Consider the following 56,123-nt stretch of genomic DNA (forward strand, 5'->3'; position numbering starts at 1 on the left):
CTCCGGGCGCGCGGCCGGGCGGGCGGCGGCGGAGGCGGTGGGCTGACTCCCGGCCCGCCCGGCGATCGGGGACACGACACACGGCCCGCCCGGCGATCGGGGACGAGCGGGCCCGGGAGCGCGCGACCGGGCCGACGCTCCCGGGCCACCGCGCTACCGGCGCTCCACGACCCGGAAACGTTCCGCCACCACCGGCGTCCCGTCGTGCACCGTGTACGACGGGTCGCCCAGCGCCTCGCGCATCTCGTCGCTGTGCCAGAACGCCTCGTGGCCCGCGCGCCAGGCCGCCACCGACTCGTACCCCTCGCCCTCGTCGAGCGCGTGCTGGAGATCGACCTCGCCCAGCGGCAGCACCCGTACCTCCGTCAGTTCGACGACGGCGACCTCCCGGCCGTCCGAGTCGATCAGCGCCGAGCGCTCGCCGACCGGTGGCAGCTCCTCCTTCTCCGCCTCGTACTCGGCGAGCAGGCCCGTGGTCGAGACCTTCTCCCCGGACAGGACGGCCGCGACCAGCTGATCACGCAGCGGCCCGGGGAAGGCGAGCAGTAAGGGCGGGAGGGCTTCACGGGGTTCACGGGGTTCGCTGGGTCCATCGGGATGTTCATCGCGGTGTTCCTGGGGCGTCTCCATGGGCGTCAGTCTGCCGGACCTGACGAAACCATGACGGAAAGCCGTCGGCCCTGGCTTCCGGGCCCCGGTGGTGTTCGAATCAAGAGGTGACCACTCCAGACACCGACCCGGAGGGCACGCCCGTCGGGCGCCGCCTGGTGCTCTCCATGCTCGGCCTCGGCGCGGCGGGCGTCGTCACGGCGCCCTATCTCCAGCGGGGGCTCGAATCCTTCCTGGGCGCCGTGTCCGACAGCGATCCGACGGGGCTGACCGGGCTGCTGCCCAACGGGGGCGGGTTCCGCTACTACTCGGTGGCCACCTCCGTACCCCGCAAGGGCCCCGAGAACTACCGGCTGAAGGTGGACGGGCTGGTCGACCGGCCCACCACGTACACGCTCGACGCTCTGCGGAATCTGCCGCAGACCCGCATGGTCCGTGACGTCCAGTGCGTCACCGGCTGGCGCGTGCCGGAAACACCGTTCGAGGGAGTACGGCTGTCGCGGATCCTGGACGCGGCGGGGGTACGGCCCGACGCCAAGGCCGTGCGCTTCACCTGCTTCGACGGCACCTACAGCGAGAGCCTGACCATGGAGCAGGCCAGGCGGCCCGATGTCCTGGTGGCGCTCAGGATGCGGGACAAGCCGGTCGAGCACGCGCACGGCGGGCCGGTGCGGCTCTACGTGGCGCCCATGTACTTCTACAAATCGGCGAAATGGCTCTCCGGGATCTCCGTCACCTCCGACGTCCGCCCCGGTTACTGGGAGGAGCGCGGCTATGACGTCGACGCCTGGGTCGGGCGGTCCAACGGCCGCACCGACACCCCGACCGTCTGACCGGCCGGACCCGCGTCCCCGCCTGCGGCGGCGGTTCAGCCGCGCGGAGCGGCTGGTCCACCGCGCGACCGGCGTCCTGACGCTGGTGTGCGTGGTGACGGCGGCCTGCCTGTACGTACCCCAGCTCGCCGAACTCGTCGGCCGCCGCCATCTGGTGGTCACCCTGCACGAGTGGTCGGGGCTGCTGCTGCCCGCGCCGTTCCTCGTGGGGCTCGCGTCCGCGTCGTTCCGCGCCGATCTGCGGCGGCTGAACCGCTTCGCGCCGCACGACAAGGAGTGGCTGCGGGCGGTACGGCGCCGCGACTTCCGGCCGGAATCGCGGCCCGCGGGCAAGTTCAACGCCGGGCAGAAGGTGTACGGCGGCTGGATCGCCGGAGCCGTACTGGTCATGCTCGCGACGGGCCTGATGATGTGGTTCACCTGGCTGACGCCGCTGGTGTGGCGGACGAGCGCCACGTTCGTGCACGACTGGCTGTCGCTGGCCGTGGGGCTCGTACTGGTCGGGCACATCGGGATGGCGTTCGCCGACCCGGAGGCACGGCGCGGTATGCGGACCGGGTCGGTGGAACGGCCCTGGGCGGAACGGGAACACCCTCTGTGGAAAGAGGAGGAGTGACCCGCCCCGCCCGGGCGGGGGACGTACCGCGCTAGACGATCAGCGAGAGCAGCATCACGAAGCCGAGACCGACGACGGAGATGATCGTCTCCATCACCGACCAGGTCTTGATCGTCTGGCCGACGTCCATCCCGAAGTACTCCTTCACCAGCCAGAATCCCGCGTCGTTGACATGGCTGAAGAAGAGCGAACCGGCGCCGATCGCCAGCACCAGCAGCGCGGCGTGCGACGTCGACATGTCGGCGGCGAGGGGCGCCGCGAGACCGGCGGCGGAGATCGTCGCGACGGTCGCCGAGCCGGTCGCCAGCCGGATCGCCACCGCGATCAGCCAGCCCAGCAGCAGCGCGGGGATCGACCAGTTCTCGGAGAACTCAAGGATCATCTGGCCGACGCCCGCGTCGATCAGGGTCTGCTTGAAACCGCCGCCCGCGGCGACGATCAGCAGCACGCCCGCGATGGGCCCGAAGGACTTCTCGACGGTCGAGGCGAGCCGGTCCTTGGTGAATCCGGCGGCGCGCCCGAGGGTGAACATGCCGACGAGTACGGCGGCGAGCAGCGCGATCAGCGGGGAGCCGACGACGTCGGCGACCTTCTGGACCTGGTTCTCCGGATTGTCCACGACGATGTCGACCAGTGCCTTGACCAGCATCAGGACGACGGGCAGCAGGACCGTCGCGACGGTGGCGGCGAAGCTCGGGCGCTTGTCCGTGTCGTCGGAGGAGCGCTTCTCCAGCGTCTGGAGCATCCGCTCGGGCGGCTGGATGTCCACCCAGCGCGCGGCGTAGCGGGAGAACAGCGGACCGGCGATGATCACCGTCGGTATGGAGATGACCAGGCCCAGCGCCAGTGTGACGCCGAGGTCGGCGCCGATGGCGTCGATCGCGACGAGCGGGCCGGGATGCGGCGGTATCAGCCCGTGCATGACCGAGAGACCGGCCAGCGCCGGGATACCGATCCGCATCAGGGAGAAGTTGCCGCGCTTGGCGACCAGCAGCACGACCGGGATCAGCAGCACGATGCCGACCTCGAAGAACAGCGGGAGCCCGATCACCGAGGCGATGAGGACCATCGCCCAGGGCATGGCGCGCCCGCTCGCCCGGCTGAGGATCGTGTCGACTATCTGGTCGGCGCCGCCCGAGTCCGCGAGCAGCTTGCCGAGTATCGCGCCGAGCGCGATCAGCACGCCGACACCCGCGACGGTGGAGCCGAGACCGGTGGAGAAGCTGGTGATCGTGTCGCCCAGGGAGGCGCCGGCGAAGGCGCCGAGTGCCAGCGTGCCGATGGTCAGCGCGAGGAAGGCGTGCAGTTTGAACTTGGTGATGAGCAGGACGATGACGGCAATGCCGGCGAGAACGGCGATGCCCAGCTGCGTGTTGCCGGCCGAGGTGATCGGTTCTACGGCGTCCGCTGCCAGCGTCTCGACACTGAGACTGGTCACGGGGGTTCCTTAGTTCGGGGAGATTCGGGGCGTTCGGAAATTCGGCGGACCGGTTTGTCCGGCAGGTGAGTTCAGGTGATCTTCAGATCATTTCGGGTCGGTTCAAACGGGTTCCGACTCGTGGGGACGGTCGAGACGGCGCAGCGCGGCGACGCCCCGTTCGGCGATCTCCTCGGGCGTGCCCGCCACGTCGACGGTGACGCCCGCCTCGTCGTCGCCCAGCGGCTGCAACGTGGCGAACTGCGAATCCAGCAGGGCGGTGGGCATGAAGTGCCCCTTGCGGTCCGCCATCCGCCGCTCGATCAGGGCCCGTTCGCCGGTGAGATGCAGGAAGACGGCGTCGGGCGCCACCGCCCGCAGCCGGTCCCGGTAGGCGCGCTTGAGCGCCGAGCTGCTGACCACGCCGCCGAGCCCGGCCCGGCCGTGCGCCCAGCGCCCGATCGCGTCGAGCCAGGGCCGGCGGTCGTCGTCGTCCAGAGGGGTGCCGGCGGACATCTTGGCGATGTTCGCAGGGGGGTGGAAGTCGTCGCCCTCGGCGTACGGAACGCCCAGTGCGGCGGCCAGCAGGGGACCGACGGTCGTTTTGCCGGTACCTGCCACGCCCATCACCACGACGACGTGGGGGGTGTTCATCTGATGCCTCGCTGTCTTCACGTGCTCCACTGCCTTCGCGCTACTGAAACGCATATGTACGACGTATTCAAGGTGTCGTAACCCACACGTCATATTTTTTCTTCTCCGAGCCCGCCCCGTAGGCTTCCGTCATGACCACAGAAGGCCGGGGCCTGCATACCCATGTGCTCGACACCCTCGGCCTCGCCATCACCGGGGGCGAGTACCCCGAGGGCGGCGTCGTGCGCACCGACGAGGTCGCGCGGCGCTTCGACGTCTCGCGCACCGTGGTACGCGAAGTGGTCCGCGTCCTCGAATCGATGCACCTCGTGCAGTCCCGCCGCCGCGTCGGGGTGACGGTGCGGCCCGCCCGCGAGTGGAACGTCTACGACCCGCGGGTCATCCGCTGGCGGCTCGCCGGCAACGACCGGCCGCGCCAACTGCGCTCGCTGACCGTGCTGCGCTCCGCGATCGAACCGGTCGCCGCCGGTCTCGCCGCCACGCACGCCACGCCCGAGCAGTGCGCCGCCCTCACCGAGCAGGCGCTCGGGATGGTCGCCACCTCACGCGGCCACCAGCTGGAGGGCTATCTGCGCCACGACATCGCCTTCCACCGGGTGGTTCTCGACGCGTCGGGCAACGAGATGTTCGCGCGGCTCGGAGATGTGGTCGCGGAGGTCCTGACGGGCCGTACGCGACACGAGGTGATGTTCCACGACCCGGACCCGGCGGCCGTGACCCTGCACGTACGGGTCGCCGAGGCCGTACGGGAACGGGACGCGGCCCGCGCGGAGGCGCTGACCCGGGAGATCGCCGTCGGCGCCCTCCAGGAACTCGACGTACTGGCGCCCTGAGCGCGGGGCCCGGCGGGGCGCGGTGTCAGACTTGGCCCTTCAGCTCGATGGAGAGGCAGGTCCAGGCATGTCGCAGCAGGTGCAAGGCGTCGTGGCGCCCGGCAAGAACGAGTCGGTGCGGATCGAGACGATTCTGATCCCCGATCCCGGCCCCGGCGAGGCCGTGGTGAAGATCCAGGCATGCGGGGTCTGCCACACCGACCTGCACTACAAGCAGGGCGGGATCAGTGACGACTACCCCTTCCTCCTCGGCCACGAGGCTTCGGGCGTCGTGGAGTCGGTCGGCGCCGGTGTCACCGATGTCGCCCCCGGTGACTTCGTCATTCTCAACTGGCGTGCCGTCTGCGGCAGTTGCCGGGCGTGTCTGCGAGGCAGGCCCTGGTACTGCTTCAACACCCACAACGCCACGCAGAAGATGACCCTGACGGACGGCACGGAGCTGTCCCCGGCACTGGGCATCGGCGCCTTCGCGGAGAAGACCCTGGTCGCCGCCGGGCAGTGCACCAAGGTCGACCCGTCGGTCGCACCGGCCGTCGCCGGCCTGCTCGGCTGCGGCGTCATGGCGGGCATCGGCGCGGCGATCAACACCGGCAACGTCGGCCGGGGCGACTCCGTCGCCGTCATCGGCTGCGGCGGAGTCGGCGACGCGGCGATCGTCGGCTCCCGCCTCGCGGGCGCGGCGCGGATCATCGCCGTCGACATCGACGACCGCAAGCTGGCCACGGCGAAGACGATGGGCGCCACCCACACCGTCAACTCCCGCACCACCGACGCCATCGAGGCGATCCGCGAACTGACCGGGGGCTTCGGAGCCGATGTCGTCATCGAGGCGGTCGGCCGCCCGGAGACGTACAACCAGGCCTTCTACGCGCGCGACTTGGCCGGCACGGTGGTCCTGGTCGGGGTCCCCACCCCGGAGATGAAGATCGAACTGCCGCTGCTCGACGTCTTCGGGCGCGGCGGCTCGCTCAAGTCGTCCTGGTACGGCGACTGTCTGCCGTCCCGCGACTTCCCCCTGCTGATCGACCTGCACCAGCAGGGCCGTATCGACCTCGCCGCGTTCGTCACCGAGACCATCGGACTCGCAGACGTGGAGAAGGCGTTCGCCCGTATGCACGAGGGTGACGTCCTGCGCTCGGTCGTGATGCTCTGATGGCCGCCACCGCCCCCGCCGCGCGCGTCGACCACCTCGTCACCTCCGGCACGTTCTCGCTCGACGGCGGCACCTGGGACGTCGACAACAACGTCTGGATCGTCGGCGACGACACCGAGGCGATCGTCATCGACGCGGCCCACGACGCCACGGCCATCGAGACGGCGCTCGGCGGCCGGACGCTGCGCGCCATCGTCTGCACCCACGCGCACAACGACCACATCGACGCGGCGCCGGCGCTCGCCGCCGCCACCGGCGCGCCGATCCTGCTGCACCCGGACGACCTGCCGCTGTGGAAGCAGACCCACCCGGACCGGCTCCCGGACGGCGAACTGGCCGACGGTCAGAGCCTGTCCGTCGCCGGTACCACCCTCACCGTGCTGCACACGCCCGGTCACGCGCCCGGCGCGGTCTGTCTGTACGCCCCGGGGCTGTCCACCGTCTTCACGGGCGACACGCTCTTCCAGGGCGGGCCCGGCGCCACCGGGCGGTCCTTCTCGCACTTCCCGACGATCATCGAGTCGATTCGCGAGCGGCTGCTGACGCTACCGCCCGAGACGGTCGTCCGTACGGGGCACGGCGACTCGACCACCGTCGGCGACGAGGCGCCGCGGCTGGACGACTGGATCCGCGAGGGCGGTTGAGACAGGGACGGTCGAACGCGTGGCGCGGGCCGTGTCGTCGCCTCAGGCGACGCGGTCCCGCGCGGCGTCGGCGGTGGCCCACCGCCTGATGTGCTGCCTGACCGTGTTCGCCACGGCGGCGGGCTGGTCGTTGAGGTAGAAGTGGCCGCCGGGGAAGACGTGCATGTCGAACTCCGCCTCCGTGTGATCGGCCCACCCCCGCGCGTCGACGAGCGGTACCTGCGGATCGGAGTCGCCCATCAGTGCCACGAGGGGATACGGGACCGACGCCCCCGGCTCGCTGCGGTACGACAGGACGGCCGCGTAGTCGTTGCGCAGGGCCGGCAGGATCATCCGTACGACGTCGTCGTCACCGAGGACCTGCGAGTCCGTGCCGCTCAGCCTGCGGACGTTGTCGAGTATGTGCTCGTCGGTGAAGAGCTGCCGCTTCGCTATGCACCGGCAGGGCGGCGCGCACCGGCCCGAGACGATCAGCCCGAGCACCTCCACGTCCGCGTCGCGCAGCCGCCGCGCGACCTCGAACGCCACGGACGCGCCCATGCTGTGACCGAAGAGGGTCATGGGCCGGTCCGCCCACTCCAGCAGCTCACGCGCCACTGCGTCGGCCAGCTCCGGAATGCTGCTGATGCCCTTCTCGTCGCGCCGGTCCTGCCGGCCCGGATACTGGACGGCCAGCACATCGGTCTCGGGGGCGAGCGCCTTGGTCATCGGCAGGAAGAACGGCGCGGACCCTCCCGCGTGCGGCAGGCACACCAATTGTGTACGTGCCTCGGACGCCGGTCGAAAGCGTCGAATCCACGGCTGCGTATCGCTGGGCGCGAGAGTCATGTTGTTTCCGTCGCCTCATTCCGGGGGCACACGTCGGCTGAGAATTGCATGGCAAACGTGTCAGCGCGTCCCTCGGCGGGCAACCCCTATTCTGCTGGATCCCTGCCCTGGCCTGGGAGTTCGTCCCGGATCTTAGGGGTGGTCCGGCCGGACCGTCATGAGCGGTACGGGGAGTGGGGAAATCCAGAATTCGGCAATGTTTTACGCGCCGGCAACAATCCGCGCGGTTCTCCCGTGCGCGGTGGCCGGACGGGTCGTGAAACGCGGAGTGCCGACCGGGAAAGGATCCCGGCCGGCACTCCGTCAACGCTGGTGTCCGAGGGGGGACTTGAACCCCCACGCCCGATAAAGGGCACTAGCACCTCAAGCTAGCGCGTCTGCCATTCCGCCACCCGGACAAGGTGTCTTCGGGACGACCGCAGGCCGTTCCGACGTGGAAAACCATAGCAAACATCGGGCACTGCCCGATCCCGCCCCGGTGGCAGGATGGAGCGACCACCGGCAACGGCAGCGGCACCGACAGCGGGAGTGAGCAGCGTGAGCGAGTCGAACACGGGCGGGACGGTCTCGGGCGAGGACGAGGTCGTGGACCTCTGCCGCGATCTGATCCGGATCGACACCAGCAACTACGGCGACCACTCGGGCCCCGGCGAACGGCTGGCCGCCGAGTACGTGGCGGAGAAGCTGGCCGAGGTGGGTCTCGAACCGCGGATCTTCGAGTCCCACAAGGGCCGCGCCTCCACCGTCGCCAGGATCGCCGGCGAGGACCCCTCCAGGCCCGCGCTGCTCATCCACGGCCACACCGACGTCGTCCCCGCCAACGCGGACGACTGGACGCACGACCCGTTCGCCGGCGAGATCGCCGACGGCTGCCTCTGGGGGCGCGGCGCGGTCGACATGAAGGACATGGACGCCATGACCCTCGCCGTGGTGCGGGACAGGCTCCGCAGCGGACGCAAGCCCCCGCGGGACATCGTCCTCGCCTTCCTGGCCGACGAGGAGGCCGGCGGTACGTACGGGGCCCGGTACCTCGTGGACAAGCACCCCGAACTCTTCGAGGGCGTCACCGAGGCGATCAGCGAGGTCGGCGGCTTCTCCTTCACCGTCAACGAGAACCTGCGCCTGTATCTCGTCGAGACGGCGCAGAAGGGCATGCACTGGATGCGGCTGACCGTGGACGGCACGGCCGGGCACGGCTCGATGACCAACAAGGACAACGCGATCACCGAACTGTGCGAGGCGGTGGCCCGGTTGGGCCGGCACGAATGGCCCGTACGGATGACCAAGACCGTGCGGTCCTTCCTGGACGAGCTGTCCGACGCGCTCGGTGTCCCGCTCGACCCGGAGGACATGGAGGGCACGCTCGCCACGCTCGGCGGCATCGCGAAGATGATCGGCGCCACCCTGCGCAACTCCGCCGCACCCACCATGCTCGGCGCCGGCTACAAGGTGAACGTGATCCCCGGCCAGGCCACCGCCCATGTCGACGGCCGCTTCCTGCCCGGTTACGAGGAGGAGTTCCTCGCCGACATCGACCGGATCATCGGCCCGCGGGTGAAGCGCGAGGACGTGCACGGCGACAAGGCCCTGGAGACCAGCTTCGACGGCCGGCTCGTGGACGCCATGCAGACCGCGCTCGTCGCGGAGGACCCGATCGCGCGGGCCGTCCCCTACATGCTCTCGGGCGGCACGGACGCCAAGTCCTTCGACGACCTCGGCATCCGCGGCTTCGGCTTCGCCCCGCTCAAGCTCCCGCCGGAGCTGGACTTCGCGGGGATGTTCCACGGTGTGGACGAGCGGGTGCCGCTGGACGGTCTCAAGTTCGGGGTACGGGTGCTGGACCGTTTCATCGACGCCAGCTGACATCGGCCGGGGCGGTATTCGCCAGTGCGTACGCCCTTGACTGAGAAGAGTGAATGCGACCATACGCTCGTAGCCTCATTAGCTCCTTCTCGTTACATGTGTGCGGTCCGAGGTTGGGACCGCGTTTGCCAACAAGGAGGAATAATGATCAAGAAGGTCGTCGCCGCTGCGGCTGCCACCGGCAGTCTCGTGCTCGCGGGCGCGGGCATGGCCGTCGCTGACTCCGGTGCCCAGGGTGCCGCTGTCGGTTCCCCCGGTGTGCTCTCGGGCAATGTCGTCCAGGTGCCCATCCACATTCCGGTGAACCTGTGCGGCAACACGGTCTCCGTGATCGGGCTGCTGAACCCCGCCTTCGGCAACACCTGCGTCAACGCGTGACGTTGTACCTCAACCCGTAAGGGTCTGAGCCCAGTGGCCCCGGAGCGCGCGCCATGCGCTCCGGGGCCGCCGGGCATCCAGCCCCAGGCGTCGTGCCCGGGGTATCCGGTAAGCAGAAGGCAGGAACAAGCTATGAGACAGGTCACGCGCAAAGGCCTGATCACCGTGGCGGCGGCCGGGGGCGTGCTCGCCCTCGGCGGCGGCTACGCGCACGCGGACTCGGGTGCCGCTGGAACAGCGGCGAACTCCCCGGGCGTGCTGTCCGGGAACAACGTCCAGGTCCCGGTGCACGTCCCGGTCAACGTCTGCGGCAACACCGTCGACGTCGTCGGAGTGCTGAACCCCGCCATGGGCAACCGCTGCGCGAACACGTCGGACGCCGGTCGCGGCTCGCAGCACGGCGGCTCCCAGGGTGGCGGCTCGCACGGCGGCAAGGACCACGGCGACGGCAAGGGCGGCTCGCACGGCGGCGGTCCCGGCGGCGGCTCGCACGCGGAGGGCGGCACCGGGAACTCACCCGGTGTGGGCTCCGGCAACCTGATCCAGGTGCCGCTCGACGTCCCCGTGAACGTCTGCGGGAACAGCGTCGACGTCGTCGGTGCGCTGAACCCCAGCTTCGGCAACGACTGCGAGAACGCGGACACCCCCGCACCGCCGACCGAGGGCAAGCCCGAGAACCCGGGTACCCCGAAGCCCCCGACGGATCGCGCCGTCCCGCCGTCCCCGAACAGCCCGGACACCAAGGCCGTCGACGCGCCCGCCTCCGAGGGCACCGAGGCGCTGGCCCGGACCGGCAGCGACGGGCTCGGACTGGTGATCCCGGCCGGCGCGGCCCTGCTCCTCGCGGGCACCGTCATCTACCGCCGCACCCGCGCCACCTCTTAGGGGCGCACCGGTACCAGCACCCGTTCAGCCCGGTACGGCCACGGGGTGGGCCTCCGCACAAGCGGGGACCCACCCCGTCGTCGTTCACCAGGTGGCGCGTACCTGACGGATGATGCGTCTGCGCAGCCGCACTCTGCGACTGCCGTCCCGGTGCAGGCTCAGTCGGTCCATTTCCCAGTGTCCGTACTCGGCGTGGTCTGTCAGCAGGCGGGTCGCGTCGCTGCGGGACACCCCGCGCGGCACATACACGTCGACAAATTCGTATTCCGGCATCGCATCTATTGTGCGGGCAGAGGCCCGGTACGGATAGCGTCTGCTCTATGTCTGATGCTGCGCAGCCCACGGCTGCCGAGGTACGTGCCGCCGCCGAGGCGGTCAAGGTCGCGCTGGACCGTCACCTCGCGGCGGTCGAACGCCGCACGGGTGAGGACGACCCGGCGGTTTCCGAAGCGTTCAACGCCCTTGCCACCGCGGCGGAGGCGTACGACGAGCGGCTCTACGACCTCTACGACGAGGTCACCCCCTTCGAGATCCCCGGCACGGACGACTCCCTGCCGCCCTACACGGGCCCGGAGGAGCCGAACGCGCTCAGCGTGCTCATCCGCCGCGACTACGCGGTGGCGGAGCCGCGGAGGCTGCTCGCTCAGGCACAGCGCATCGCCGACGTCGACGGGGACGCCGAGACCGTGGCGGTCGTCGGCGCCAGCGTGCACGCCGCTGTCGGCGTGCTCTTCGGCGAGTACGAACCGGACGAGATCGCGTCCCGGCACAAGGAGTTCGGCCTGGAGGAGGGCGACTCGACACTCTGGGTGTCGGCCGCCGACGACCTTCCGGAGCCCGGCGAATGGCTCAGCGCCCCCTTCGAACAGGCCGACCCGCAGCAGGTCGTCTGCCGCTTCGACGTCAGCTCGGTCTTCGACGAGGACGATTTCGACGGCGACAGGGACCTCGGCGACCTGGAGGAACAGGACGCCTGACCGCGTCGTACGACACGGACTACGGCCCGCCCGCGAATCCCGCGGGCGGGCCGTAGACCGTCCGGGTCACACCGCGGCCGTCAGCAGGCCCTCCAGGAGCGCACGGAGCCGCGTCGTCCGCTCGGCGGCCCCGACCCCAGCCACAGCCTGCGCGAGCGCCTGGTCGACGCCGTGGACCACGGAGAGATGGCGCTCGCCCCGGCTGAAGGCCGTGTACACCCAGGGCCGGTTCAGGCCCTGCGCCGAGTCGCCGGGCAGCACCACGACAACGGCCGGCCACCGCATCCCCGCCGCCTGGTGCGCGGTGAGCGCCCAGCCGTGCCGTACGAGCGATTCGACCAGCTCCCCGGGCACCACCACGGGCACCCCGTCGCAGTCCAGCCGGAGCCCCTCCGCGTCCGCCGACACCACCGAGCCCGTCAGCGTCCGGCCCGGCGCGGGCACATAGGCGACCCGGTCGGCCGGGTCGAAACCGCCGAACCGGCCCGGACCGGGATTCAGCCGCTCCTTCAGCGCCACGTTCAGAGCACGCGTCCCCACCGCGCCGCCGTGTCCCACCGTGATCACCTGCGTCTGCCCGGACGGCACACCGATGGCGCGCGGCACCGAGTCGGCGACGAGCTGCACCGTACGGTGCACGGCCTCGCCCGCGTCGCGCACGGGCACGATCACGACCTCCTTGCCGGGCGCCTCCACCTGGTTCAGCTCACCGATGCCGATGCCGGAGACCAGCTCGCCCAGCGGCCCGGGGTCGGGCGTCCGCGAGGCGATCTGCGGGCACACCCGGGCGGCCAGCAGATCGGCGAAGACCCGGCCCGCGCCCGCCGACCACAGCACCCCGGGGTCACCGCTGAGGACCAGCCGCGCTCCGTCGGGCAGCGACTCCACCAGCACCGTCGCCGTCTCCACGTCCAGCTGGGGCGCGTCCAGGACGACGAGGAGGTCGAGGTCCAGCGCGCCGTCCGCGTCCCGCCCCGGCCCCTCCGTGCCGGACAGCAGCCCCGCGACGGTCACGGCGCCCGCACCCAGCCGGCGCCGTCCGTTCTCGCCGTGCGCGGCCACGACCGGCCGCAGGCCGAGCGTGCGCACGGCCTCGGCGAGCGCCACCGGCTCGGCGCGCGCGGCCTCGCCACCGGTGTGGACCACCAGGCCGTGTCCGGCGACCGCGCGGATCAGCTCGCCCGCCGAGGGCGACGGAGCCTGCGCCGCGGCCTCGGCCCAGGACGCCTCCTGGGCGGTCTTCACCAGCCGGGCCAGGCCGTCGGCGAGGCTCTCCTCGGCGAGGGCGTACCGGTCGAGACCGAGCAGGACGGGCACGGCCGGACCGTCGGCGGTGCCCGCCGCGTCCCCGCCGGCCGCCACCCCGTCCGCCGCCTCGTCCTCCGGGTCCCCGGCGGCGTCCTCGACGCCGTCCTGGAACACCAGCACGGCACCCCCGGCGATGGCGTGCCGGAGCGCCTCGTCGGGATCGGGCACCGACCGCTCCGACAGCGCGGCCCGCACCGCCGGGAACGCCAGCGCGGTGTGGCCCCGCACGGCGGCGCGCTCCAGCAGCCAGCCGACGAGAGCGGCGGCCCGCCGCTCGTCACCGGGACCGCAGCCGTCGCCGAGCAGCGCGCGGGCGAAACCGTCGGCCTGTTCGGGCCGGACACCGGGGACGGACAGCAGCAGCCACGGATCCTTGCGCAGGGCCTCACCGGCCTGCTCCCCGAGCGTGGCCGTCACCTGCGGGGCCAGCGTCCGGGGCGCGCCCCCCTCCACGAGCACGGCTCCCACGGCCGCCACGGCCTCCGGAGCGGTCGCGGGGGCCGCGGTGGCCGCTCGTGCGGGCTCGGGAGCCCGCGGCCGGTTCTGAGCCGGTACGGCGGGGGCCGCGGCGGCGGCAGGGGCGTCGGGAGCCACCGGCACGGCCGGGGCCGCCTGACCGCTCTCCATGGCCCGTACGGCGGCGAGCAGATCCGCCGCCTGCCCGCTCAGCTTGGTGCCCGCCGGGATGGGGCCCTCTTTCTCGGCCTTCCGCCGCGCGATCCGGGCGCGCAGCTCACGCTGCGCGGCGATCTCGGCCTCGGTCTCGGACAGCTGCGCCGCCGCGTCCTCGGCGGACTTCGCCCCGTCCCCGGCCGCGCCCTCGGTCTCGACGGCCTCGTCCGCCTCGTCCGTCTCGGCGACCGCCTCGGGCGCCGCGCCGGTTCCGGCTTCGGTCTCCGTCCCGGGCTCCGGCTCAGCGGCTGTGTCCGCCCCGGCCACCGGCGCGTCCCGCGCCGCGTCTGCGGTGTCGCGGTCCTCGGCGGGGGATCCGGGGGTGGTCCCCCGGGAAGGCACAGTCACAGCGTGCTCCAGTCCTGATCGGGATAGCGGTGCACGGGCGCCGACACATCGTCGAGCGCCTGGCAGATCTCGTCGGGAAGCCTAAGGCTCTCCACTGACAACGCGGCCGTGAGCTGCTGCGCGTTGCGCGCCCCGACGATCGGCGCGACCACGCCCGGCCGGTCCCTGACCCACGCCAGCGCCACCTCCAGCGCCGTCGTCGCCAGCCCCTCCGCCGCCGTCAGCACCGCGTCGACGATGCGGCTCGCCGGCTCGTCCAGATACGGCTCGACGAACGGCGCCAACTGCTCCGAGGCGCCACGGGAGCCGGCGGGCGTCGAGTACCGGTACTTGCCCGTCAGCACCCCCCGGCCGAGCGGCGACGAGGGCAGCAGCCCGACCCCCAGATCGACGGCGGCGGGCAACACCTCGCGCTCCACGCCCCGTTGCAGCAGGGAGTACTCCATCTGGGTGCTGGCCAGCCGGGTCCGTACCCCGGGCGAGGCCAGCTGCCAGGTGGCTGCCTTGGCGAGCTGCCAGCCCGAGAAGTTCGACACCCCCGCGTATCGGGCCCGGCCGCTGCTCACGGCTATGTCGAGGGCCTGGAGGGTCTCCTCCAACGGCGTCCCGGTGTCGTACGCGTGGATCTGCCAGAGATCGACATGGTCCGTGCCCAGCCGCTCCAGCGAGGCGTCCAGGGCGGAGAGCAGATGCCCGCGCGAGTTGTCGAAGCGTCTGTACGGATCAGGCACACTGCCCGCCTTGGTGGCGATCACCAGGTCCCGGCGCGGCACGAGTCTCTCCACGAGCTGCCCGAGCAGATATTCCGCCTCCCCGCCGCCGTACACGTCGGCGGTGTCGACAAGAGTGCCGCCCGCCTCCCAGAAAGCCTTCAACTGGTCGGCGGCGTCGTGCTCGTCGGTGTCCCGCCCCCAGGTCAGCGTGCCGAGCCCGATCCGGGACACTCGCAGGCCGGTACGGCCGAGATGCCTCTGCTCCATGACCGCTGAGATTACTGGCCGGGGCGCCACTCGCAGTGAGCCTGTGGACAACCGGCCCCCGGCGGCGGCCCGATGCCGCCCCTGACGGATGCCCGCGGCACGCGCTAGAGTCCCGCCACAGGGACGTTACTGATCGGTAAGGGAGTGGTTATGCGGCTCGGCATCAATCTCGGCTACTGGGGCGCGGGCATGGACAGCGACAACCTCGCCGTCGCCCAGGAGGCCGACCGGCTCGGCTACGACGTCTGCTGGGCCGCCGAGGCGTACGGCTCCGACGTCCCCACCGTGCTGAGCTGGGTCGCCGCCCAGACGGAGAACATCGACATCGGCTCGGCGATCCTGCAGATCCCGGCCCGCCAGCCCGCCATGACCGCGATGACGGCCGCCACGCTGGACTCGCTCTCCGGCGGCCGGTTCCGCCTCGGCCTCGGCGTCTCCGGACCTCAGGTCTCGGAGGGCTGGTACGGCGTCAAGTTCGACAAGCCGCTGTCCCGCACCCGCGAGTACGTCGAGATCGTCCGCCGCGCGATGTCCCGCGAGCGCCTCTCCTACGAAGGCGAGCACTGGACCCTGCCGCTGCCCGGCGGCCCCGGGAAGCCGCTCAAGCTCACCGTCCACCCCCAGCGCGAGCACATCCCGCTCTACATCGCCGCGATCGGCCCCAAGAACCTGGAACAGACCGGCGAGATCGCCGACGGCGCCCTGCTGATCTTCCCCTCGGCCGAACATCTTGAGGAGACCGCGCTGAGGCACCTGCGCGCGGGCCGGGAGAAGGCCGGTCTGACCATGGACGGATTCGACGTCTGCCCGACACTGCCGATCGCGCTGGGCGACGACGTCGACGCGCTGGCGGACATGTTCCGCCCGTACACCGCCCTGTACGTGGGCGGTATGGGCAGCCGTCAGCAGAACTTCTACAACCAGCTGGCCCAGCGCATGGGATACGAGCGCGAGGCGGCGGAGATCCAGGACAAGTACCTGGCCGGCGACAAGGACGGGGCCGGGGCGGCCGTACCGCACCAGCTGATCGACTCGACCACGCTGCTCGGCACGGTGGAGCGGATCGCCGACCGGATGAAGGAGTACGACGCGGCCGGCGTCACGACGCTCACGCTGGCCCCGGCGGGCTTCACCCTCGACGACCGCCTCGCGGCTCTGCGCGCGGGCACCGAGGCCCTGGAACTGGCCGGTCTCGTCACCTGAACGGCCTGAGCGGCACCTGACCGGCTCAGAAGTCCGCGGCCGTGGTGGGGGCTCGGGGGGTCTTCCCCGCCACGGCCGTCAGGAAGCACAACGCCCCGGCCCCCACCCGGTTACGCGCGCCCGCATACGTACGGACGTGCGCCCGCGCCTCCTCCCATCGGCCGAGTCGGGACCCTGAGCTGTTGCCTGATCCCCCATGTCGCATTTGACTTCCTTGTGCGGGTGTCTGCGGCGGACACCGGCATGGAGGTGGACGATGCTCTCGGCCAGAGGCCTGTTCGAGGAAATCCTCGACAACGACGATTCCTTCCGGCTGTTCTGCTCCATCGCGGCCAGCGGCGAGGCCCAGGGCGGCTGGGAGAACGGCCGTATCGCCGCCTTGGTGCCCGAGGGGATGCGGGACCTCGCGCCCAAGATCACCCGGCACGGTGCCGACGAGGACAAACACGGCCGGATCTTCAACGCCCTCCTGAAGAGGCGCGGCCTGGAACCGGTCGACGTCCCGCCGGCCACCGACTACACGATGCTGCTCGAAGAGCGCGGCATCGGTCTCACGCACGACAAGCTGCGCCGCGACGACCCGCTGACCGAGGAGGACGTCGTCGTCTACCTCTCGCACAGCCGGGTGACCGAACAGCGCGCCGCCGACCAGATGGACATGCTGCTGCGGTACTTCGGCGAACACCCGCTCGTCGGCAACGCCATCAGGATCATCAGCGCCGACGAGGACAACCATCTGGCCTACTGCCACGAGGAGTTGCTGCGCCTCGCACGGCTCGGCCACGGCCGCACCATCCACCGGGTGCTCCGGGAGAGCGCACAGGCCGAGATCCGGGTCTACCGCGATGTGAGCCTCGCCGTGATGGACCGGATGGGCCGCGTCCTCGGCTGGCCCCGACCCAAGGCGGCGCTGCTGAGCGCCGGGATCCGCGGTCTGTACGCGATGGAGCGGGCGGGCGGCTGGCGGCGGATGGTCAGCCTCACGATGCCCGAGCACCGGGACGCGCTGGGCGGTCCGGCGACCCCCGCCCCCGCCTTCTGAGCCCGAGGGAGGGCCCGCGGCGGCCGACCCCCGGCCCGTCAGAGCCAGCCGTTGCGCTTGAAGAGCCGGTGCAGGAAGGTCACGGCGCCCGCCATCAGGAGCAGCGCGGCCGGATACCCCCACACCTGGCCCAGCTCGGGCATGTGCTGGAAGTTCATGCCCCAGACCCCCGCGAGCAGCGTCGGCACCGCGGCCATCGCCGCCCAGGCCGAGATCTTGCGCATGTCGTCGTTCTGCCGCACGCCCATCTGCGCGAGATGGGCGGACAGGATGTCCGACAGCAGCCGGTCGAGCCCTTCCACCTGCTCGTTGACGCGCGTCAGATGGTCGTCCACGTCCCGGAAGAACGGCTGCGACCGCTCCTGGACGAACGGCACCCCGGCGCGCGTGAGCCGCGAGACGGGCTCCGCCAGCGGCCCGGCCGCCCGGCGGAACTCCAGCACCTGCCGCTTGAAGGTGTAGATCCGCTCCGCCGCCGGCTGGTCGCCCGCCTCACGGTTCCTGGCCGAGCCGCCCTCGGCGGGCGAGAAGACCTGCGTCTCCAGCTCCTCCAGGTCGACCTGGAGCTCGGCGCACACATCGATGTAGTGGTCGACCACCGCGTCACTCACGGCGTACAGCACCGCGGTGGGCCCGTGCTTGAGCACCAGCGGCTCCGACTCCAGACGCATCCGCACGGCGTGCAGCGGCGCACCCTCGCCGTGCCGGACCGTCACCACGAACGAGTCGCCGATGAAGACCATCAGCTCCCCGCTGGAGACGGTGTCCTTCTCGGAGTCGTACACCACCGGCTTGAGCACCATGAACAGGGAGTCGTCGTAGACCTCCAGCTTGGGCCGCTGATGTGCCTTGAGCGAGTCCTCCACGGCCAGCGGATGCATGCCGAACTCACTGCTGACGAGGCCGAACTCCTGCTCCGTCGGCTCGTGGAGTCCGACCCACAGGAAGGCGTTCCCGTCCGCCCGCGCCTCGGCGAGGGCGTCGGACAGATCGGCGGGGCCGTCGGTACGGCGCCCGTCGCGGTAGATGGCACGGTCGACGATCACCCCGTGCATTCTTCCCGGGCAGGGCGTCCTGACGCACGTCTGCCGCACCCGCTCCGCGCGCTCCGGCCGTCCGCCCGCCGCCGTCCGGGTGGCCACCACGGGACCACCACGCCCTTTGACGCACCGTTTAGGCTGGCCGGCATGGCCACCCTGATCCTCGTACGGCACGGGCGCTCCACCGCCAACACCTCGGGCGTCCTCGCCGGCCGCACCCCCGGCGTCGCGCTCGACGAGCGGGGCGCCGCGCAGGCCGCCGCCCTGCCGGGACGGCTGGCGGACCTGCCGCTCGCCGCCGTCGTCAGCAGCCCGCTCCAGCGCTGTCTGGAGACGATCCAGCCGCTCCTCGACGCCCGCCCCGGCATCGAGGCGCACCACGAGGACCGGATCAACGAGTGCGACTACGGCGACTGGTCCGGGCGCAAGCTCGCCGAACTCACCGACGAACCCCTGATGTCGGTCGTGCAGCAGCACCCCTCGTCCGCCGCGTTCCCCGGCGGTGAGTCGATGCGCGCCATGCAGGCACGCGCCGTGGACGCCGTACGGGACTGGAACACCCGCGTCGAGGCGGAGCACGGCGAGGACGCCGTCTTCCTGATGTGCTCGCACGGCGACATCATCAAGTCCCTGGTGGCCGATGCGCTCGGTATGCATCTCGACCTCTTCCAGCGGATCCACGCCGACCCCTGTTCGGTCACCGCCATCAGGTACACCCGGCTGCGCCCCTTCCTGCTGCGGCTGGGGGACACCGGCGACCTCGGTCCCCTGACACCGCGTGAGAACGGCGCGGGCGGAAAGAAGGACGGCGGCGGCGAAGCCGTCGTGGGCGGTGGCACCGGCGCGGTGTGATCGCCGCGCGCAGTAGGGTGGACGCGCCGTCCGTGCCACCTCGGAGGTTCGCTCTCCGGGCGCCGCGGCCCGCCCCATTCCGTCAATTCCCAAGGGAGACAGAACGTGTCCCGTCAGGTGTTCCTCTACGACCCGCCGGACCGCTTCGTGGCCGGTACGGTCGGGCTGCCTGGCCGCCGTACGTTCTTCCTCCAGGCATCCGCCTCGGGCCGCGTCACCAGCGTGGCCCTGGAGAAGACCCAGGTCGCCGCTCTCGCCGAGCGGATCGATGAGCTGCTGGACGAGGTCGTGCGCCGTACCGGCGGCAACGCGCCGGTCCCGGCCGTGGCACCCACCGATGTCGCCGACGCCGCCCCGCTCGACGCACCCGTCGAGGAGGAGTTCCGGGTCGGCACCATGGCCCTGGCCTGGGACGGCGACGAGCAGCGCATGATCGTCGAGGCCCAGGCCCTCGTCGAACTCGACGCGGACACCGACGAAGACCTCGCCGACGCCGAGGAACGGCTGCTCCAGGACGAGGAGAACGGTCCGCCGATGCTCCGCGTCCGGCTGTCCGGCGCCCAGGCGAGGGCCTTCGCCAAACGTGCCCTGGACGTGGTCAACGCAGGCCGGCCGCCGTGCCCGCTGTGCAGTCTGCCGCTCGACCCGGAGGGACACGTATGCCCGCGCCAGAACGGATACCGCCGCGACGCATGAGCGTGACAGCGGTGGATCTGATCACCAAGGGCGAACTGACCGTGCGGGGCCAGATCCGTGAGGCCTCCAACGCCGTTCTCCACTGCGCCGTGTCGTACGAGGGCGAGGAGGCCCTCTGCGTCTACAAGCCCGTCGCGGGGGAGCAGCCGCTCTGGGACTTCCCCGACGGCACGCTCGCCCAGCGCGAGGTGGCGGCGTACGAGATCTCCGAGGCGACCGGCTGGGGTCTGGTGCCGCCCACGGTGCTGCGTGACGGTCCGTACGGCGAAGGCATGTGCCAGCTGTGGATCGAGGCCGACGGCAGCGAGACGGCGCCCCAACTCCTCGCCCTGGTCGAGGAGGAGGAGCCGGCCGAGGGCTGGAAGGCGATCGGCTTCGCCGAGGTCGGCGAGGGCCGCACCGCGCTGCTGGTGCACGCCGACGACCCACGGCTGCGGCGGCTCGCGGTCCTCGACGCCGTCATCAACAACGGCGACCGCAAGGGCGGCCATCTGCTGCCCGAGGCCGGGGGCCGGCTGTACGCGATCGACCACGGGGTCACCTTCAACGTGGACGACAAGCTGCGCACCCTGCTGTGGGGCTGGGCGGGGGAGCCGCTGCCCGCCGAGGCCGTGACCGTCCTGGACCGGCTGGCCGGCGAACTGGCCGAAGGCACCCCGCTCGCCACCCGGTTGGCCGAACTGATCACACCCGCCGAGACCGAGGCCGTACGGTCCCGGGTCCAGGAGCTGCGCCGTACCGGACGCCATCCGAAGCCGTCCGGGCAGTGGCCCGCGATCCCCTGGCCGCCGGTCTGAGGCGTCGGGCGTACGGGCCGGGCCACCGGTCGGCGGCGCCGTCAGGCATCAACGGGTGGATCGCGCAAGAGCGCCGAACCGGACAACAGTCCCGGTCCGGTTCGTATCCGGAAGCAACGTCCGGTTACGCTCATGACATGCATGCCTGGCCCGCTTCCGACGTCCCCGCCCTGCCCGGCAAGGGCCGCGACCTCCGGATTCACGACACCGCGACCGGTGGCCCCGTCACCGTCGACCCCGGTCCCGTCGCCCGTATCTACGTCTGCGGCATCACGCCGTACGACGCGACGCACATCGGGCACGCGGCGACCTACAACGCGTTCGACCTCGTGCAGCGCGTATGGCTCGACACCAAGCGGCAGATCGAGTATGTCCAGAACGTCACCGATATCGACGACCCGCTCCTGGAGCGGGCGGCGCGCGACGGCGAGGACTGGACCGGGCTCGCCGAGCGCGAGACCGCCCTCTTCCGCGAGGACATGACGGCGCTGCGGATGCTGCCGCCGCGGCACTACATCGGCGCGGTCGAGGCGATACCGGGCATCGTGCCGCTCGTGGAGCGGCTGTGCGACAGCGGCGCCGCCTACGTCCTGGACGGCGACGTCTACTTCTCCGTCGAGGCCGACCCGCACTTCGGCGAGGTTTCCGGTCTCGACGCCGAGGCGATGCGGCTGCTCTCCGCCGAGCGCGGCGGCGACCCCGAGCGCCCCGGCAAGAAGAACCCGCTCGACCCGATGCTCTGGATGGCCGCCCGCGAGGGCGAACCGGACTGGGACGGCGGCAGCCTCGGCCGCGGCCGGCCCGGCTGGCACATCGAGTGTGTGGCCATCGCCCTCGACCACCTCGGCATGGGCTTCGACGTCCAGGGCGGCGGCAGCGATCTGGCTTTCCCGCACCACGAGATGGGCGCCTCGCACGCGCAGGCGCTGACCGGCGAGCACCCGTTCGCCAAGGCGTACGTGCACGCCGGGATGGTCGGACTCGACGGCGCGAAGATGTCCAAGTCCAAGGGCAATCTGGTCTTCGTCTCCACCCTGCGCCACGCGGGCGTGGACCCGGCCGCGATCCGGCTCTCGCTGCTCGCGCACCATTACCGCGCCGACTGGGAGTGGACGGACCAGGTGCTCGAAGAGGCGGTGGCGCGGCTGGCGCGCTGGCGGGCCGCCGTGTCCCGGCCCGACGGTCCCGCCGCCGAGTCACTGGTGGACGAGGTCCGCGAGGCGCTGGCGAACGATCTGGACGCCCCGGCGGCGCTGGCCGCCGTGGACCGCTGGGCCGCCCTTCAGGAGACCACGGGCGGTACGGACGAAGGGGCGCCCGGAGTGGTGTCCCGCACGGTCGACGCGCTGCTGGGCGTCGCGCTGTAGGTCCCGGCTCGACCGAAACGACGGACGGGCCGCGTGTGCGGCCCGTCCGTCGTTTCGCGGCGACTGCCCAGTGGTGCCCGGGCGCGCTCAGTCGTCCGAGGAATCTTCGTCGTCCCCGGTGCCCGGCCCCGGCTCCCGGTCCGGTCCCGCGCTCGGCCCCGACCCGGGCTCCGCGCTCGGCCCCGACCCGGGCCCCGCGCCCGGGTCCGGTCCCGCGCCCGGATCCGGCCCCGGTCGCGGTGCCCGAGGCGGTCTGCCGCGCCCTGGGCCCGAACCCGGACCCGTGCCCGGACCCGACGTGTCGCGCAGATACGTCCCCGAGCCCTCGCCGCTCTCCGTGGCGTGCCCGCCGGGCGCCTGACCGGGACCGCCGTCACGCCGGCGCAGATACCGCTCGAACTCCCGCGCGATGGCCTCGCCCGACGCCTCGGGCAGCTCCGCGGTGTCCCGCGCCTCCTCCAGCGACTGGACGTACTCCGCCACCTCGCTGTCCTCGGCGGCCAGTTGGTCCACCCCGAGCTGCCACGCCCGCGCGTCCTCCGCCAGTTCGCCCAGCGGGATCCGCAGCCCGATCAGATCCTCCAGCCGGTTCAGCAGGGCCAGCGTCGCCTTCGGGTTGGGCGGCTGCGAGACGTAGTGCGGCACGGCGGCCCACAGGCTCACCGCCGGCACCCCCGCGTGCGTGCACGCCTCCTGAAGGATGCCGACGATGCCGGTCGGGCCCTCGTACCGCGTCTCCTCCAGGTCCATCGTCCTGGCCAGGTCCGCGTCCGAGGTCACGCCGCTCACCGGCACCGGGCGGGTGTGCGGGGTGTCGCCGAGCAGCGCGCCCAGGATCACCACCATCTCCACGCCCAGTTCATGGGCGAAGCCCAGGATCTCGTTGCAGAAGGAGCGCCAGCGCATGGACGGTTCGATGCCGCGGACCAGCACCAGGTCGCGGGGTTTCTCCCCGCCGACCCGGACCACGGAGAGCCGGGTCGTGGGCCAGACGATCTTCCGTGCTCCGCCGTCCAGCCAGACCGTGGGCCGGTTGACCTGGAAGTCGTAGTAGTCCTCGGCGTCCAGCGCCGCGAACACCTCGCCCTTCCACTCCCGGTCCAGATGCCCGACCGCCGTGGAAGCGGCGTCGCCGGCGTCGTTCCAGCCCTCGAACGCGGCCACCATGACCGGGTCGATCAGCTCGGGTACCCCCTCGAGCTCGATCACCCAGGCCTCCTTCCGAAGTGTTCTGTGAACGTACGGACCAACCTTACGGCTTCTCAGCTACCCGCCCGCAGCCCCCGTGCATGCGTGGCCGAACTTGCGCGTCGCCGGGCATGGCTGGGGGTGCCGATCCGGGATTCGGAGAATTCATCCGAGCTGTGACCGTAAATTTCGTTCCGCCACTGGACGTTTACCCGTCAACGACGCTATACATCGGATGACCGAAGAGGTCCGATGTTCTTCACAGGGGGCGTGCAGTGAGCCAGACCGTCACAGAGTTCGGGGTATCCGACATCCGCTTCCCCACCTCGGAACAGCTAGACGGCTCGGACGCCATGAACCCGGACCCCGACTACTCCGCCGCTTATGTCGTGCTGGGCACCGACGACGGCGCCGAGGGCCACGGGTTCTGCTTCACCATAGGCCGGGGCAACGACGTACTCGCCGCCGCCATCGAGGCGCTGCGTCCGTACGTGGTCGGCCGCCGGGCACCGCGTACCGCGGCCGATCTCGCCGCGCTCCACATCGAGTTGACCCACGACTCGCAACTGCGCTGGCTGGGCCCGGAGAAGGGCGTCATGCACATGGCCGCGGGCGCGGTCATCAACGCCGCCTGGGACCTCGCGGCCAAGGCCGCGGGCCTGCCCGTCTGGGAGTTCCTGGCCGGTATGACGCCCGAGGAACTGGTCTCCCTCGTCGACTTCCGCTATCTCACCGACGCCCTCACCCCGGCCGAGGCGCTGGACATCCTGCGCGCCGCCGAGCCCGGCCGCGCGGAGCGCGCCGCCCGGCTGCGCGCCGAGGGCTACCCCGCGTACACCACCTCGCCCGGCTGGCTCGGCTACTCCGACACCAAGCTGGTCACCCTCGCCGAACAGGCCGTCGCCGACGGCTTCGAGCAGATCAAGCTCAAGGTGGGCGGCGACCTGGAGAACGACGTACGGCGGATGAAGCTGGCCCGCGCGGCGGTCGGACCCGACATCCGGATCGCCGTCGACGCCAACCAGCGCTGGGACGTGCCCGACGCGATCCGCTGGATGACCGCGCTGGCCCCGCACGAGCCGCACTGGATCGAGGAGCCCACCAGCCCCGACGACATCCTCGGCCACGCCGCCGTCCGGGCCGGCCAGCCGGTCAAGGTCGCCACCGGCGAACACGTCGCCAACCGGGTCGTGTTCAAGCAACTGCTCCAGGCGGAAGCCGTCGACTTCGTCCAGATCGACGCGGCACGCGTCGCCGGCGTGAACGAGAACCTGGCGATCCTGCTCCTCGCCGCCAAGTACGGCAAACCGGTCTGCCCGCACGCCGGCGGAGTCGGCCTGTGCGAACTGGTCCAACATCTGGCGATGTTCGACTACGTTGCCGTCTCGGGCACCTGGGAGGACCGTGTCATCGAGTACGTCGACCACCTCCACGAGCACTTCACCGACCCCGCGGTGATCGACTCGGGCCGGTACGTCGCGCCCGGCGCCCCGGGCTTCTCCGCGCGGATGCGCCCGGAGTCGATCGCCGCGCACCGCTACCCCGACGGGCCCGTCTGGCAGGCCCGCCGCACCACCGAGGAGGCCAACTCATGACCGCGGCACCGGACACAGGAGACTTCGCGGGCCTGAGCGCCCTCGTCACCGGCGGCGCCTCCGGCATCGGCGCGGCCATCGCGACCCTGCTGCTCGCGCGCGGCGCGCGCGTCGCCGTACTCGACCGCGAGATCGCCTCGGCCCCCGCGGGCACCCTGGCGCTCAAGGCCGATGTGACCGACGACGCCGCCGTCCGCGCGGCGGTCGACGCGGCGGCGGCCGAGTTCGGCGCCCTGCACACCGTCGTCTCCAACGCCGGGATAGGCGCCATCGGCACGGTCGCCGACAACGACGACGCCGAATGGCTGCGGGTCCTCGACATCAACGTCCTCGGCATGGTCCGCACCGCGCGCCACGCCCTGCCCCATCTGCGGCGCGCCGCCGCCGACCGGCCCGGCGCCGTCTCGATCACCCACACCTGCTCCATCGCCGCCACGGCGGGACTGCCGCAGCGCGCCCTGTACAGCGCCAGCAAGGGCGCGGTGCAGTCGCTGACCCTCGCGATGGCCGCCGACCACGTCCGCGAAGGCATCCGAGTCAACTGCGTCAACCCCGGTACCGCGGACACCCCCTGGGTCGGCCGCCTGCTCGACCAGGCACCCGACCCGGCGGCCGAACGCGCCGCCCTCGAAGCACGCCAGCCCACGGGACGGCTGGTCGGCGCGGACGAGGTCGCCGCGGCGGTCGCCTATCTCGCCAGCCCCGCCGCTGCCGCCGTCACGGGCACGGCACTCGCGGTCGACGGCGGAATGCAGGGCCTTCGCCTGCGCCCCGCCACCTCCTGAGCCTGAGTCTGAGCCGACACCCACCCAAGGACGGACAATCCATGCTGCGACACCCTGTGGGGCGATCCCCACGCACCGCACTGCGTACGAGCGCCGCGGCCTGCGCCGCACTGCTCGCCGTCACGGCCCTCGCGGGCTGCAACCGTGACTCCGAGGGCGGGGACGCCGAAGGCGGCGGCAAGGTCGGCATCGACCTGCCGCGCAGTGACAGCGACTTCTGGAACTCCTACCAGCAGTACATCGAGTCCGGCGTCAAGGACGAGGGGGTCGACGCGCTGCCGCTGACCAACTCGCAGAACGACATCGGCAAGCTCGTCTCCAACGTCCAGGCCTTCACCGACCAGGGCGCCAAGGCCGTGGTCATGGCCCCGCAGGACACCGGCGCGATAGCCGAGACGCTGGCCACCCTGAACGAGAAGAAGATCCCCGTCGTCAGCGTGGACACCCGCCCCGACAAGGGCGACGTCTACATGGTCGTGCGGGCCGACAACCGCGCGTACGGCGAGAAGGCCTGCGACTACCTCGGCGAGCAGCTGGGCGGCAAGGGCAAGGTCGCCGAGTTCCAGGGCGACCTCTCCTCCATCAACGGCCGTGACCGCTCGGAGGCGTTCAAGAGCTGCATGGACGAGAAGTTCCCGAAGATCAAGGTCTTCGAGCTGGCCACCGAGTGGAAGGGCGAGGTGGCGTCCGCCAAGCTCCAGTCCACGCTCGCCGCACACCCGGACCTGAACGGCATCTACATGCAGGCCGGCGGCGTCTTCCTGCAGCCCACGCTCGCCCTCCTGGAACAGAAGAAGCTCCTCAAGGCGCCGGGGGAGAAGGGCCACATCACGATCATCTCCAACGACGGCATTCCGGAGGAGCTGGACGCGATCCGGGAGGGCAAGATCGACGCCACGATCTCGCAGCCGGCCGACCTGTACGCCAAGTACGCCCTGTACTACGCGAAGGAGGCGCTGGCCGGGAAGACCCCGAAGGAGGGCCCGACCGACCACGACTCCAACATCATCAAGATCCCCAACGGTTACGAGGACCAGCTCCCCGCGCCCCTGGTGACCAAGGAGAACGTGGACGACAAGGCGCTGTGGGCCAACCAGCTGGAGAAGAAGAGCTAGCCATGGACCACCAGGCACCTGCGGCCGGAGCGCCGGCAGCGGCGGTCCCCGCCGTCCACGCGGAGGGCATCGTCAAGCGCTTCGGTCCCACCGTGGCGCTCGACGGTGTCCGGCTGACCGTCGCGCCCGGCGAGTCCCACGCACTCGTCGGGCGCAACGGCGCCGGCAAGTCCACCCTCGTCAGTGTTCTCACCGGACTGCACGAGGCCGACGCGGGAAAGGTGAGCTTCGGCGGGGAGCCGGCGCCCGCCTTCGGCGACATCTCGGCCTGGCAGTCCAAGATCGCCTGCGTCTACCAGAAGTCGATGGTCGTGCCCGACCTGACCGTCGCCGAGAATCTCTTCCTCAACAACTACGGCCTGGGCAAGGGTCGTTCCGGGGTCGGCGGTCGCCTCATCAGCTGGCGCCGGCTCCGGACCCGGGCCGAGGAACTGCTCGCCGAGTACGGCGTGAGCGTCGACCCGAACGCCAGGGCCAAGGATCTCGCGGTCGAGCAGCGGCAGTTCGTGGAGATCGCGCGCGCCCTGTCGTTCGGCGCCCGGCTGATCGTCCTCGACGAGCCCACGGCCCAGCTCGACGCCCGCGGCATCGACAGCCTCTTCGAGAAGCTCCGTGACCTCCAGAGCCAGGGGGTGGCGTTCCTCTTCATCTCGCACCACCTCCAGGAGGTGTACGAGCTGTGCAGCACCGTCACCGTCTACCGCGACGCCCGCCATGTGCTGACCGCGCCGGTCGCCGATCTGGCCAAGGCGGACCTGGTGACGGCCATGACGGGTGACTCGGCGAGCTCCGCCGCGGCCTGGCACGCCGCGCACGCGGTGGCGCCGGACCGGACGGTGGAGCCCGTACTGACCACCGAAGGGCTCACCCTGGAGGGCGAGTTCGAACCGCTCGACCTCGAAGTGCGCCCCGGTGAGGTCCTCGGCATCGCCGGGGCGGCGGCCAGCGGCAACACCGCGCTGGGCGAGACCCTGGCCGGCATGCGCAAGGCGACGGCGGGCCGGATCGCGGTACGCGACCGGACGGTGCGACCGGGCAGTGTCCCGCACTCGCTGGACGCCGGGATCGGCTACATCCCCGAGGACCGGCACCTCCAGGGACTCGTACTGAACCGCAGCGTCGCCGAGAACGCCACGCTCACGGTCGCCGACCAGCTCGGCCCGTGGGGGACCGTACTGCCCTCCCGCACAAGGGAGTTCGCCCGGTCCATGATCGCCTCGCTGGACATCAAGACGACGGGTCCCGAGCAGCCGGTCTCGGGTCTGTCCGGCGGTAACCAGCAGAAGGTGGTCGTCGCCCGGGCACTGGCCCGCGCGCCCAGCGTGCTGGTGGCCCTGCGCCCCACGGCGGGCGTCGACGTCAAGTCGAAGGACTCGCTGCTCGGCGTCGTGCGCCGGGTGGCCGACGAAGGAAACGCGGCCGTGATCATCTCGGACGAGCTGGATGATCTACGGGTCTGTGACCGCGTACTGGCCCTGTTCCACGGGCGAGTGGTGGCAACGTTCGGGAGCGGGTGGACCGACCGGGAACTGGTCGCCGCCATGGAAGGTGTGGGGGAGAGCCGATGACCGAGACGATACGACCTCCGGTGCTCGACAAGGAGCGTGGCGACGACCATCCGCTGAGCCGGCTGAAGCTCATCAGGTGGAGCGACTTCTCGCTCGTGCCGGTGATCCTGGTGCTGATGGTGATCGGCTTCATCGTCTCGCCGGTCTTCCTCACCTCCAACAACCTGATCAGCGTCGTCCAGCAGTCGTCCGAGCTGAGCCTGCTGGTGCTCGGCCAGGCGCTGATCCTGATCTGCGGCCGGATGGACCTGTCGCTGGAGTCGACGATCGGCATCGCGCCGGTCATCGCCATGTGGATGGTGCTGCCGGAGGAGGGCGGCCGGTTCGCCGGTCTCGGGGTACTGCCCGAATGGATGGCCATCCCGGCGTGTCTGCTGGTCGGTCTGATCGTCGGCGTGATCAACGGCTTCCTGATACTGAAGCTGCGGGTCAACGGGTTCATCGCGACCCTCGGCATGCTCACGATGCTGCGCGGCCTCCAGATCGGCATCACCGAGGGCAAGTCGATCACCGATGTCCCGGAGTCCTTCCGCTACCTCGGCAAGACCGACTGGCTGGGGGCGCCCGCCGCCGTCTGGATCTGTCTGGCGCTGTTCGCCGTCGGCGGCGCCTCGCTCGCCTGGCTGCGGCACGGGCGTTCGCTGTACGCCATCGGCGGCAACCCGGAGGCGGCGCGCGCCGCCGGGATCCGGGTCGACCGGATCACCTGGATCGTGCTGGCCATCGGCGGCGTCCTCGCGGCCTTCGCCGGCATCCTCTACACCGGCCACTACGGCTCCGTCGCCGCCACCCAGGGCAACGGCTGGATCTTCCAGGTCTTCGCCGCGGCCGTGATCGGCGGCATCAGCCTCAAGGGCGGGCGCGGCACGCTCTTCGGCGCGCTGACCGGTGTGCTGACGCTTCAGCTGGTGGTGAATGTGATGACGCTGGGCGGGGTGCCCGCGCTCTGGAACCAGTTCCTGAACGGCGCGATCATCATCGTCGCCCTGGTCATCTCGCGGTTCGCGAGCGGTGAGAAGCAGGACTGACCGAACCGCCCGCTGTCCGCGGGCCACGCACACGGGCCTCCCGGGATGGATCCATCTCCCGGGAGGCCCGTCCGTGTCAGCTGGTACGCGCCCCGGTCAGAGGGTCGAACGCAGCCACTGCTCCACACTCGCGACATGCACCGTCGCCCACGACCTGGCGGCCTCGGTGTCCCGGTCCCGCAGCGCGGCCAGGATCGCCCGGTGCTCGTGCAGGGTGCGGCTGACCGCGTCCTCCTGGGTCAGCCCACGCCAGACCCGGGCCCGGGTGGTCGGCCCCGACAGGCCGTCGAGCAGCGAGCAGAGCACCGAGTTGCCGGACGCCTGCACGATGCCCCGGTGGAACTCCAGGTCCGAGGCCACCAGCTCCTCCACCGAGGGATCGGCCCCGAGCGCGTCCAACTGCTCGCCCAGCACGTCCAGTTCGGCGTCCTTGATCCGGGAGGCGGCCATCGCCGTCGCGGCCGGTTCCAGGATCCGCCGTACCGCGAGGAACTCAAGCACCGTGTCGTCCCGGTGGAAGTCGACGACGAAACTCAGCGCTTCGAGGAGCAGTTGGGGATCGAGGCTGGTGACGTACGTGCCGTCGCCCTGCCGTACGTCCAGAATGCGGATCAGTGACAGGGCGCGTACCGCCTCGCGCAGCGAGTTGCGCGACAGGCCCAGTTCGGCGGCGAGCTCGCTCTCCTTGGGAAGGCGGTCCCCCGGGCGCAGCGCGCCCGAGACGATCATTCCCTTGATCTTCTCGATGGCCTCGTCGGTGACAGCCATGGGCGACCTCCATACATCCGATGTATCGGCCTCCATTATGCGTCTCCGTGCGCGCCCGGCGCCCCGTTCCACCGGAGTTCTCCGAGAACGGTGGCGCCGGGGGCGGTGGGTGTGCCCCCGGCGCTGTTTCGGAACTTGGTTCGAGGCGTGAACGTGGCCGGTGGGCGTCAGCCGTGCCGCTTGCTCAGCAACTCCTCGACCCGGGCCCGGATCGCGTCCGTGGCGAGCCCCCGGATCGTCAGCGTCGTACGGCGCCGCAGCACGTCGTCCGCGGTCTCCGCCCATTCGTGGTCGCGCGCGTACGCCACCTGCGCCCAGATCTCCGGGGCGTCCGGGTGGATGCGCTCGCCCAGCTCGGGCCGCTCGTACGCCAGGCGCGCGATGTCGAACGCCAGCGACCCGTAGTGCCGGGCGAGATGACGGGCGGTGTCGCGCGCCATGCCGTCGCCGTGCGCGCCGCCGTCGATCAGCAGCCGGTGCTCCACCGCGTGCGGATTGGAGATGCCGGGCAGCGGCAGCATCTTCGGCAGCCGCGACGTGGGCTCGATGTCGGAGCCGAGCGGACGGCCCGGCAGGGTCTCCAGCTTGTCCAGCACCGTACGGCCGATATGGCGGAACGTCGTCCACTTGCCGCCCGCCACCGACAGCATGCCGCCGCTGCCCTCGGTGACGACCGTCTCCCGCTTGGCGGTGGAGGTGTCACCGGGACCGCCGGGCAGCACCCGCAGACCGGCGAACGAGTAGGTGATCAGATCACGCGAGAGCTGCTGGTCCCGCACGGACAGCGACGCCTCGTCCAGGATCTGGTGGATGTCCGCGTCGTTGACCGCCACGTCCGCCGGGTCGCCCTCGTACACCTCGTCCGTCGTGCCCAGCAGCAGCATGTCCTCCCAGGGGAGGGCGAAGGTGATGCGGTACTTGTCGATCGGCGTCGCGAGCGCCGCGTTCCACGGGGCGGTGCGCCTCAGTACGAGGTGCGCGCCCTTGGAGAGCCGGATGGACGGCTCGGACCGCCGGTCCTCCAGCTTGCGCAGATGGTCGACCCAGGGACCGGTGGCGTTCAGTACGAGCCGGGCGTCGACCCCGAACTCCGTACCGTCCAGACCGTCCTTCAGGTCGGCGCCCGTCACCCGCCCGCCGGTGAACCGCAGTCCGGTCACCTCGGCGTGGTTGAGGACGGCGGCGCCCGACTCGACGGCGGCGCGGACCGTCATGACGGCCATCCGCGCGTCGTTCATCTGGTCGTCGCCGTACACGGCCACGGCCCGCAGATTGTCCGTCCGCAGCTCGGGCACCGCGCGCCGCGCCTTGGCCGGGCTCAGCAGATGCCCGACGCCGTCTCCGAAGGCGGACAGCGCCGAGTAAGCGAAGACACCGGCGCCCAGCTTGGCCGCGCTGTGCGGCCCGTTCTTGTAGACGGGCAGATAGAAGGTGAGCGGGTTCGCCAGGTGCGGCGCCACGCGGCGGGAGACCGCGCGGCGCTCGAAGTGGTTCTCGGCGACCAGCTTCACCGCACCGGTCTGCAGATAGCGCAGACCGCCGTGGAGCAGCTTGGAGGAGGCGGAGGAGGTGGCGCCCGCGAAGTCGCCACCGTCCACCAGGGCCACCCGCAGTCCCGACTGGGAGGCGTGCCAGGCGGTGGAGATGCCCAGGATGCCGCCACCGATGACCAGCAGGTCGTAGGTGGCGCGGGACAGTTGCTCCCGGGTCTCGGCACGGCTCGGGAGGGAGCCGCCGGCCGGATGCGTGCCCAGGGCGGGACCGCTGTGAAGGGTGGTCATGGTGTCTCCTCGTTCGGACGAAACGCTCGGGTCAGCTCTCGTCGTCGTCGTCCACCCAGGCCTTGGTGCGCTCCACGGCCTTGAGCCAGTTCTTGTACTCGCGCTCGCGCTTGGCCGGGTCCATGTCCGGCGTCCACTCCGCGGCCCGGCGCCAGTTGGCCCGCAGGGCGTCGGTGTCCGGCCAGAAGCCGACCGCGAGCCCGGCGGCGTAGGCGGCGCCCAGACAGGTGGTCTCGGCGACCATCGGCCGTACGACGGGGGCGTCGAGGACGTTGGAGAGCGTCTGCATCAGCAGGTTGTTGGCGGTCATACCGCCGTCGACCTTGAGAGACGTCAGCTCCACCTTGGAGTCCTTGGTCATCGCGTCGCTGATCTCGCGGGTCTGCCAGGCCGTGGCCTCCAGCACCGCGCGGGCGATGTGCGCCTTGGTGACATAGCCGGTGAGGCCGGCGATCACACCGCGGGCGGCCGAGTCCCAGTGGGGTGCGAACAGCCCGGAGAAGGCGGGGACGAAGTACGCGCCGCCGTTGTCCTCCACCGAGGAGGCCAGCGTCTCGATCTCCGGCGCGGAGTTGATCAGGCCGAGCTGGTCGCGCATCCACTGCACCAGCGCGCCGGTGACGGCGATGGAGCCCTCCAGCGCGTACACCGCGGGCTGGTCCCCGATGCGGTAACCGACCGTGGTCAGCAGTCCGTTGTAGGAGTTGATGGGCTTGTTGGCGGTGTTCATCAGCATGAACGTGCCGGTGCCGTACGTCGACTTGGCCTCGCCCTCGGCGAAGCAGGTCTGGCCGAAGAGGGCCGCCTGCTGGTCACCGAGCGCCGAGGCGACCGGGATCCCGTTCAGCGGGCCGCCCTTGGCCGTGCCGTACACCTCGGACGAGGAGCGGATCTTCGGGAGCATGACCATCGGGACACCGATCGAGTTGCAGATCTTCGGGTCCCACTCCAGCGTGTCGAGGCGCATCAGCATCGTGCGGGAGGCGTTGGTGACGTCGGTGACGTGCACGCCGCCGTCGACGCCGCCGGTCAGATTCCAGATCACCCAGGAATCCATGGTGCCGAAGAGGATGTCGCCGCTCTCGGCGCGCTCACGCAGGCCCTCGACGTTGTCCAGCAGCCAGCGGGCCTTCGGTCCGGCGAAGTAGGTCGCCAGCGGCAGTCCGGTGTCCCGGCGGAACCGGTCCTGGCCCACGTTGCGGCCCAGTTCCTTCACGAGCCCGCTGGTGCGGGTGTCCTGCCAGACGATGGCGTTGTGGACGGGCTCACCGGTGTTCTTGTCCCAGAGCATGGTCGTCTCGCGCTGGTTGGTGATCCCGATCGCCAGCACGTCGGCCTTGGTGATGCCGGCCTTCTCGATGGCGTTCGCCACGACTTCCTGGACGTTCGTCCAGATTTCCTTGGCGTCGTGTTCGACCCAGCCCGGCTTGGGGAAGATCTGCTGGTGTTCCTTCTGGTCGACGGCGACGATGCGCCCGTCGACGTCGAAGACGATGCAGCGGCTGGACGTCGTGCCCTGGTCGATGGCCGCGATGAACGGTCCCGTTCCGTGGGAGGAAGTCCCGGTGCTCTGTGCGTCACTCACGGTGTCTGCTCCTGCTCGGTGCGGAGGGCGGAGGAAGGCGAAGGGCGGCGGAGGTCTACTTGAAGGCCCAGTTGTAGAGCCCGGCCGCGGCCGCGCCGCCGATCAGTGGGGCGACGACGGGGATCCAGGCGTACGTCCAGTCGGAGCCACCCTTGTTGGGCAGTGGCAGCAGCGAGTGGACGAGACGGGGGCCGAGGTCACGTGCCGGGTTGATGGCGTAACCGGTGGGGCCACCGAGCGAGAAACCGATGCCCGCGACGACCAGCGCGGTGATCAGCACGCCGAGGATTCCCAGGCCGTTGCCCGCGTCGTTGAGTCCCTGGGTGAGGATCGCGATCACCAGGACGAAGGTGGCGATGACCTCGGTGAGCACGTTCTGCAGGGTGTTCCGGATCTCCGGGCCCGTCGAGAAGATACCGAGCACCGGACCGGCCTTCGGCGCGGTCTTCTGGTCGACCAGTCCCTCGACCGACGGCTGCGCGGCGAGGATCTCCGGGTCGGTCAGATGGGCCTTGAACTGGCCCATGTACGCCACCCAGACCAGGAAGGCGCCGATGATGGCGCCGAGCATCTGGCTGGCCCAGTAGAGGGGGACGTCGCCCCACTTGGTCGTGCCCGAGATCGCCAGACCGAGGGTGACCGCGGGGTTCAGGTGGGCGCCCGAGACGCCCGCGGCGAGGTAGGCACCGGTGAGGACGGCGAAGCCCCACCCGAAGCTGATGGCCACCCAGCCCGCGCCGTTCGATTTCGAGCGCTTGAGGACGACGCCCGCGACCACGCCACCACCGAGCAGCAGCAGAAGGGCGGTACCGACGGTCTCGCCGATGAAGATGTCGAAGTGAGACACCCGAGACTCCTTCGTCCAGGGGAAGGCGGACCAGCGGCTCGCACCGACGGTCCGCGCCCTCAGGTGAGGGCATTGCCGGCCCTTGGCGTTGTCGTGCACACAAGATGACTCGTCGATCAGTGTTCGACAATGCCGACCGTTGAACGGCAGTGTCATCCCGTGCGAGAGGCGTCGTCAAGGGCTCCGTAGCCGGAACCTTGTTCTTCTCAGATCATCGGCCATGCGGCTCAGAACCGCCCGGCGCCGACATCCCTGGACACCGAACGGGCGCATTCGCGCACCGCCGTGATCAGCTCCGGACGGACCTCGCCGCCCTCGCACAGCCGTTCCACCGCACCGGTGAGAGCGATGGCCCCCACCGGCATCCGGCGCCGGTCGTGGATCGGCGCGGCCACCGCGGCCACCCCGTCCCAGGTCTCCTCGACGTCCGTCGCCCACCCCCGCGACCTGGTCAGTTCGAGAATCGCCTCGAATTGCTCCAGATCGGTGACGGTGCGCGCGGTGAGCTGTTCGCGGGCGCCCCTGACGGCCTCGCCGCGGGCCACCGGGTCGTACGCCGCGAGCACCTTCCCCAGCGCCGTGGAGTGCAGTGGCTGCATCGCGCCCACTTCGAGTACCTGCCGGCTGTCGTCCGGCCGGAAGACGTGGTGCACGATCAGTACGCCCTCCAGGTGCAGCACCCCCAGATGCACGCTCTCGCCGCTGGACCGGGCCAGATCGTCCGTCCACACCAGGGCGCGGGAGCGCAGCTCATGGACGTCCAGATAGCTGTTGCCGAGCCGCAGCAGCTCCGCCCCCAGCTGATAGCGGCCGGAGGCGGGGTCCTGCTCCACGAAGCCCTCCTCCTGGAGGGTGCGCAGAATGCCGTGCGCCGTGCCCTTGGCCAGCCCGAGCGAGGAGGAGACGTCTGACAGGCCGAGCCTGCGCTCGCCGCCCGCGAGGAGCCGCAGCACCGCCGCCGCGCGCTGGAGCGACTGGATACTCTTCGCCATCGGCCGGACCTCCGCAGTCGTTCGACAATGCTGAACATTATCGGCCCATGCCGACTCGCCGTTACGGACAACGGATTCCCCCCGGCCGCAGAGGGCACGACAAGTCCGCCCCGTGAAACGCAACGCCATGCGGAGCCGGGCACCGCTACCCTGGCCGGGTGCCCCTTCCACCGGAAGGCGCAAAGCCGACAGCCGTCGCATCCCCGGGAGTATTTTCATGGCCCCGTCCTCCAGCATTTCCGCCGACAGCCGGACCCGAATCGAAGCGCTGCGCGAGGCGCTCGCCACCCGTGTGGTGGTGGCCGACGGGGCGATGGGCACGATGCTCCAGGCGCAGGACCCGACCATGGAGGACTTCCAGAACCTGGAAGGCTGCAACGAGATCCTCAACGTGACCCGCCCGGACATCGTGCGCTCGGTCCATGAGGAGTACTTCGCGGTCGGCGTCGACTGCGTGGAGACGAACACCTTCGGTACGAACTTCGCGTCGCTCGCCGAGTACGACATTCCCGAGCGCGTCTTCGAGCTGTCGGAGGCGGGAGCGCGGATCGCCCGCGAGGTCGCGGACGAGTTCACCGCGTCGACGGGGCAGCAGCGCTGGGTGCTGGGCTCGATGGGGCCGGGCACGAAGCTGCCGACGCTCGGACACGTCGACTATGTGACGCTGCGCGACGCCTACCAGCGCAACGCCGAGGGCATGATCGCCGGCGGCGCGGACGCGCTGCTGGTGGAGACCACCCAGGACCTGCTCCAGACGAAGGCCGCGATCCTCGGCGCCCGGCGGGCTCTCGACGCCACCGGCACGAAGCTGCCGATCATCTGCTCGGTGACCGTCGAGACGACCGGGACGATGCTGCTGGGGTCCGAGATCGGCGCGGCGCTGACGGCGTTGGAGCCGCTGGGGATCGACATGATCGGTCTGAACTGCGCCACCGGCCCGGCGGAGATGAGCGAGCACCTGCGCTATCTGGCCCGGCACTCCCGTATCCCCATCTCCTGCATGCCCAACGCCGGACTGCCCGTCCTCGGCAAGGACGGGGCGCACTACCCGCTCTCCGCGGGTGAACTCGCCGACGCGCAGGAGAACTTCGTACGCGACTACGGACTGTCGCTGGTCGGCGGCTGCTGCGGTACGACTCCGGAGCACCTGCGGCAGGTGGTCGAGCGGGTACGGGGCGCGGCCGTGACGGAGCGGGCGCCGCAGCCGGAGCCGGGCGCGGCCTCGCTGTATCAGAGCGTGCCGTTCCGCCAGGACACCTCGTACCTGGCCATCGGTGAGCGGACGAACGCCAACGGGTCGAAGAAGTTCCGGGAGGCGATGCTGGAGGGCCGCTGGGACGACTGCGTCGAGATGGCGCGCGGCCAGATCCGCGAGGGCGCGCACCTGCTGGACCTGTGTGTGGACTACGTCGGCCGGGACGGTGTCGCCGACATGGCGGAGCTGGCCGGCCGGTTCGCCACCGCCTCCACCCTCCCCATCGTGCTGGACTCCACCGAACTGCCCGTCCTGCGGGCCGGGTTGGAGAAGCTGGGCGGCCGTGCGGTCATCAACTCGGTCAACTACGAGGACGGCGACGGGCCGGAGTCACGCTTCACGAAGGTGACCGAACTGGCGGTGGAGCACGGCGCCGCGCTGATCGCGCTCACGATCGACGAGGAGGGCCAGGCCCGTACACCCGAGCACAAGGTCGCGATCGCCGAGCGGCTGATCGCGGATCTGACGGGCAACTGGGGTGTGCACGAGTCGGACATCCTCATCGACACGCTGACGTTCACGATCTGCACGGGCCAGGAGGAGTCGCGGAAGGACGGGATCGCGACGATCGAGGCGATCCGGCAGCTCAAGCGGCTCCACCCCGACGTACAGACCACGCTCGGCCTGTCGAACATCTCCTTCGGCCTCAACCCCGCCGCTCGCATCGTGCTGAACTCGGTGTTCCTGGACGAGTGCGTCAAGGCCGGACTCGACTCCGCGATCGTGCACGCCTCGAAGATCCTGCCGATCGCCCGGCTGGACGACGAGCAGGTCAAGGTCGCGCTCGACCTGATCCACGACCGGCGCGAAGAAGGCTACGACCCCCTCCAGAAGCTGATGGAGCTGTTCGAGGGTGTCAACACCAAGTCGATGAAGGACGGCCGCGCCGAGGAGTTGCTGGCGCTGCCGCTGGACGAGCGTCTTGAGCGGCGCATCATCGACGGTGAGAAGAAGGGCCTGGAGGACGACCTCACCGCGGCCCTGGAGACCCGCCCCGCGCTGGCGATCGTCAACGACACCCTGCTGAACGGCATGAAGGTCGTCGGTGAGCTGTTCGGCTCCGGTCAGATGCAGCTGCCGTTCGTGCTCCAGTCGGCGGAGGTCATGAAAACGGCGGTGGCCTTCCTGGAGCCGCACATGGAGAAGACCGACGACGACGGCAAGGGCACCATCGTCCTGGCCACCGTGCGCGGCGATGTCCACGACATCGGGAAGAACCTCGTCGACATCATCCTCTCCAACAACGGCTACAACGTGGTCAATCTCGGCATCAAGCAGCCGGTCTCGGCGATCCTGGAGGCGGCCGAGGAGCACCGGGCGGATGTGATCGGGATGTCGGGGCTGCTGGTGAAGTCAACGGTGATCATGAAGGAGAACCTTCAGGAGCTGAACCAGCGCAAGATGGCCGCCGACTTCCCCGTCATCCTCGGCGGCGCGGCCCTGACCCGCGCCTATGTGGAGCAGGACCTGCACGAGATCTACGAGGGCGAGGTCCGCTACGCGCGCGACGCGTTCGAGGGGCTGCGGCTGATGGACGCGCTGATCGGCATCAAGCGGGGTGTTCCCGGAGCCGTACTGCCGGAGCTGAAGCAGCGCCGTGTCAAGCCCGTCGCCACGGCGGTCGCCGAGGAACGCCCCGAGGAGGGCGCGGCCCGCTCCGACGTCTCGGTCACCAACCCCGTTCCGGAGCCGCCGTTCTGGGGCACCCGCGTGATCAAGGGCATCCAGCTCAAGGAGTACGCGTCGTGGCTGGACGAGGGGGCGTTGTTCAAGGGGCAGTGGGGGCTGAAGGAGGCCCGCAAGGGCGGCCCGACGTACGAGGAGCTGGTGGAGTCGGAGGGCCGGCCGCATCTGCGGGGCTGGCTGGAGAAGCTCCAGACCCAGAACCTCCTGGAGGCCGCGGTCGTCTACGGCTACTTCCCCTGCGTCTCCAAGGGCGACGACCTGATCCTGCTCGGAGAGGACGGATCGGAGCGGACCCGCTTCACCTTCCCCCGCCAGCGCCGGGGCCGGCGGCTCTGTCTGGCGGACTTCTTCCGCCCCGAGGAGTCCGGCGAGACCGATGTCGTGGGACTCCAGGTCGTCACGGTCGGATCGAGGATCGGCGGGGCGACCGCCGAACTCTTCGAGAAGAACTCCTACCGGGACTACCTCGAACTCCACGGCCTCTCCGTCCAGCTCGCCGAAGCCCTCGCCGAGTACTGGCACGCCCGTGTCCGCTCCGAACTCGGCTTCGCGGGCGAGGACCCCTCCGAGGTCGAGGACATGTTCGCCCTGAAGTACCGGGGCGCGCGCTTCTCGCTCGGTTACGGCGCCTGCCCCGACCTGGAGGACCGCGCGAAGATCGCCGACCTCCTGGAGCCCGGCCGGATCGGTGTCGAACTCTCCGAGGAGTTCCAGCTCCACCCCGAGCAGTCCACCGACGCCATCGTCATCCACCACCCGGAGGCGAAGTACTTCAACGCCCGATAAGCCGCTGACCGCGCGCTTCGTGTGGACGAGTCGTACACTTGTCGGTCCAGTGCAGGCCGGTTTCCGGACCCGGCGGGATTCCCCGCCAGGAAAGGCAACCGGCCTTCTCGTCCCTCTCGGAGGTGTGCCGGATGACCAGTACGGTTCCCGCGTCCATGACCCGTACGGCCGAGGGATCGGCCCTTCAGGCCGTTCTGCTCGACATGGACGGCACCCTGGTCGACACCGAGGGCTTCTGGTGGGACACGGAGGTCGCGGTCTTCAAGGACCTCGGCCACAGCCTGGACGACGCCTGGCGCGACGTGGTCGTCGGCGGACCGATGACCAGGAGCGCCGGCTATCTCATCGAGGCCACCGGCGCGGACATCACCCTCGCCGAGCTGACCGTGCTGCTCAACGACCGTTTCGAGGAGCGCATCGGCGTCGACGTGCCGATGATGCCGGGAGCCGCCAGGCTCCTCGCCGAGCTGGCCCGCCACGGCGTTCCCACGGCCCTGGTCTCCGCCTCCCACCGGCGCATCATCGACCGCGTACTGGAGTCCGTCGGACGCCACCACTTCGGCCTCACCGTGGCCGGTGACGAGGTCCTGAACACCAAGCCGCACCCCGACCCGTATCTGCTGGCCGCGAGCGGGCTGAGCGCCGCCCCGTCCAGATGCGCCGTCATCGAGGACACGGCGACCGGTGTGGCCTCCGCCGAGGCCGCGGGCTGCCGGGTGGTCGCCGTACCGTCCGTCGCGCCCATCGCCGCCGCCGCGGGCCGGGTGATCGTGAACTCCCTCGAAGAGGTCGACCTGGTATTCCTGCGTGGTCTGATGACGCATCAGCACTGACTCGTTCACAGAGCGTGGCACCTGAAATTATCGATAGTCCGAGAAGCATTGCGGTAAGCGCTTACCGAGGCCGTTCGTTGATCATTTCGACGGCGATCATGGCCGTCGGCCGAAAATGCGCGTGACGTTTGTCACTCTCCGTGCTGTCGCCGAGGGCGATCGCGCCCGTTCCGTGCTTCCGGCCCGCCCGTTCGCCGCGCCGAATCGGGCATCCATGTGTCCAGATTTATGGCCTGATGTGCGAATCATTCTGGCGGGCCGATACCGCTTCACGCCAATTGCTGATCACTTTGCGATTACGCCCGAAGCAGGCCCGGTTCAAAGATCCGCACCCGCCGACTAACCTCATCGCGAGAACTTCGCCACACGTTCGCCGCCTCAACGGTGTGCTCCGACGGTCAATCACGTCGCGAAATTCTCAACCACCGTTGTATCGCAGGGTGTTCGGATGAGGGAGTACGTCCAGGATGAAGCGCAAGAGTCTCGTGCTGCCGGTTGTGGCCGGTCTGCTCGCCCCGGTGCTCGTCGCCTGCGGCGGTTCGGACGGCTCGTCCGGCAGCGGTGACGCCATCGTCGTGGGCACGACGGACCAGTTCACCGCCACCAAGGAGTCGCCGGCGCCCTTCGACCCGGCCTTCGCGTACGACAACGGCTCCTGGAACATCCTGCGCCAGACCCTGCAGACACTGATGCACGTGCCGCGCGGCGGCGGCGCCCCGGTCCCCGAGGCTGCGTCCAACTGCCGGTTCTCCGACAACCAGAACGAGAGCTACCGCTGCGAGCTGCGCGACGGGCTGAAGTTCCCCGGCGGCGCCGACATCACCTCCCAGGACGTCAAGTTCTCCATCGAGCGTGTGATCGACATCAACTCCGAAGCCGGCGCGGTGGGCCTGCTCGCGAACATCGACACGATCGAGACGCCCAGCGACGCCGAGATCATCTTCCACCTCAAGACCCCCGACGCCACGTTCCCTTACAAGCTCTCGACGCCCATCGCCGGCATCGTCGACCCCGAGTCGTACGACGGCAAGAAGCTCCGCGACGGCTTCGACGTGAACGGCTCGGGGCCGTACAACTTCAAGGCCGAGGTGAAGGACGACCGGATCGTCAAGGCGGTCTTCACCAAGAACGACTCGTACAAGGGCGACCTCAAGCTCCGCAACACCAAGGTCGAGCTGCGCTCGTACCCCGACGCGGGCGCCATGGGCAAGGCGCTCGACTCCGGCGAGATCGACGTGATGGGCCGCACCATGTCGCCCGGTCAGATCGAGCAGATGTCCGCGAAGCCCAAGGACGGAATCGAACTCACCGAGATGCCGGGTCTGGAGATCCGCTATCTCGGCTTCACCACCGACGAGCCCGTGGTGAAGGAGAAGGCCGTACGCCAGGCCGTCGCCTCCCTCGTGGACCGCGGCCAGATCGCCTCCGAGGTGTACGGCTCCACCGCCGAGCCGCTCTACTCGCTCATCCCGGCGACCGTCACCGCCCACACCAACTCGTTCTTCAACAAGTACGGCGAGCCCGACCGGGCCGAGGCGGAGAGACTCCTCGACGACGCCGGTGTCGAGACGCCGGTGAAGTTCACCCTGAACTACACCACCGACCACTACGGCGAGGCCACGGCCAAGGAGTTCGAGACGCTCCAGAAGCAGCTCAACTCCAGCGGGCTCTTCCAGGTCGACACCAAGGGCACCGAGTGGGCGAAGTTCCGGCCCGCCCAGACGCGCGGTGAATACGCCGTCTACGGCATGGGCTGGTTCCCCGACTTCCCCGACCCGGACAGCTTCATCGCGCCGTTCCTCGACAAGGACAACTTCCTCAACGCGCCGTACGCGAACAAGAGGATCATCGAGGAGTTGATCCCGGAGTCACGCAGCGAGGCCGAGCGCAGCGCCGCCGCCAAGGCCTTCACGGAGACACAGGACGTCGTCGCCGAGGACGTGCCGCTGCTGCCGCTCTGGCAGGGCAAGCAGTACGCGGCCGCCGCCGACGACATCTCCGGTATGGAGTGGGCGCTCAACCCCTCGGGTGAACTGCTGTTCTGGGAGCTGGGCACCGGCAGCGCCGTCTGACCCGCCCGACAGCGTGTACGGCCTGTACGGGAGAGGTCCCCCGCATCACATCGATGCGGGGGACCTCTCCCGTACAGGCCGTACACGCGCTCTCCGCCTACTACTGGGCGCCGGGACGCACCAGACCGCTCTCGTACGCGTACACGGCCGCCTGCACCCTGTCGCGCAGGCTCAGCTTCGTGAGCACATGACCCACATGCGTCTTCACCGTGGTCTCGCTGACGAACAGGTCCGCCGCGATCTCGGCGTTGGACAGTCCGCGCGCCACCAGCTTGAGCACCTCGACCTCGCGGTCGGTCAGCGTGTGCAAGGTGTCGGGCACCTGCTCGTCACCGGACGGCAGATGGTCCGCGTACTTGTCGAGGAGCCTGCGGGTGATGCTCGGCGCCAGCATCGCCTCACCGGCGGCCACCACCCGGATCGCCTGCACGAGCTCGTTCGCCGGCGCGTCCTTGAGCAGAAAGCCGCTGGCCCCGGCGCGCAGCGCCTCCACCACGTACTCGTCCAGATCGAAGGTGGTCAGCACCAGCACCTTCGCCGGACCGTCCCTGCCGGGACCGGTGATCTGGCGGGTCGCCTCGACCCCGTCCATACGCGGCATACGGACATCCATCAGCACGACATCGGGCTGGAGCGCCCGCACCTGGTCGATGGCCTGAAGGCCGTCCCCGGCCTCGCCGACGACCGCGATGTCCTGCTCGGCCTCCAGGATCATCCGGAAACCGGTACGCAGCAGTGGCTGGTCATCGACCAGTAGGACGCGGATCGCCACGGGAACTCCTTCGCTGGGACAGATCCCGGTCCATTCTGCCCTGCGCGTCCGGCCCCGACAGCGGCGGGCACCGCGCCGCCGTCGCTAAACCCCCTGCGCGGGCTCCACGGAGACGACCGCCTCCGCGGCGGGAAGCGGCTCGGCGCCCTGCGCCGGCGGCACCGTCAACGGATAGACCGGCGGCGTGCCCCCGAACTCCGGACACACCGCCCGGTGGTCGCACCAGCCGCACAGCTTCGTCGGCCGGGGCCGCCAGTCGCCCGTCTCCGTCGCCTGCCTGATCGCGTCCCACAGCGCCAGCAGCTTGCGCTCGATCCGCTCCAGGTCCGCCTCCACCGGGTCGTACGTCACGACGTCTCCGCTGCCCAGATAGACCAGCTGGAGCCGGCGCGGCACCACCCGCTTCAGCCGCCAGATCACCAGCGCGTAGAACTTCATCTGGAACAGCGCGCCCTCCGCGTACTCCGGACGCGGCGCCTTGCCCGTCTTGTAGTCCACGATCCGCACCTCGCCCGACGGCGCCACGTCCACCCGGTCGATCACCCCGCGCAACCGCAGCCCCGACTCCAGCTCCGTCTCCACGAACAGCTCACGCTCCGCCGGCTCCAGCCGCGTCGGATCCTCCAGCGAGAACCACCGCTCGACCAGCCCCTCGGCCTCCGACAGCCAGCGCGTCAGCCGCTCGCCACCCTCGTCCCCGGCGAACAACTCACCCAGCTCCGGCCTCGACTCCAACAGCCGGTCCCACTGCCCGGGAACCATCGACCTGGCCCGCGGCGCCGTACGCTCGACAGCGGGGTCGTCGAACAGCCTCTCCAGCACCGCGTGCACCAGCGTCCCGCGGGTCGCCGCCTCGCTCGGCTTCTCCGGCAGCTTGTCGATCACCCGGAACCGGTACAGCAGAGGGCACTGCATGAAGTCGCTCGCACGCGACGGTGACAGCGAAGTGGGCTGCTGACTCGTACTCATGACGCAGACCCTACGGCCCGCCACTGACAGCGAGCGGAATACCATCGACGCAAGACCCTCGCACACAGCATCATCGAGCGAGCGACGGCGCCGCAACGAAGGGAAGACGTGAAAAAGGACGACGAGAGCGGCGAGAGCGGGAGGCCGCGGTCCGGTCCTGAGGGCGCGCCCCCCGGCGGCAAGCGGAAGCGGCCCGAGGACCCCGGTGGCGGGATTCTGATGGGCCGTCCCTTCGGCGTGCCCGTGTACGTCGCCCCCAGCTGGTTCCTGGTGGCCGCACTCATCACCTGGGTCTTCGGCGGCCAGCTCGACCGCGTACTGCCCGAGCTCGGCGGAGTCCGCTATCTCGTCGCGCTCTTCTTCGCCGTCGCCTTCTACGCCTCCGTACTCGTCCACGAACTGGCCCACACGGTCGTCGCCCTGCACTACAAACTGCCGGTGCGCCGTATCCAGCTCCAGTTCTTCGGCGGCGTCTCCGAGATCGAGAAGGAGTCGGAGACCCCCGGCCGCGAGTTCATGCTCGCGTTCGTCGGCCCCCTGCTCTCCCTCGTCCTCGCGGGCTTCTTCTACCTCACGATGGCGGCCGTCGAGCCCGGCACCGTCCCCGGAGTCCTGCTCGCCGGACTGATGATCTCCAACCTCATCGTCGCCGCCTTCAACCTGCTGCCCGGCCTCCCACTGGACGGCGGCCGGATGCTGCGCGCCGTCGTCTGGAAGATCACCGGCAAGCCCATGGCGGGCACCGTCGCCGCCGCCTGGGTCGGCCGCGCGCTCGCGGTCGCCGTCCTCATCGGCCTGCCGCTGCTCACCCACACCGGCGCCCTCGGCAACTCCACCAAGGACATCGGCGGCGTCGAGACCGTCACCGACGCGCTCCTCGCCGCCATCCTCGCCGCCATCATCTGGACCGGCGCCGGCAACAGCCTGCGGATGGCCCGGCTGCGCGAACACCTGCCCGATCTACGGGCCCGCGCCCTCACCCGGCGCGCCGTCCCCGTCGAATCGGCCACGCCGCTCTCCGAGGCGCTGCGCCGCGCCAACGAGGCCGGAGCCCGCGCACTCGTCGTCGTCGACGGACAGGGCGAACCGACCGCACTGGTCCGCGAGGCGGCCATCGTCGGCGTCCCCACCCACCGCCGCCCCTGGGTCGCCGTGAGCGGCCTCGCCCACGACCTCACCGACGGGATGAAGGTCCCCGCCGAACTCGCCGGAGAAGCCCTCCTCGACCGCCTCAGGGCCAACCCCGCCACCGAGTACCTGGTCGTCGAGGAGACCGGCGAGATCTACGGAGTCCTGTCCACCGCCGACGTCGAACGGGCCTTCGTCGCCGCCATGGCCAGGCCCGACGCCAAATGACGCGGGCTCAAGCCAGGTGAGGGAGCCTCAAACGGAGCAGGTAGTCTGACCGCATGTCCGAACCGACCGGTGCCGCCCGACGTCGCGGCCCCTTCAAGGTCGGGGACCAGGTCCAGCTCACCGACCCCAAGGGACGCCACTACACCTTCACGCTCGAAGCCGGGAAGAACTTCCACACCCACAAGGGTTCCTTCCCCCACGACGAGCTGATCGGTGCTCCCGAGGGCAGTGTTGTCCGCACCACGGGAAATGTCGCCTACCTCGCGCTGCGCCCCCTGCTCCCCGACTACGTCCTGTCCATGCCCCGCGGCGCCGCCGTGGTCTACCCCAAGGACGCGGGCCAGATCCTGGCCTTCGCCGACATCTTCCCCGGCGCTCGTATCGTCGAAGCCGGAGTGGGATCGGGCTCGCTCAGCAGCTTCCTGCTGCGCGCCATCGGCGATCAGGGCATGCTGCACTCCTACGAGCGCCGGCAGGACTTCGCCGACATCGCCCAGCAGAACGTGGAGCGCTACTTCGGCGGCCCGCACCCCGCCTGGCAGCTCACCGTCGGCGACCTCCAGGACAACCTCAGCGACACCGAGGTCGACCGGGTCGTCCTCGACATGCTCGCGCCGTGGGAGTGCGTCGACCCGGTGTCGAAGGCGCTCGTACCCGGCGGCATCCTCTGCGCCTACGTCGCCACCACCACCCAGCTCGCCCGCACGGTCGAGACGATCCGGGAGCACGGCTCGTTCAACGAGCCCGCCGCCTGGGAGTCGATGGTCCGCAACTGGCACGTCGAGGGACTCGCCGTACGCCCCGACCACCGCATGATCGGCCACACGGGCTTCCTGATCACCGCCCGCCGCCTCGCCGACGGTGTCGAGCCGCCCCTGCGCCGCCGCCGCCCCTCCAAGGGCGCGTACGGCGACGACTACGACGGCCCGGGAAGCGGCAGCGGCTCCCGAAGCTGAGCCGGCGTCACCCTCCCGGCCACGGGCCCGGATCGCGCCCGCGGCCACAACACATCAGCGCCGCCGCCGAGTTCACGTCCATCCGACGCGAACTCGGCGGCGGTGTCTTTACGTTGGCCTTACGGACCCCGCTGTTCCGCCGCACTGTGACGTGTGGCACCATTCACGCCACCCCCACCGGCACTGCCTTCACAGGAGACACCGCGTGCAGATCTCCGACGTCCCGGACCTCGCGCACACCCGCCCGCGCCCGGTGCACTGGCTCGCCACGGCCACCGCGATGGCCGCCGTGGTCGCCGCCGCCGGTCTGCTCCAGCCCGACGCCGCCACGGCCAACCAGTCAGGCTCCTCAACCGCCTCGCGCACCGCCCCGAACGCGGCAGCACTGCCCGCGCCCGACACCGCCGCCGTGGACTTCCCACTCGAATGCGGTGGCGCGAAAGCGCTGGTCACCAAGGAAGCCGCCGGGGACCTCGACGGCGACGGCCGCCCCGAGACCGTGGCCGCCGCCCGCTGCGACGCCGGCTCCGGCACCCCGCCGAACGGTGTGTACGTACTCACAGCGACCAAGGACGCCGGCGCACCCCGCATCGTCGCCACCCTGCTGGACCCGGCCGACCGGCAGAGCGTCGCCGACCTGGAGATACGCGACGGCCTCGTCCGCGCCAGGCTCCTCGGGTACTCCGGACCGGATGTGCCGGGCTGCTGCCCCGACGAGGAGCAGAGCCTGACCTGGCGATGGAAGAACGGCGCCTTCGTACGGAGCGCCCGCGACGAGTCGCAGAGCGTCTGAGCCGCTCACACCGCGTGACCCCGCTGTCCGGTAGGCCGTCGGCGTGACCCCCGGGTCACCGACCCGCCGGGACGCTCATTCCGCGTCGGGGCCGTACACCTCGACGCTGTCCGAAACGCGCCGCACATGAATGCAGTCACCCGGGCATTCCTTCGCCGAGTCGACGACATCCTTGAGAATCGGCAACGGCACGCGCGTGGCCGCTCCGGGGGACTGGAGAAGTTCGTCGTCGGCACTCTTCACATACGCGAGGCCGTCGATGTCGAGCTCGAAGACGTCGGGCGCGTACTGGGCGCAGATCCCGTCGCCGGTGCAGAGGTCCTGGTCGATCCAGACCTCGAGCGGCTCGCCGCCCTCGGTGACTGCGTCGGTCGGAGCCTGCTGCTGCACGGTCATATCTCCTGCCGTTTCCTGCTTGGGGTGAGCCAATCTCGGGCAAGTCACGCCAGCCCTGACGGGTGTTGAACACTTCGACGATACAACCGGCCGCTTTCCGATGTTGAACGGTGGGTATTCCCCTGGCGTGAGGGAGAGCGCAAGGGTGAAGATCGGACTCGCCCCGACAGTCTTTGTGATCTAGGGGTTTTAATCACCACCTACCCAGGTAGGGTCAGGAAGCGTCCAGCTCCCCTTGGAGGAGGTGAGGACCGTGGCAGCCCACGACGACGACATCAACCGCGGCATCCGGCCCGGACGAGGGTCTGAAGACCCGGCCGGCCAGGTTGCCTATCTCGAGCAGGAGATCGCCGTCCTGCGACGTAAGCTCGCCGACTCTCCGCGTCATACGAGGATTCTCGAAGAGCGGATCGTCGAACTGCAGACGAACCTGGCAGGTGTGTCCGCGCAGAACGAGCGGCTCGCCAATACGCTGCGAGAGGCCCGCGACCAGATCGTGGCCCTCAAGGAAGAGGTCGACCGGCTCGCACAGCCGCCGGCCGGCTTCGGCGTCTTCCTGCACGCGAACGAGGACGGCACGGCGGACATCTTCACCGGGGGCCGCAAGCTCCGGGTGAACGTCAGCCCCGGCGTCGAGCTCGAAGAGCTCCGACGCGGCCAGGAAGTCATGCTCAACGAGGCCCTCAACGTGGTCGAGGCCATGGAGTTCGAGCGGGCCGGGGACATCGTCACCCTCAAGGAGATCCTCGAGGACGGCGAGCGCGCCCTGGTCGTGGGGCACACCGACGAGGAACGGGTGGTGCGGCTCGCCGAGCCGCTCCTGGACATCACCATTCGCGCCGGTGACGCCCTTCTGCTCGAACCGCGCTCCGGCTACGTCTACGAAGTGGTTCCCAAGAGCGAGGTCGAAGAACTCGTCCTCGAAGAGGTGCCGGACGTCGACTACACCAAGATCGGCGGCCTCGGCGGCCAGATCGAGATGATCCGGGACGCGGTCGAGCTTCCGTACCTCTACCCGGACCTCTTCAAGGAACACGAACTGCGCCCCCCGAAGGGCATCCTGCTCTACGGTCCGCCCGGCTGCGGCAAGACGCTCATCGCCAAGGCCGTGGCCAACTCCCTTGCCAAGAAGGTCGCCGAAGTCAGCGGTCGGCCCGCGGGAAAGAGCTACTTCCTCAACATCAAGGGCCCCGAGCTCCTCAACAAGTACGTCGGCGAGACCGAGCGGCACATCCGCCTGGTCTTCCAGCGTGCCCGTGAGAAGGCCAGCGAAGGCACTCCCGTCATCGTCTTCTTCGACGAGATGGAATCCCTCTTCCGCACCCGCGGATCCGGTGTCAGCTCGGACGTGGAGAACACCATCGTCCCCCAGCTGCTCGCCGAGATCGACGGTGTCGAGGGCCTGGAGAACGTCATCGTCATCGGCGCCTCCAACCGTGAGGACATGATCGACCCCGCGATCCTGCGTCCCGGCCGGCTCGACGTGAAGATCAAGATCGAGCGTCCGGACGCGGAGGCGGCGAAGGACATCTTCGCGAAGTACCTCCGCTCCTCGCTGCCCCTGCACGAGGACGACCTGTCCGAGCACAAGGGCTCGCCCGAGTCCACGGTCCAGGGCATGATCCAGTCGGTCGTCGAGCGGATGTACACCGAGTCCGAGGAGAACCGCTTCCTCGAGGTCACGTACGCCAACGGCGACAAGGAAGTCCTGTACTTCAAGGACTTCAACTCCGGCGCGATGATCCAGAACATCGTCGACCGGGCCAAGAAGATGGCGATCAAGGACTTCCTCGACGAGAACCAGCGAGGACTCCGCGTCACCCATCTCCTCCAGGCCTGCGTGGACGAGTTCAAGGAGAACGAGGACCTGCCCAACACCACCAACCCGGACGACTGGGCCCGCATCTCCGGCAAGAAGGGCGAGCGGATCGTCTTCATCCGCACCCTGGTGACCGGAAAGCAAGGCGCGGACACCGGACGCTCCATCGACACGGTGGCGAACACCGGACAGTACCTGTAAGGCACAGACCGGCTGCGGATGTCCGGACGGGCATCCGCAGCCGGTTGCTTTCCCCGTACCTATCACGACACCAGGCCAATGACGGAAACGATCTCCCCACCAGTGCGGAGGCGTTCTAGGCTCTGTGTACCGCCGCGTCGCGCAGTGCGGGGACGGGCACCGCACACGCACCGGAGAGACAGCGGTACTTGAGCGCCGTTCCCGAAGGGGAGCGCCGCCGGGCAAGGAGGGCCGCATGACCGTACGGCGAGTAATGGGCATCGAGACGGAGTACGGGATCTCCGTCCCCGGCCAACCGAACGCCAATGCCATGCTCACCTCGTCCCAGATCGTCAACGCCTACGCGGCGGCGATGCACCGGGCGCGCCGCGCCCGCTGGGACTTCGAGGAGGAGAACCCGCTGCGGGACGCACGAGGCTTCGACCTCGCGCGGGAGGCCGCCGAGTCCAGCCAGCTCACCGACGAGGACATCGGGCTGGCCAATGTGATCCTCACCAACGGCGCCCGGCTGTACGTCGACCACGCGCACCCGGAATACAGCTCTCCTGAGATCACCAACCCGCGTGACGCCGTCCTGTGGGACAAGGCCGGCGAGCGCATCATGGCCGAGGCCGCCGAGCGCGCCGGACAGCTTCCCGGCGCCCAGCCGATCCTGCTCTACAAGAACAACACCGACAACAAGGGCGCCTCGTACGGCACGCACGAGAACTACCTGATGAAGCGGGAGACCCCGTTCTCGGACATCGTGCGGCACCTGACGCCGTTCTTCGTCTCACGGCAGGTCGTCACCGGCGCCGGCCGGGTGGGCATCGGCCAGGACGGCCACGAGCACGGCTTCCAGATCAGCCAGCGAGCCGACTACTTCGAGGTCGAGGTCGGTCTGGAGACCACCCTCAAACGGCCCATCATCAACACCAGGGACGAGCCGCACTCGGACGCCGAGAAGTACCGCAGGCTCCATGTGATCATCGGCGACGCGAATCTCTCGGAGATCTCCACCTATCTCAAGCTCGGGACGACATCCCTGGTCCTGTCCATGATCGAGGACGGGTTCATCAATGTCGACCTGGCCGTGGACCAGCCCGTACGCACGCTCCACCAGGTGTCGCACGACCCGTCCCTGGCTCGTCTGATCACGCTCCGCAGCGGGCGGACACTCACCGCTGTGCAGCTCCAGATGGAGTATTTCGAACTGGCGCGCAAATACGTCGAGGAGCGGTACGGCGCCGACGCCGACGAGCAGACCAGGGACGTGCTGGGCCGTTGGGAGGACACGCTCAACCGGCTGGAGAACGATCCGATGAGCCTGTCGGGGGAACTCGACTGGGTCACCAAGAAGGAGATCCTGGAGGGCTACCGCCGCCGGGACGGCCTGGAGTGGGACGCGGCACGGCTGCACCTGGTCGATCTCCAGTACGCGGACGTGCGCCCCGAGAAGGGCCTGTACAACCGTCTGGTGGCTCGCGGCAAGATGAGCAGGCTCCTGGACGAACCGGACGTCGAACGGGCCGAGACGAAGCCTCCGGAGGACACGCGCGCCTATTTCCGGGGCCGCTGTCTGGAGCAGTACGCGGACGACGTGGCCGCGGCCTCCTGGGACTCGGTCATCTTCGACCTGCCGGGCCGGGACTCGCTCCAGCGGGTACCGACCATGGAACCTCTCCGGGGCACCCGTAACCACGTGAAAGCGCTCCTGGACCGGTGCCGTACGGCCGAAGACCTGGTCCGGGTGCTCTCGGGCGGCTGAAATGGCCCCGGCCCGGGAATCATGGAAGTGGCCCCCGGACGTTGCACCAACTGCGGGGCCGATGTCCGAGCCTGCTTGTAGGGTCGGATCTTGAAGGTCACATCGAGCGGGGCGAACCGAGCGGGGTGAGGGTTATGGCGGCCAAGGACACCGACGGCGGGCAGCAGAAGGCAACGCGTTCCACCGAGGAGGTCGAGGAGCAGACCGAGGACGTACAGCAGTCCGAGGACCTCAAGGAACGCCAGGAGAAACTGTCGGACGACGTGGACTCCGTGCTGGACGAGATCGATGACGTACTCGAGGAGAATGCCGAGGACTTCGTTCGCTCATTTGTGCAGAAGGGCGGCGAGTAGTCCGAGCGGCGGGCTCCAGGCTTACCGCGAGAGCTGTTCCGCGGACCGCTGTCGTCGCCGCCAAGCGGCGAAAGGGCGCGCGGTACGGGTGAAAGTGCCCGTACCGCAGGGCCGCGAGCGCTGTCCGCGGTGCGAGGAAGTGAAACCCCATTCCGAGTGGGAACGGCACCCGGCGACGTCGGAAGGCTGCCCCCGCCGCGCATGTGGATCATTGCCATGAGACGGGTAGGGTCCGAGGCGTACTGTGCTTCAACTGCAATTCGGCCATTGGCAAGTTGGGGGACGATCCCGACACCCTGCGCCGTGCCATCGCATACTGGAGGGAAACGCGTGGAAGCCAACACTCGTAGCACCGGGCGTCTGCCGGCTGCCTTCCTGACGCCCGGGTCGGCCTCGTTCATGGACTTCCTGTCCGTCCACTCGCCGGAGATCCTGCCCGGCAACCGGGTGCTGCCGCCCGTCCAGGGTGCGATCGAGGCGCCGCACGGGACGACGATCGTCGCCGTGACGTTCGAGGGCGGGGTCATCCTCGCCGGTGACCGGCGGGCCACCATGGGCAACATGATCGCGCAGCGCGACATCGAGAAGGTCTTCCCGGCCGACGAGTACTCGGCCGTGGGTATCGCGGGCACGGCGGGTCTCGCCGTGGAGATGGTCAAGCTCTTCCAGCTGGAGCTGGAGCACTTCGAGAAGGTCGAAGGCGCACAGCTCTCCTTCGAGGGCAAGGCCAACCGGCTCTCCACCATGATCCGCAGCAATCTCGCCATGGCCATGCAGGGCCTGGCCGTCGTCCCGCTGTTCGCCGGCTGGGACGTCGACCGCGGGAAGGGCCGCATCTTCTCCTACGACGTCACCGGCGGCCGTTCGGAGGAGCACGGTTACGCGTCCACCGGATCGGGTTCGCTCTTCGCGCGGGGCGCGATGAAGAAGCTCTTCCGTGAGGGACTGACGGAGGAACAGGCCATCACCCTGGTCATCCAGGCGCTCTACGACGCGGCGGACGACGACTCGGCGACCGGCGGTCCGGACGTGGCCCGCAAGATCTACCCCATCGTCAACATCATGAGCGACGAGGGTTTCCGCAGGGTCACCGACGAGGAGTCCTCGCGGGTCGCCCGCTCGATCATCGAGCGCCGGCTGGAACAGCCCGACGGTCCGCGCGCCGAGCTGCTCTGACGTCCGGCCTCCGCTGAATAGACATGTCACTGACAGGAAGGGACGGATAGCCGGTGTCGACGCCGTTCTATGTCTCACCCCAGCAGGCCATGGCCGACCGGGCGGAGTACGCCCGCAAGGGCATCGCCCGCGGTCGCAGTCTGGTTGTGCTTCAGTACGCCGACGGCATCGTCTTCGTCGGTGAGAACCCGTCCCGCGCGCTGCACAAGTTCAGCGAGATCTACGACCGGATCGGCTTCGCCGCCGCCGGTAAGTACAACGAGTACGAGAATCTGCGTATCGGTGGTGTCCGCTACGCGGATCTGCGCGGATACACCTACGACCGTGACGATGTGACGGCCCGTGGGCTCGCCAACGTGTACGCGCAGACCCTGGGCACGATCTTCTCCAGCGCCGGTGAGAAGCCGTACGAGGTCGAGCTGGTCGTCGCCGAGGTGGGTCCGACGGCCGACGGGGACCAGATCTACCGGCTGCCGCACGACGGGTCGATCGTGGACGAGCACGGTTCGGTGGCCGTCGGTGGCAACTCCGAGCAGATCAGCACGTTCCTGGACCAGCAGCACCGTGACGGGATGTCGCTCGCCGAGGCGCTGAAGCTGGCGGTGCAGGCCCTGTCCCGGGACACGAACGGCAGTGAGCGGGAGATTCCCGCCGAGCGGCTGGAGGTGGCGGTCCTGGACCGTACCCGGCCGCAGGAGCGCAAGTTCAAGCGTGTCGTGGGCCGTCAGCTCGCCCGTCTGCTGGAGGCGGACGGTGCGGCGTCCACGCCGACGGACGCTCCGTCGGACACGGAGGAGTCGGGCGACGCCGAGAGCTGAGTGGCGCGATCCCTACGGTGCCCCGAACCGCCCGTGCGGTCCGGGGCACCGGTCCGTCCGGGCCGTCAGGTGCCCGGCGGGGGAGCGGTCGAGCCGCGGATCACCAGTGAGACGGGCAGCACGGTGTTCTCGGGCTCGCGTCCGTCGAGGATGGCCAGCAGCGCCGCCATCCCGTGCTCGCCGACCCGTTCGGCGGGCAGCCGCACGGTGGTCAGTTCCGGCTCCACGGCCGTCGCGAGGGCCAGGTCGTCGAAGCCCGTGACGGAGACGTCCTCCGGCACCCGCAGTCCGAGTTTCCGTACGGCCTTGACGGCGCCCGCCGCCAGTACGTCGCTGTCGCAGATCAGTGCCGTGGGCCGTCGCCCCGGGCCGCTGAGTGCCCGTTCGGCGGCTTCCCGCGCGGCGTGCACCTCCAGGGCGGACGGCACGGTGCGTACGACTGCCCCGGGCACGCCGCGTACGGCTTCGGCCAGGGTGTCGGCCCGCACGGTGAACGTCCAGGAGTTCACGGCCGAGGCGAGGTGGGTGATCCTGCGGTGGCCGAGACCGAGCAGATGGTCCGTCACCTGTCGCACGGCGTCGGCGATGTCGAGGTTCACGTGCGCGGCGGCGCCGGACCCGTCGGGGTCGCTGTCGAGCATGACCAGGGGCAGATCGGTACCGCGGATCGCGGCGAGCGCCTCGGCCGCGATGGACGAGGCGATCACTCCGTCCAGTGCCGCCCGCGCCGAGGCGAACGGGTCCTTGGCGGGCCCGACGCCTTCCGGTGACGGGTAGAGGACCACGCCGAAGCTGTGCTCGGCGGCCACGGTCGCGGCGCCGGTGTAGACGCGGGCGAAGAACTCGTGGGTGAGCGCGGGCACGACCAGCAGCGCGGTCCTGGTCCGGCCGAGGCGCAGATTGCGGGCGGCGAGATTGGGCCGGTAGCCCAGGTCGCGCGCGGTGTCGCGGACGAGCCCGGCCGTGCGCTCGGAGACCCGGCCCCGCCACTTGTCGCCGAGGACGAGGGACACGGTGGCCTGTGACACCCCGGCCGCGTGGGCCACGTCCCTGCTGGTGGGCCTCGCGGGCCGCGCGGCCGTTCCGGGACCGGGCCGGTCCGTACGGGGCGGCTCTGCCATGGGTGTCGTCCTCCGTGGTGACTTCCGCGTGCGGCGGCCGGGAGCGGCGGGGTGCGGCGGACCGCGCCTTGGCGTCGTGGCCCGAAGTCGGTGGACCGGCGGGCTGCGCACATGGTACGTATGACTCCGGACGTTATACGTAAAACTTGCTTGTGCCGGGTGAACCCGGGGGAGAGAAGGGGAGTCATGGCCGCAGGCTATGTGGACATTCTCAGGGCGCCGCACGCCGCACGGCTGCTCGCCGGCACGCTCGTCGGGCGGCTGCCCAGCGCCACCGGCCACATCGCGATCGTCCTGTTCACCCGGGACGCGGGCGGCAGCTACACCCTCGCGGGCGTCCTGGCGGCCGTCTACGGGCTCTCCACCGCGATAGGCCAGCCGCTGCTCGGCCGCGCCGTGGACCTGGTCGGCCAGCCGCGCGTCCAGCTCCCCGCCGCCGTCGTCTCCGCCCTCGGCATGGTCCTCCTCGCCGTCACCGGAATCGACCCGCTGCCCCTCGCCTTCGCGGCGGTGGTCGTCGCCGGCCTGTTCACCCCGCCTCTCGAAGGCGGCCTGCGGGCCCTGTGGCCCAGCGTGCTCGGCCGGGAGGACCGGGTGCACCGGGCGTACGCCATGGACGCCGTGGCGCAGGAAGTGATGTTCACGGCGGGCCCGCTGTTCGTCACCCTCCTCGTCGCGCTCCGGTCCCCGGGCGCCGCCCTGCTGGTCATCAACGTCATCGGAGTCCTCGGCGCGCTCAGTGTGGTGCTCTCCAAACCCTCGCGCGCCTGGCGCTCGGCGCCCCGGGAGGCGCACTGGCTCGGCGCCCTGCGCTCACCCGGACTCCTCGCGCTCCTCGCCGCCTTCCTCTTCATCGGTCTGGCGCTCGGCTCCATCACCGTCGCCGGCGTCGCGTACGCCGACGACCAGGGCCGCGAGTCCGTGTACGGCTGGCTGATGGCCGCGCTCGGTCTCGGCGCTCTGGTGGGCGGCCTCGCGTACGGAGCCCGGCAGTGGACCGGCACCCCCGAGCGCAGGCTGCTGTGGATCACCGCCCTGCTCGCCGTCGGCTATCTCCCCCTGATGCTCACGCCCGGCGTCGTGGCCATGACCGCGCTCGCCGCCCTCTCCGGGGTCTTCCTGGCGCCCGCGCTGGCCTGTGCCTTCATCGTGGTCGACCGGCACGCCCCGCGCGGCACCGTCACGGAGGCGTTCTCCTGGCTCGTCACCACCTTCGGCGTCGGCGCCGCCTTCGGTACGGGAGTGGCCGGCCCGGCCGTCGAACTGGCCGGGACATCGGCGAGCTTCGCCGTCGCGGGGGCGGGCGGTGTCGCCGCGCTGCTGGTTCTGCTGGCCACCCGGAAGGTCCTGACGATTCCCGGCGACGGGGTCCCCGGCGGCCCCACCGGGGAAGCCGGATACGAAAATGATCGCAACGGTGCGGCCCAACACGGTTTCAGCTCAGGCCATCAGGCGTAATGTTCAGACATGGACCGCCGCATTTTCGGGCTGGAGAACGAGTACGGCGTCACGTGCACCTTCAGGGGACAGCGCCGGCTGTCACCTGACGAAGTGGCGCGCTACCTCTTCCGCCGTGTTGTGTCATGGGGCCGCAGCAGCAACGTCTTCCTGCGGAACGGCGCCCGCCTCTACCTCGACGTGGGATCGCATCCGGAATACGCGACACCCGAATGCGACAACGTGACCGAACTGGTCACGCACGACAAGGCGGGCGAGCGCATTCTCGAAGGCCTGCTCGTCGACGCCGAACGCCGCCTGCACGAGGAG

General features: G+C 70.2%; 52 protein-coding genes and 1 tRNA gene (1 of these 53 running past the window's edge). 34 read left to right on the top strand and 19 right to left on the bottom strand.

What is annotated here, in order from left to right; all coding sequences use genetic code 11:
* Nucleotides 1–153: 153 nt before the first annotated feature.
* A complete protein-coding gene (locus P3L51_RS02010) occupies nucleotides 154–630 on the bottom strand; it encodes an ASCH domain-containing protein (protein WP_354603247.1) in 477 nt (158 codons plus the stop codon).
* A gap of 146 nt (nucleotides 631–776) precedes the next feature.
* On the opposite strand from P3L51_RS02010, the gene P3L51_RS02015 reads away from it, so the two are divergent.
* Nucleotides 777–1,442 carry a molybdopterin-dependent oxidoreductase gene (locus P3L51_RS02015; protein ID WP_354603331.1) on the top strand — a complete coding sequence of 222 codons (666 nt, stop codon included), beginning with the start codon at nucleotides 777–779 and terminating at the stop codon, nucleotides 1,440–1,442.
* On the top strand, nucleotides 1,384–2,058 hold the full coding sequence (locus P3L51_RS02020; RefSeq protein WP_354603248.1) for a cytochrome b/b6 domain-containing protein: 675 nt from the start codon (nucleotides 1,384–1,386) through the stop codon (nucleotides 2,056–2,058). Before P3L51_RS02015 ends, P3L51_RS02020 begins: the two co-directional genes overlap by 59 nt.
* A 31-nt stretch (nucleotides 2,059–2,089) precedes the next feature.
* Here the strand turns inward: P3L51_RS02020 and P3L51_RS02025 are convergent, their stop codons facing one another.
* Entirely contained in the window at nucleotides 2,090–3,496 is a 1,407-nt protein-coding gene (locus tag P3L51_RS02025; RefSeq protein ID WP_354603249.1) for a GntP family permease, read from the bottom strand.
* Nucleotides 3,497–3,598: 102 nt separating this feature from the next.
* A complete protein-coding gene (locus P3L51_RS02030; RefSeq protein WP_354603250.1) occupies nucleotides 3,599–4,129 on the bottom strand; it encodes a gluconokinase in 531 nt (176 codons plus the stop codon).
* 131 nt (nucleotides 4,130–4,260) lie between these two features.
* On the opposite strand from P3L51_RS02030, the gene P3L51_RS02035 reads away from it, so the two are divergent.
* From P3L51_RS02035 to P3L51_RS02045, 3 genes are all read left to right on the top strand, one after another.
* Nucleotides 4,261–4,962, top strand: coding sequence for a FadR/GntR family transcriptional regulator (locus tag P3L51_RS02035; protein ID WP_354603251.1), 702 nt, complete (start codon nucleotides 4,261–4,263; stop codon nucleotides 4,960–4,962).
* A 67-nt stretch (nucleotides 4,963–5,029) separates the two neighbouring features.
* Entirely contained in the window at nucleotides 5,030–6,115 is a 1,086-nt protein-coding gene (locus P3L51_RS02040; RefSeq protein ID WP_354603252.1) for an S-(hydroxymethyl)mycothiol dehydrogenase, read from the top strand.
* The gene (locus P3L51_RS02045) at nucleotides 6,115–6,759 is read left to right on the top strand and encodes an MBL fold metallo-hydrolase (protein ID WP_354603253.1); all 645 of its coding nucleotides are present in this window, start codon (nucleotides 6,115–6,117) and stop codon (nucleotides 6,757–6,759) included. Before P3L51_RS02040 ends, P3L51_RS02045 begins: the two co-directional genes overlap by 1 nt.
* A 42-nt stretch (nucleotides 6,760–6,801) precedes the next feature.
* Here the strand turns inward: P3L51_RS02045 and P3L51_RS02050 are convergent, their stop codons facing one another.
* Together P3L51_RS02050 and P3L51_RS02055 are read right to left on the bottom strand one after the other, a co-directional pair.
* Nucleotides 6,802–7,587 (bottom strand): thioesterase II family protein, encoded by a 786-nt coding sequence (locus P3L51_RS02050; RefSeq protein WP_354603254.1) that lies wholly within the window; start codon nucleotides 7,585–7,587, stop codon nucleotides 6,802–6,804.
* A gap of 310 nt (nucleotides 7,588–7,897) precedes the next feature.
* Nucleotides 7,898–7,985 (bottom strand) — tRNA-Leu (locus P3L51_RS02055).
* Nucleotides 7,986–8,124: 139 nt separating this feature from the next.
* Between P3L51_RS02055 and P3L51_RS02060 the strand changes: the two genes are divergently transcribed.
* The 3 genes from P3L51_RS02060 (at nucleotide 8,125) to P3L51_RS02070 (ending at nucleotide 10,713) form a co-directional block, all read left to right on the top strand.
* Complete coding sequence (locus P3L51_RS02060) at nucleotides 8,125–9,450, top strand: M20/M25/M40 family metallo-hydrolase (RefSeq protein WP_354603255.1); 1,326 nt, start codon at nucleotides 8,125–8,127, stop codon at nucleotides 9,448–9,450.
* Nucleotides 9,451–9,594: 144 nt separating this feature from the next.
* Complete coding sequence (chpH, locus tag P3L51_RS02065) at nucleotides 9,595–9,828, top strand: chaplin ChpH (protein WP_354603256.1); 234 nt, start codon at nucleotides 9,595–9,597, stop codon at nucleotides 9,826–9,828.
* Nucleotides 9,829–9,960: 132 nt separating this feature from the next.
* A complete protein-coding gene (locus P3L51_RS02070; protein ID WP_354603257.1) occupies nucleotides 9,961–10,713 on the top strand; it encodes a chaplin in 753 nt (250 codons plus the stop codon).
* Nucleotides 10,714–10,797: 84 nt separating this feature from the next.
* Here P3L51_RS02070 and P3L51_RS02075 read toward each other — a convergent pair whose 3' ends face one another.
* Nucleotides 10,798–10,986: a DUF5703 family protein gene (locus P3L51_RS02075; protein WP_023542774.1), complete on the bottom strand. Its 189-nt coding sequence runs from the start codon at nucleotides 10,984–10,986 to the stop codon at nucleotides 10,798–10,800.
* Between the two features lie 47 nt (nucleotides 10,987–11,033).
* Between P3L51_RS02075 and P3L51_RS02080 the strand changes: the two genes are divergently transcribed.
* Nucleotides 11,034–11,690 (top strand): hypothetical protein, encoded by a 657-nt coding sequence (locus P3L51_RS02080; protein ID WP_354603258.1) that lies wholly within the window; start codon nucleotides 11,034–11,036, stop codon nucleotides 11,688–11,690.
* A 66-nt stretch (nucleotides 11,691–11,756) separates the two neighbouring features.
* Here P3L51_RS02080 and P3L51_RS02085 read toward each other — a convergent pair whose 3' ends face one another.
* The gene (locus P3L51_RS02085) at nucleotides 11,757–14,018 is read right to left on the bottom strand and encodes a helix-hairpin-helix domain-containing protein (protein ID WP_354603259.1); all 2,262 of its coding nucleotides are present in this window, start codon (nucleotides 14,016–14,018) and stop codon (nucleotides 11,757–11,759) included.
* The gene (locus P3L51_RS02090; RefSeq protein ID WP_354603260.1) at nucleotides 14,015–14,998 is read right to left on the bottom strand and encodes an aldo/keto reductase; all 984 of its coding nucleotides are present in this window, start codon (nucleotides 14,996–14,998) and stop codon (nucleotides 14,015–14,017) included. Before P3L51_RS02090 ends, P3L51_RS02085 begins: the two co-directional genes overlap by 4 nt.
* A gap of 150 nt (nucleotides 14,999–15,148) precedes the next feature.
* Here P3L51_RS02090 and P3L51_RS02095 point away from each other — a divergent pair, with 150 nt between their 5' ends.
* Both P3L51_RS02095 and P3L51_RS02100 read left to right on the top strand, forming a co-directional pair.
* The gene (locus P3L51_RS02095; RefSeq protein WP_354603261.1) at nucleotides 15,149–16,201 is read left to right on the top strand and encodes an LLM class F420-dependent oxidoreductase; all 1,053 of its coding nucleotides are present in this window, start codon (nucleotides 15,149–15,151) and stop codon (nucleotides 16,199–16,201) included.
* A gap of 256 nt (nucleotides 16,202–16,457) precedes the next feature.
* Nucleotides 16,458–17,243, top strand: coding sequence for a ferritin-like domain-containing protein (locus P3L51_RS02100; protein ID WP_354603262.1), 786 nt, complete (start codon nucleotides 16,458–16,460; stop codon nucleotides 17,241–17,243).
* 38 nt (nucleotides 17,244–17,281) lie between these two features.
* Here P3L51_RS02100 and P3L51_RS02105 read toward each other — a convergent pair whose 3' ends face one another.
* On the bottom strand, nucleotides 17,282–18,298 hold the full coding sequence (locus P3L51_RS02105) for a magnesium and cobalt transport protein CorA (protein WP_354603332.1): 1,017 nt from the start codon (nucleotides 18,296–18,298) through the stop codon (nucleotides 17,282–17,284).
* Nucleotides 18,299–18,430: 132 nt separating this feature from the next.
* Between P3L51_RS02105 and P3L51_RS02110 the strand changes: the two genes are divergently transcribed.
* The 4 genes from P3L51_RS02110 to mshC all read left to right on the top strand — a co-directional run bounded on the left by P3L51_RS02110 (nucleotide 18,431) and on the right by mshC (nucleotide 21,995).
* On the top strand, nucleotides 18,431–19,135 hold the full coding sequence (locus P3L51_RS02110) for a histidine phosphatase family protein (protein WP_354603263.1): 705 nt from the start codon (nucleotides 18,431–18,433) through the stop codon (nucleotides 19,133–19,135).
* 105 nt (nucleotides 19,136–19,240) lie between these two features.
* Nucleotides 19,241–19,831, top strand: a complete 591-nt coding sequence (locus P3L51_RS02115) for a DUF3090 domain-containing protein (protein WP_078078138.1) — start codon at nucleotides 19,241–19,243, stop codon at nucleotides 19,829–19,831.
* Nucleotides 19,795–20,628, top strand: a complete 834-nt coding sequence (locus P3L51_RS02120; RefSeq protein ID WP_354603264.1) for an SCO1664 family protein — start codon at nucleotides 19,795–19,797, stop codon at nucleotides 20,626–20,628. Before P3L51_RS02115 ends, P3L51_RS02120 begins: the two co-directional genes overlap by 37 nt.
* A gap of 137 nt (nucleotides 20,629–20,765) precedes the next feature.
* Complete coding sequence (gene mshC / locus P3L51_RS02125) at nucleotides 20,766–21,995, top strand: cysteine--1-D-myo-inosityl 2-amino-2-deoxy-alpha-D-glucopyranoside ligase (RefSeq protein WP_354603265.1); 1,230 nt, start codon at nucleotides 20,766–20,768, stop codon at nucleotides 21,993–21,995.
* 87 nt (nucleotides 21,996–22,082) lie between these two features.
* Here the strand turns inward: mshC and P3L51_RS02130 are convergent, their stop codons facing one another.
* Entirely contained in the window at nucleotides 22,083–23,204 is a 1,122-nt protein-coding gene (locus tag P3L51_RS02130) for a PAC2 family protein (RefSeq protein WP_354603266.1), read from the bottom strand.
* Nucleotides 23,205–23,458: 254 nt separating this feature from the next.
* Here P3L51_RS02130 and P3L51_RS02135 point away from each other — a divergent pair, with 254 nt between their 5' ends.
* Genes P3L51_RS02135 through P3L51_RS02155 form a run of 5 tightly spaced genes read left to right on the top strand, consistent with a single transcriptional unit; the run spans nucleotide 23,459 to nucleotide 29,274 of the window.
* Nucleotides 23,459–24,778 carry an enolase C-terminal domain-like protein gene (locus tag P3L51_RS02135; RefSeq protein WP_354603267.1) on the top strand — a complete coding sequence of 440 codons (1,320 nt, stop codon included), beginning with the start codon at nucleotides 23,459–23,461 and terminating at the stop codon, nucleotides 24,776–24,778.
* Complete coding sequence (locus tag P3L51_RS02140; RefSeq protein WP_354603268.1) at nucleotides 24,775–25,563, top strand: SDR family NAD(P)-dependent oxidoreductase; 789 nt, start codon at nucleotides 24,775–24,777, stop codon at nucleotides 25,561–25,563. Before P3L51_RS02135 ends, P3L51_RS02140 begins: the two co-directional genes overlap by 4 nt.
* Nucleotides 25,564–25,604: 41 nt before the next feature.
* On the top strand, nucleotides 25,605–26,678 hold the full coding sequence (locus P3L51_RS02145; RefSeq protein ID WP_354603269.1) for a sugar ABC transporter substrate-binding protein: 1,074 nt from the start codon (nucleotides 25,605–25,607) through the stop codon (nucleotides 26,676–26,678).
* 2 nt (nucleotides 26,679–26,680) lie between these two features.
* Entirely contained in the window at nucleotides 26,681–28,246 is a 1,566-nt protein-coding gene (locus P3L51_RS02150) for a sugar ABC transporter ATP-binding protein (protein WP_354603270.1), read from the top strand.
* The gene (locus P3L51_RS02155) at nucleotides 28,243–29,274 is read left to right on the top strand and encodes an ABC transporter permease (protein WP_354603271.1); all 1,032 of its coding nucleotides are present in this window, start codon (nucleotides 28,243–28,245) and stop codon (nucleotides 29,272–29,274) included. Before P3L51_RS02150 ends, P3L51_RS02155 begins: the two co-directional genes overlap by 4 nt.
* 96 nt (nucleotides 29,275–29,370) lie before the next feature.
* Here P3L51_RS02155 and P3L51_RS02160 read toward each other — a convergent pair whose 3' ends face one another.
* The 5 genes from P3L51_RS02160 to P3L51_RS02180 all read right to left on the bottom strand — a co-directional run bounded on the left by P3L51_RS02160 (nucleotide 29,371) and on the right by P3L51_RS02180 (nucleotide 35,247).
* Nucleotides 29,371–30,042 (bottom strand): FadR/GntR family transcriptional regulator, encoded by a 672-nt coding sequence (locus P3L51_RS02160; RefSeq protein ID WP_354603272.1) that lies wholly within the window; start codon nucleotides 30,040–30,042, stop codon nucleotides 29,371–29,373.
* A gap of 167 nt (nucleotides 30,043–30,209) precedes the next feature.
* Nucleotides 30,210–31,823, bottom strand: a complete 1,614-nt coding sequence (locus P3L51_RS02165) for a glycerol-3-phosphate dehydrogenase/oxidase (protein WP_354603273.1) — start codon at nucleotides 31,821–31,823, stop codon at nucleotides 30,210–30,212.
* 31 nt (nucleotides 31,824–31,854) lie between these two features.
* Nucleotides 31,855–33,408, bottom strand: coding sequence for a glycerol kinase GlpK (gene glpK / locus P3L51_RS02170; protein WP_354603274.1), 1,554 nt, complete (start codon nucleotides 33,406–33,408; stop codon nucleotides 31,855–31,857).
* Nucleotides 33,409–33,463: 55 nt separating this feature from the next.
* Nucleotides 33,464–34,255, bottom strand: coding sequence for an MIP/aquaporin family protein (locus P3L51_RS02175; protein WP_354603275.1), 792 nt, complete (start codon nucleotides 34,253–34,255; stop codon nucleotides 33,464–33,466).
* A gap of 227 nt (nucleotides 34,256–34,482) precedes the next feature.
* Nucleotides 34,483–35,247, bottom strand: coding sequence for an IclR family transcriptional regulator (locus P3L51_RS02180; RefSeq protein ID WP_354603276.1), 765 nt, complete (start codon nucleotides 35,245–35,247; stop codon nucleotides 34,483–34,485).
* A gap of 217 nt (nucleotides 35,248–35,464) precedes the next feature.
* Between P3L51_RS02180 and metH the strand changes: the two genes are divergently transcribed.
* The 3 genes from metH to P3L51_RS02195 all read left to right on the top strand — a co-directional run bounded on the left by metH (nucleotide 35,465) and on the right by P3L51_RS02195 (nucleotide 41,879).
* The gene (gene metH / locus P3L51_RS02185; RefSeq protein WP_354603277.1) at nucleotides 35,465–38,974 is read left to right on the top strand and encodes a methionine synthase; all 3,510 of its coding nucleotides are present in this window, start codon (nucleotides 35,465–35,467) and stop codon (nucleotides 38,972–38,974) included.
* A gap of 131 nt (nucleotides 38,975–39,105) precedes the next feature.
* Nucleotides 39,106–39,807, top strand: coding sequence for an HAD family hydrolase (locus P3L51_RS02190; protein ID WP_354603278.1), 702 nt, complete (start codon nucleotides 39,106–39,108; stop codon nucleotides 39,805–39,807).
* A gap of 467 nt (nucleotides 39,808–40,274) precedes the next feature.
* Complete coding sequence (locus P3L51_RS02195; protein WP_354603279.1) at nucleotides 40,275–41,879, top strand: ABC transporter substrate-binding protein; 1,605 nt, start codon at nucleotides 40,275–40,277, stop codon at nucleotides 41,877–41,879.
* A gap of 100 nt (nucleotides 41,880–41,979) precedes the next feature.
* Here the strand turns inward: P3L51_RS02195 and P3L51_RS02200 are convergent, their stop codons facing one another.
* Together P3L51_RS02200 and P3L51_RS02205 are read right to left on the bottom strand one after the other, a co-directional pair.
* A complete protein-coding gene (locus P3L51_RS02200) occupies nucleotides 41,980–42,651 on the bottom strand; it encodes a response regulator (protein WP_354603280.1) in 672 nt (223 codons plus the stop codon).
* 84 nt (nucleotides 42,652–42,735) lie between these two features.
* Nucleotides 42,736–43,620, bottom strand: a complete 885-nt coding sequence (locus P3L51_RS02205; protein WP_354603281.1) for a RecB family exonuclease — start codon at nucleotides 43,618–43,620, stop codon at nucleotides 42,736–42,738.
* A 108-nt stretch (nucleotides 43,621–43,728) separates the two neighbouring features.
* On the opposite strand from P3L51_RS02205, the gene P3L51_RS02210 reads away from it, so the two are divergent.
* The 3 genes from P3L51_RS02210 (at nucleotide 43,729) to P3L51_RS02220 (ending at nucleotide 46,725) form a co-directional block, all read left to right on the top strand.
* Nucleotides 43,729–44,976 carry a site-2 protease family protein gene (locus P3L51_RS02210; protein WP_354603282.1) on the top strand — a complete coding sequence of 416 codons (1,248 nt, stop codon included), beginning with the start codon at nucleotides 43,729–43,731 and terminating at the stop codon, nucleotides 44,974–44,976.
* Between the two features lie 53 nt (nucleotides 44,977–45,029).
* On the top strand, nucleotides 45,030–45,932 hold the full coding sequence (locus P3L51_RS02215) for a tRNA (adenine-N1)-methyltransferase (RefSeq protein WP_354603283.1): 903 nt from the start codon (nucleotides 45,030–45,032) through the stop codon (nucleotides 45,930–45,932).
* A 205-nt stretch (nucleotides 45,933–46,137) separates the two neighbouring features.
* Complete coding sequence (locus P3L51_RS02220; RefSeq protein WP_354603284.1) at nucleotides 46,138–46,725, top strand: hypothetical protein; 588 nt, start codon at nucleotides 46,138–46,140, stop codon at nucleotides 46,723–46,725.
* Between the two features lie 75 nt (nucleotides 46,726–46,800).
* On the opposite strand, the gene P3L51_RS02225 is transcribed toward P3L51_RS02220, so the two are convergent.
* The gene (locus P3L51_RS02225; protein ID WP_354603285.1) at nucleotides 46,801–47,121 is read right to left on the bottom strand and encodes a ferredoxin; all 321 of its coding nucleotides are present in this window, start codon (nucleotides 47,119–47,121) and stop codon (nucleotides 46,801–46,803) included.
* A 253-nt stretch (nucleotides 47,122–47,374) separates the two neighbouring features.
* Between P3L51_RS02225 and arc the strand changes: the two genes are divergently transcribed.
* From arc to prcA, 6 genes are all read left to right on the top strand, one after another.
* Nucleotides 47,375–49,141, top strand: coding sequence for a proteasome ATPase (gene arc, locus P3L51_RS02230; protein WP_354603286.1), 1,767 nt, complete (start codon nucleotides 47,375–47,377; stop codon nucleotides 49,139–49,141).
* 235 nt (nucleotides 49,142–49,376) lie between these two features.
* On the top strand, nucleotides 49,377–50,888 hold the full coding sequence (gene dop / locus P3L51_RS02235; protein ID WP_354603287.1) for a depupylase/deamidase Dop: 1,512 nt from the start codon (nucleotides 49,377–49,379) through the stop codon (nucleotides 50,886–50,888).
* A gap of 134 nt (nucleotides 50,889–51,022) precedes the next feature.
* Entirely contained in the window at nucleotides 51,023–51,241 is a 219-nt protein-coding gene (locus tag P3L51_RS02240) for a ubiquitin-like protein Pup (protein ID WP_354603288.1), read from the top strand.
* A 203-nt stretch (nucleotides 51,242–51,444) separates the two neighbouring features.
* The gene (locus P3L51_RS02245) at nucleotides 51,445–51,591 is read left to right on the top strand and encodes an endonuclease domain-containing protein (protein WP_354603289.1); all 147 of its coding nucleotides are present in this window, start codon (nucleotides 51,445–51,447) and stop codon (nucleotides 51,589–51,591) included.
* Nucleotides 51,572–52,417 (top strand): proteasome subunit beta, encoded by an 846-nt coding sequence (gene prcB / locus P3L51_RS02250; protein ID WP_354603290.1) that lies wholly within the window; start codon nucleotides 51,572–51,574, stop codon nucleotides 52,415–52,417. Before P3L51_RS02245 ends, prcB begins: the two co-directional genes overlap by 20 nt.
* A gap of 53 nt (nucleotides 52,418–52,470) precedes the next feature.
* Nucleotides 52,471–53,235: a proteasome subunit alpha gene (prcA, locus tag P3L51_RS02255; RefSeq protein ID WP_354603291.1), complete on the top strand. Its 765-nt coding sequence runs from the start codon at nucleotides 52,471–52,473 to the stop codon at nucleotides 53,233–53,235.
* Nucleotides 53,236–53,300: 65 nt separating this feature from the next.
* Here prcA and P3L51_RS02260 read toward each other — a convergent pair whose 3' ends face one another.
* Nucleotides 53,301–54,356, bottom strand: a complete 1,056-nt coding sequence (locus tag P3L51_RS02260) for a LacI family DNA-binding transcriptional regulator (protein ID WP_354603292.1) — start codon at nucleotides 54,354–54,356, stop codon at nucleotides 53,301–53,303.
* Between the two features lie 186 nt (nucleotides 54,357–54,542).
* On the opposite strand from P3L51_RS02260, the gene P3L51_RS02265 reads away from it, so the two are divergent.
* On the top strand, nucleotides 54,543–55,814 hold the full coding sequence (locus tag P3L51_RS02265) for an MFS transporter (protein ID WP_354603293.1): 1,272 nt from the start codon (nucleotides 54,543–54,545) through the stop codon (nucleotides 55,812–55,814).
* Nucleotides 55,815–55,823: 9 nt separating this feature from the next.
* A protein-coding gene (gene pafA, locus P3L51_RS02270; RefSeq protein WP_354603294.1) for a Pup--protein ligase crosses the window boundary here: on the top strand, nucleotides 55,824–56,123 show its start. 1,062 nt of this gene lie beyond the right edge of the window; 300 of the gene's 1,362 nt are visible here — the first part of the coding sequence; it begins with the start codon at nucleotides 55,824–55,826; the stop codon falls past the right edge of the window.

Origin of the sequence: Streptomyces panacea, assembly GCF_040560175.1 — a bacterium.
Classification (GTDB): Bacteria; Actinomycetota; Actinomycetes; order Streptomycetales; family Streptomycetaceae; genus Streptomyces; species Streptomyces panacea.

What these genes read in the sequence shown, in the direction of transcription:
- P3L51_RS02010 (WP_354603247.1), bottom strand. Translation starts at nt 630, where the DNA reads ATGGAGACGCCCCAGGAACACCGCGATGAACATCCCGATGGACCCAGC.
- P3L51_RS02015 (WP_354603331.1), top strand. Translation starts at nt 777, where the DNA reads ATGCTCGGCCTCGGCGCGGCGGGCGTCGTCACGGCGCCCTATCTCCAG.
- P3L51_RS02020 (WP_354603248.1), top strand. Translation starts at nt 1,384, where the DNA reads ATGACGTCGACGCCTGGGTCGGGCGGTCCAACGGCCGCACCGACACCC.
- P3L51_RS02030 (WP_354603250.1), bottom strand. Translation starts at nt 4,129, where the DNA reads ATGAACACCCCCCACGTCGTCGTGGTGATGGGCGTGGCAGGTACCGGC.
- P3L51_RS02035 (WP_354603251.1), top strand. Translation starts at nt 4,261, where the DNA reads ATGACCACAGAAGGCCGGGGCCTGCATACCCATGTGCTCGACACCCTC.
- P3L51_RS02040 (WP_354603252.1), top strand. Translation starts at nt 5,030, where the DNA reads ATGTCGCAGCAGGTGCAAGGCGTCGTGGCGCCCGGCAAGAACGAGTCG.
- P3L51_RS02045 (WP_354603253.1), top strand. Translation starts at nt 6,115, where the DNA reads ATGGCCGCCACCGCCCCCGCCGCGCGCGTCGACCACCTCGTCACCTCC.
- P3L51_RS02050 (WP_354603254.1), bottom strand. Translation starts at nt 7,587, where the DNA reads ATGACTCTCGCGCCCAGCGATACGCAGCCGTGGATTCGACGCTTTCGA.
- chpH (WP_354603256.1), top strand. Translation starts at nt 9,595, where the DNA reads ATGATCAAGAAGGTCGTCGCCGCTGCGGCTGCCACCGGCAGTCTCGTG.
- P3L51_RS02070 (WP_354603257.1), top strand. Translation starts at nt 9,961, where the DNA reads ATGAGACAGGTCACGCGCAAAGGCCTGATCACCGTGGCGGCGGCCGGG.
- P3L51_RS02075 (WP_023542774.1), bottom strand. Translation starts at nt 10,986, where the DNA reads ATGCCGGAATACGAATTTGTCGACGTGTATGTGCCGCGCGGGGTGTCC.
- P3L51_RS02080 (WP_354603258.1), top strand. Translation starts at nt 11,034, where the DNA reads ATGTCTGATGCTGCGCAGCCCACGGCTGCCGAGGTACGTGCCGCCGCC.
- P3L51_RS02090 (WP_354603260.1), bottom strand. Translation starts at nt 14,998, where the DNA reads ATGGAGCAGAGGCATCTCGGCCGTACCGGCCTGCGAGTGTCCCGGATC.
- P3L51_RS02095 (WP_354603261.1), top strand. Translation starts at nt 15,149, where the DNA reads ATGCGGCTCGGCATCAATCTCGGCTACTGGGGCGCGGGCATGGACAGC.
- P3L51_RS02100 (WP_354603262.1), top strand. Translation starts at nt 16,458, where the DNA reads ATGCTCTCGGCCAGAGGCCTGTTCGAGGAAATCCTCGACAACGACGAT.
- P3L51_RS02105 (WP_354603332.1), bottom strand. Translation starts at nt 18,298, where the DNA reads ATGCACGGGGTGATCGTCGACCGTGCCATCTACCGCGACGGGCGCCGT.
- P3L51_RS02110 (WP_354603263.1), top strand. Translation starts at nt 18,431, where the DNA reads ATGGCCACCCTGATCCTCGTACGGCACGGGCGCTCCACCGCCAACACC.
- P3L51_RS02120 (WP_354603264.1), top strand. Translation starts at nt 19,795, where the DNA reads ATGCCCGCGCCAGAACGGATACCGCCGCGACGCATGAGCGTGACAGCG.
- mshC (WP_354603265.1), top strand. Translation starts at nt 20,766, where the DNA reads ATGCATGCCTGGCCCGCTTCCGACGTCCCCGCCCTGCCCGGCAAGGGC.
- P3L51_RS02140 (WP_354603268.1), top strand. Translation starts at nt 24,775, where the DNA reads ATGACCGCGGCACCGGACACAGGAGACTTCGCGGGCCTGAGCGCCCTC.
- P3L51_RS02145 (WP_354603269.1), top strand. Translation starts at nt 25,605, where the DNA reads ATGCTGCGACACCCTGTGGGGCGATCCCCACGCACCGCACTGCGTACG.
- P3L51_RS02150 (WP_354603270.1), top strand. Translation starts at nt 26,681, where the DNA reads ATGGACCACCAGGCACCTGCGGCCGGAGCGCCGGCAGCGGCGGTCCCC.
- P3L51_RS02155 (WP_354603271.1), top strand. Translation starts at nt 28,243, where the DNA reads ATGACCGAGACGATACGACCTCCGGTGCTCGACAAGGAGCGTGGCGAC.
- P3L51_RS02160 (WP_354603272.1), bottom strand. Translation starts at nt 30,042, where the DNA reads ATGGCTGTCACCGACGAGGCCATCGAGAAGATCAAGGGAATGATCGTC.
- P3L51_RS02165 (WP_354603273.1), bottom strand. Translation starts at nt 31,823, where the DNA reads ATGACCACCCTTCACAGCGGTCCCGCCCTGGGCACGCATCCGGCCGGC.
- P3L51_RS02180 (WP_354603276.1), bottom strand. Translation starts at nt 35,247, where the DNA reads ATGGCGAAGAGTATCCAGTCGCTCCAGCGCGCGGCGGCGGTGCTGCGG.
- metH (WP_354603277.1), top strand. Translation starts at nt 35,465, where the DNA reads ATGGCCCCGTCCTCCAGCATTTCCGCCGACAGCCGGACCCGAATCGAA.
- P3L51_RS02190 (WP_354603278.1), top strand. Translation starts at nt 39,106, where the DNA reads ATGACCAGTACGGTTCCCGCGTCCATGACCCGTACGGCCGAGGGATCG.
- P3L51_RS02195 (WP_354603279.1), top strand. Translation starts at nt 40,275, where the DNA reads ATGAAGCGCAAGAGTCTCGTGCTGCCGGTTGTGGCCGGTCTGCTCGCC.
- P3L51_RS02205 (WP_354603281.1), bottom strand. Translation starts at nt 43,620, where the DNA reads ATGAGTACGAGTCAGCAGCCCACTTCGCTGTCACCGTCGCGTGCGAGC.
- P3L51_RS02215 (WP_354603283.1), top strand. Translation starts at nt 45,030, where the DNA reads ATGTCCGAACCGACCGGTGCCGCCCGACGTCGCGGCCCCTTCAAGGTC.
- P3L51_RS02225 (WP_354603285.1), bottom strand. Translation starts at nt 47,121, where the DNA reads ATGACCGTGCAGCAGCAGGCTCCGACCGACGCAGTCACCGAGGGCGGC.
- dop (WP_354603287.1), top strand. Translation starts at nt 49,377, where the DNA reads ATGACCGTACGGCGAGTAATGGGCATCGAGACGGAGTACGGGATCTCC.
- P3L51_RS02240 (WP_354603288.1), top strand. Translation starts at nt 51,023, where the DNA reads ATGGCGGCCAAGGACACCGACGGCGGGCAGCAGAAGGCAACGCGTTCC.
- P3L51_RS02260 (WP_354603292.1), bottom strand. Translation starts at nt 54,356, where the DNA reads ATGGCAGAGCCGCCCCGTACGGACCGGCCCGGTCCCGGAACGGCCGCG.
- P3L51_RS02265 (WP_354603293.1), top strand. Translation starts at nt 54,543, where the DNA reads ATGGCCGCAGGCTATGTGGACATTCTCAGGGCGCCGCACGCCGCACGG.